Source organism: Pseudoalteromonas phenolica (genome assembly GCF_044788725.1).
GTDB classification, from domain to species: Bacteria; Pseudomonadota; Gammaproteobacteria; order Enterobacterales; family Alteromonadaceae; genus Pseudoalteromonas; species Pseudoalteromonas phenolica_C.
In genome coordinates this window covers 288,358-346,028 of record NZ_CP173161.1, presented here as the reverse complement: position 1 = coordinate 346,028, position 57,671 = coordinate 288,358, and the positions used below count along the sequence as shown (strand labels likewise).

The following is a 57,671-nucleotide window of genomic DNA, read 5'->3' as shown; positions in this document are numbered from 1 at the left end:
CGGTTCGCATGGACATGGAAAGCCACTTTAATCATTTTGTACCTGAGCGTCAGTCCTATTATAAGCATGATTATGAGGGTGACGACGATATGCCTGCGCATATTAAATCAAGCACCCTAGGTTGCCAAATTACAATTCCAATTAGTTATGGGCGTTTAATGTTAGGAACCTGGCAAGGTGTGTATTTAGGTGAACACAGAGATTATGCTGGAGGCAGGAGTATTATTGCCACCTTATCTGGCGAGCTTTATTGATTTCACATCAAAAAATAAGCGGCACATTGGCTAATGCCGTTCACTTAAGGTGAACGGCATTATTACGTTTAGCAACTGGGTATCGGTTTTTAGACACCTTCAATAGCCTCGGGTAACTTCGTTCTCGCTTTCCCTCAAGCTTAAACTGACTAGCATTTTTTTCTATATCTAGAATGATTTTAGGGACATTTCCTGGAGCATATATTGGCATTTGAGTAAGTTTGTAGATGATATGTGATGAAGCATCTCTGAAGCTAAGTTGATTTGGGTAAACACTTTTTAGTGATTTAGCCATCAATATCATTTTGTAACGGATAAGGTTGTAAGCCAGTAACAAGCCCCATAACTCTTGGTGAATTAGCTCCGGTAAATTGCTGCGCAAGGTGAATCGACTTTCCAATAGATATTGCTTCATTTCTCGATAGCCCATTTCAATTTCCCAGCGATGCGCATATAAATCTACAATCTCCGAAGCGGGATATTCCATTGCATCAGTCATTGATGTGAGTACGCTTACTTCTTTCCCTTTCACTCGCCTAGTCAATAATCTCACTGTTATAGAGTCGGGTAAGTTAGGGCGCTTCTTCTTAGCCTGCGGCGTCGTTGTTAGACGAACCAGCTTATCTTGCTTGCCTAGGCTATCTACAACTTCATACTGAGTGCCTTTTTTGAGGGGGAGCAACCAATGCGTATTATTTCCCTTTTGCTCCCATTCATGTAGCAAGCCAAGTGAATAAAACCCTTTATCGAATAGCGTCAAGCTGTTATCTGGCACATGACTTATGAGTTTGCTCGCTAGATTCATCTCGTTTTCACTTACACTATCAAAGGCGCTCCCCAGTATGAGGTGACTGCTTAACTCCATTAAGCAGACCATTCGGACTTGCGGATAACCAGCATAACTGGCTTTGTTGGCAGTTCGAGCAAAGACTGCACTATTTGCAGCGCTATCAGGCGTTCGCCAAACGACACCATCAACACCGTAAATATTAAGGCCGTTCCAATGTGGATGTTCCGCACGGTCATGCCAGGTTTGGGCTGTACGGTAAAAAACATCTTGTACTACATTACTGCCTAACTTTTTTCTGGCTTGAGTGACGGCACTTCGGGCAACATAATCCACGTCTTGAGGTAAAACAATGTCTAATTTGTTAATTAGCTGACGAACGGACTCCGTTCGGAACAAAGACATGCCAATAACAGCCCAAATCATGGCATCCATTGGGAGCTTGCGTTTACGTAATGTTGCTACACCATTGGAATCTAAACAGGCTTGTATAATCTCTGGCTCTAAAACATCGGCCAAGCTTTGAAATTCAGTGAGACGAGAAATAGATGTGCGCGCAAGTGCTTCAGACAATTCCATAAAAAAATCCGATACCAGTAAACTGATATCGGATTGTGAAGCTTTGAAAAGATCGGTCAACTGATCATTAAAATATTTCTTAACTGATCGGCATTAGGCACATTGGCCGCTTATTTTTATTCTTCATCTTTTATGTATTGATAACTTACTCTCGGAGTAACGTTACATAATAATTCATACGGGATCGTATCTGCACATTGTGCAACCTCTTCTACTGGCAGGTGCTCACCCCACATTTCTACTTCGTCTCCGACCTGAACTGAGTCGTTTTCTGCGCCAATATCAACTGTGATCATATCCATAGAAACACTACCAACGATGCCGTAGCGTTTGCCATTGATCACCACAGGTGTACCTTCTCGAGCATGACGTGGATAACCATCACCATAACCCATAGCAACCACGGCCAGTTGCGTCGCATTTTGGCTCTGCCAACGGCCGCCATAGCCCACTCGCTCACCAGCAGGAATGGCGCGTTTTGCTATCACACGGGTTTTTAATGACATCACCGCCGACAAACCATGCTCAGATCCAACAGAGTTAAGCATCGGCGAAACGCCATACAGCATGAGTCCAGGCCTTATCCAGTCGCCATGACTATCTGGCCAAGCAATAATGCCCGCCGAGTTAGCCAAACATGTTTGCTCATGTTTATCGTTAATCAATTTGGCAAAATGCTGGATCTGCGTGAGTGTTTTATCGTTTTCAGTATCATCCGCACAGGGGAAATGCGTCATTAAACGCACTTCATCTTTGGCATTTTGGGTTGCTTTCAGGCGCGTATAAAACTGCTCTAGTTGCTCGGGCTCGATGCCTAAACGATGCATGCCAGTGTCGATTTTGAGCCAAGTGGCAATCGGTGCATCCAAATTTGCCTGCTCCAGTGCAGTTAACTGGTGCTCATCATGGATGATGGTTTCAAAATTGTTCGCCAGCAAAATGGGCAAATCACTCGCTTCAAAGAAACCTTCTAATAAGACAATGGGTTTCGTAAGACCGCCCGCGCGTAATGCCAAAGCTTCATCAATTCTAGCTACAGCAAATGCATCAGCGCCCTGCAAATGCTGCGCAATCGTCACCAAACCATGCCCGTAAGCGTTGGCTTTGAGTACCGCCATCACTTTGCTGTTTGGGGCGATTTGTTTAATACGCGCTAGGTTTTGCGCCAGCGCGGTTAAATTAATTTCTGCGGTTGCTAATCTCATACAGCCTCTCGTGTGCGACCTGCAAAAGTATTAAGCAGTTAGCGCTTAATACTCATCATCAAATGCAGGACCTGCGTAATTGTCAAAACGAGAGAATTGCCCTTGGAAGGTTAACCTAACCTTACCAATCGGACCATTACGCTGTTTACCGATAATTATTTCTGCCACGCCTTTATCAGGACTGTCATCGTTATACACTTCATCACGATAAATAAACATGATTAAGTCGGCATCCTGCTCGATTGAGCCTGATTCACGTAAGTCAGAGTTAACTGGACGTTTGTCGGCACGTTGCTCTAGGGTACGGTTAAGCTGAGATAGTGCAATCACCGGACATTGCAGTTCTTTTGCCAGTGCTTTTAATGAACGCGAAATTTCGGCGATTTCTAGGGTACGATTATCTGATAAGCTAGGTACACGCATTAGCTGCAAATAGTCGACCATGATCATGCTGATACCGCCATGGTCACGAGCAATACGACGAGCACGCGAACGAACATCCGTCGGCGTTAGACCTGATGCATCATCGATATACATCTTGCCTTTTTCCATCAACAAGCCCATCGTCGACGATAAACGTGCCCAATCTTCGTCATCTAGCTGACCTGTACGTACCTTAGTCTGGTTAATACGACCAAGAGAGGCCAGCATCCTCATCATGATCTGCTCTGAAGGCATCTCTAGTGAATAAATCAGTACAGGCTTGTCTTGCGTCATTGCCGCATGCTCAGCCAAGTTCATTGCAAAGGTGGTTTTACCCATTGAAGGACGCGCTGCAACGATGATTAAGTCTGACGGTTGTAAACCAGCTGTCATTTGGTCTAAATCGTTATATCCAGTACTTACCCCAGTCACACCATCTTGTGGTGACTGATAAAGTTCTTCAATCTTATCAACTGTTTTTTCTAGAATTGAGTGAATGCTTTGCGGGCCTTCGGTACTCTTCGTTCGCTGCTCTGCAATTTTAAACACTTTACTTTCAGCTAAGTCGAGTAGCTCATGACTATCTCGCCCTTCAGGATTAAAACCCGCTTCGGCGATTTCATTAGCAACGCCAATCATTTCACGTACTACAGCACGCTCACGTACAATCGATGCATAAGCATCTATGTTCGCGGCACTTGGCGTATTTTTGGCTATTTCTGCTAAATAGGCAAAACCACCAATCGTGCTTAGCTGATTATTCTTTTCAAGACTTTCAGAAATGGTAATTAAATCGATTGGTTGACTTTGTTCGACCAATCTTTCCATCGCTTCAAAAATTAATTTGTGCGTGCGAGTGTAAAAGTCATGCGACACAACCAATTCTGCAACACGGTCAAAGGCCTGATTATCAAGCATTAAGCCACCTAACACTGACTGCTCGGCTTCGATGGAATGAGGAGGAACTTTGAGGGTATCGACTTGATGATCTGGTTTAGCCATGGCACTACACAAACTGAAAGAATTAAGAGGGTTATTTTAGCCCCTCGTGAAGCAACTTAAAAGCGTAAAGCGACTTTCTCTAATTAAGGTAACGCTAAAATTAGAAAAGGCCTCACTGGGAGGCCTCTTATCACTGAGTATATTCGCTTAGTTTTTCTTTAATTCAATACGACCACTTACCGTATCAATTTCGACATCCGCATCACCGCCATTAAGAATAAACTCTAATTCACGTGATGGGCCATACTTGGCTTTTTTCACCTTATCATTACTTAATTCATTGATAATGCGGCCACCGGAGTGCGCATCAATATCAAAGCGAGCCGAAACATCACTCGGGAAGTACAAACGCACATCACCGCTAACAGTATCCATGTTGATGCGTGCATTTTGTTGCAACTCTTTAATCTGCACTTTAATTTCGCCATTTACGGTGTTCAAACGTAAATCTCTTAAAGACGCAACTTTAAAGTCTACTTCACCATTCACATTTTCAAGGCGAATATCAGTCGCTTCTGTGTCACTTTCAATGTCACCATTGACCGCATTAAAGCGTAGCTCACCCTTAGAGTTCGCATCGTTTATATCGCCGTTAACCGTTTCAAAACGTAAGTCGCCCGATAAAGCACGTGCATCTACATCACCATTTACCGTCTCTAAACTCACCTTGCCTTCTAGTTGTGTCGCTTTAATATCGCCATTGACGGTTTTAATGCGTGCACCCGCTAGTAGCTCTGACGCCGAGATATTTACATTTATACCTTCGAAACTCAGCTCACTGCTTTTTGGCATATAAATCGTTAGGTCTGAACCGTCGCCTTTATTCCATCCCTTGTAGCGCTTTGGCATTTCAACGATAAACTCAGTGACAGAGCCATTATTCTCAAGCTTATAGCCCTTAGCGATGTCATCGAGTGTGCCGGTTACTTTAAACTCAGATTTATCCCAAGATTTAATAACCACTTCGCCACGTTGATTCTCAATCACAATTTTGCCATTTGCAGGCACACTAATTTGTTTATCAATGGCTTCACCGGCTAAACATGCCATCGGGAAAAATAGTAATCCTGTCAGTAATTTTCTCATCTTTCTTCTCCTAAATTTGTTGCCAACTTGGTTCATGCACCCGGTTGATTAAATCCAATTGCTGCTGATAAACCTGTGCGAGCATTTTAAGTAGCGCCGCATTTTCTGGGTCATTTTGCAAAGCGAGTTTAACCGCTTGCTCAGCTTGCTCTAATTCATCAAGTTGTTGCTGCCAATCATTAGTCAGTGCGGGCTGCGATTCATACTGTACAAGCAGCGCTTGCTTCTGCTGCTCAAATAATGCGCTTAGATCCCGCATGGTATTCTGCTCAGGGTGATTCATACTGACATTCCAAGCCAATAAGCCTGCGATAAAACATGCTGCAATGCCTGTAACTTTAGGCCAGTATTGCCTATCATTTTGAGGGTCTTGTGCTGGCTCTGCGATAGCACGCTCAATACCCGGCCACAGATCTCGACTTGGCTTAACATCACTTGGCTTAGTCAGCTCTTCTTTTAAGAAGTCGTCAAAGTTGGCTTTACTCATGCTCGTACCACTCCTGTAATAATTGTCTTGCGCGGTGATATTGCGATTTACTTGATCCAACAGCCATTCCTAGCATTTGCCCAATTTCTTCGTGCCTGTAGCCTTCAACGGCATGCAACACAAACACCAAACGCGCACGTTCTGGCAAACGTAAAATCAATTTATCGAGCCCATTTAAGCCACTACACATGGCTAGGCTTTGTTCGTCCATACCGCTTTGTTCAAAGCTCACAACTTTCTGAAGCCAGTTCTTATGCTTGCGTAAATAACTAATGGCAATGTTACTTGTCACACTGTGTAACCAAGTCGAAAACTTTGATTGCCCTTGAAACTGGGCGATTTTATGCCACAGTTGCACAAACACTTCTTGCGTTACATCTTCAGCATGTTGTTGATCTGCCAGCAATCTTAAACACAACGCAAAAACGGGTCTTTCATGTTGACGATAAAGTTGAGCGAACGCAGCCTGATCACCTGCTTGCACTTGACGCACAAGATCATCTATCTGCTCTTCTTTATTCGTGTTCGAGAATGCCTGCTTGGCATCGATTAACATGACATAATTCCTTTGTTGGGATTTACCCAGTTTGGCGTTTTGCTTAATTGTTATAATCTAAGACGCCACCTTGGCTTAAAAAGGTTTAAAAGAAATTTAAAAAAATTTGAGAAGACAGCATTACAAAGCAAAAGTAGTTTTGCAATGAAATGCTGTTAATTGCAGCAAATGACCTGATATCGACTCACTTTATTCTGCAGTCTATTTTGAGGAATACGATTAATCATCTTCGCCATTATTTGTATCGGTAGCTTCTTCATCTGCTTCATCTAATTCAGGTAAAGGTTTTGCAGGCTCAAACGACCAGCCTTTAAAAACTAAAGTCGGTTTACTATTTGTGCCTCCACCATTGCCAAAATTAACGTTCTTCAAAGCTGAATCAAAATGCACACCACTGCCACCTGAAGAGTTAATAATAGAACCGCGAACGGTGCCATATAACTGCCCACTACCTGACAATTTCACTTGCGTTAAAGGCGCATAAATTGTGGCATACATATCTGACGCGCCCTTTACTTGGAATCCATCTCTCCCCGAATAAGAAGAGAAAAAATTGAGACTGGGGATACCGCTTTCAGTCAGCCCTTCTTTTTCAGTGATCACTTGCCCACTGGCTCCTAATATCACTTTCCCTGTAGTAAACACCGTTAAGCTACTGCCACTTTTAATCGTTAATTTGGCATCGCCATCTAGGATAAAATCTCCATCAACGAGAAAAATCACATCCCCGCCAGCAATGGTCATTTTGGCATCACTATAGAGCTTAAAGTTTTTCATACTAAAAACCTGCTCTTCCGAGGTTTCAGATACACCATGTTGCTGACTTAAATTATCAAATAAATAGATTTGCGCAGCTTTAGAATCTAAATCTAACGCTTTTTTCCTGCCATTCAGAGTAGATAAAAGACGACCTCTCGCCGGTGTAAATTGATAGTTTTGTGTTGCACCCACTGCAAAGTCTACTTTGGGAGTCTCTCCTTGTGCTATCACATCAGGCATGTTTTTTGGCAGCTCGAATGGGTCACACTCTTTGTTTGGCCGTTCAGGATCATAGTCTGGAGAGCTTGGATCATAAACTTTTACTGGCTCTACCTCAGGGTTTTTACGAAAGTACCCATGAGTATATGGCACATTAAATTCCGTCGTACCATCAGCAAATGTCACCACATCTTGTACATGCTCACTGGATGGAAAACTGCCTGTACCACCATACATGATGTCATAGGCATCATTCGCAGGGTTATTAATTTTACTGCCCCACTTCATTTCAACGCTGCCATTGACTCGCACATAGCCATCAACCTCACCGCCTCTGTGTGTATAAAAGCCGTTTGAATACACATTACCTTTCACCCTAAGGCCGCTTCCCCAAGAAATATCGACCCCAGTGTTTGAGTGAACATCACCTATCACGGGCGAAGAGCCCTTTAGATAAACGACACCCGATGCTTTTACATCCCCTTTGATAGGTGAATGACCATCAATAGTGACGTCAGAGTCACCAATCACTGTGTTGACGTGGCCTGAAGAATCTCTGTTACTATCGGAGTAAGGACCTTTTGATGAGTCGTAGCTATCAACAACGCCACTGCCTGATAAATTAACGCCTTTACATCCTGTAACTGCATACTGAAATGGCGATTGAATATCCGCAGGTTTTAACTCAAAACGCGCAACAAGTTGCTGATTAGCGTCGCCATAGTAACGCTGACCTAAACTTTTAATTTCGAGCAAACCGTCTGCATTTTTACTCAGTTGCGCTTTAAAAGCGGTGTCTTCTGCAATTGCACCGCTACCCACATGTAATCCATGCTGATTTACAAGATCATCTATCGTTAGGTTTTTATTTTTTCCGAGCTCATCTTTTAAGCTTTTCGCAGCATTAAATACGCCTTTTTCAGCCAATAAACGTGCATTCATGTCTTTTTGAAAGTTACCCGTCAAGCGTTCTTGGATCACCGTTTCTTTCAACGCACCAAAAACGACAACACTTGCCATAGTACTCATCAACATGACTTTGATTAATGTAAATCCCGACTGGTTTTGCATCATTTAAACGCCTCAATCAGAATAAGTTGCGTAGTGGCTATATCTATTTGTAATCCAGTACCAAAATGGCTCGGCATATGATCCGGTTTTACAAGCACACTGACCAAGTAGTTATTAAAACCAAAACTGAGTGCCTCAACACCTTTCAATAGCTGCACAGCACCGCCGCCATCTCCAATGTCGCAAGTTAAAAACCCATTTGCTAAGGTGTAAGTCTCAATATAATCGGCTGCTGGCGTGGTTCCCTGACACGACAAGACATTGGCATATTGCTCAAATTGTATTGTTAGCGTATCGGCAGAAACAACAGGTAACGCCTTTGTTTGCTTAGTACTTCTGGTAAAAACTTGGCTTGTATATCGAATAACTTCTTGCGCATCAGATAGCTCTTGCGTTGTCCGCACAGTATTTTTTATCGCAGAATAAGACATGGCGACACCTGCTAATAGAAATAGCCCAGCAGCCATGGCCACAAGCATTTCTAGTAAGGTGTAGCCTGATTGACGTGTACTAAAAGGCGCAGCCAACTGGCACCTCAACAAAGCTCGCATTGAGCGTGATCTGATTCAATATTTGATTTTGCTGATCTTCTGGTACGCGCAAATCTTGCCATTTAACTGTGATAAGCATTTCATCACTATAATTCTCTGGTAGATCGAGACTATAGCGAAAGCGTAAAGTTTGCGGTGGTTTTAAAGCATCTTGAAAAGCGGCTTCATCATAAATACCAGGGTTATTGCGTTGAAGATCGCACAAATGAGGCCATAAGCGCTCAATGGTATTTTGCCCTTGAACGAGTGAAACAGTATAGTCAAAGCTATTATTAGCAAATTGTAGCGACTTCAGCTGAGTCACACCCAAACCAATGAGCGCAACGCTCGCTACGAACATAGAAACCATTACTTCAAGTAGTGAGAACCCGGCATTTACGCGCAATTTTCTTCTGCCTTACTTAACCAACTTTGTCCGCTGCGTAAAATGCACAAACGATAATCTACAGTATTTGCATCGTTGTCAGTGATCAAAATATTACTTTGAAGATTTAGCTCGCCTGTTGAACGGATCATACGGTCAACAATATCCGCTTTAACCGCCTCATAACTCGAATCGAACTGCCTTAACGTAATTAAATTTCCCGCCTGCTCCACTTGCACTAACCAAGTTTCATTTTGTTTTGCCAACGTCACGGTTTGCGCACGTTTTACAGCTTCACTTCTCGCATAACGATAGACCGAACTTAATTGATTGGCGGTAGTGACTAAGCGTTCTTGTTTTATATATTGAGCAAACGAAGGCGCAGCCAACATTGCAAGAATGCTGACTAATCCCATTGTTATTAGTAATTCAACCATAGTGAAGCCTAACTGTTTTGGCTTATTTCCAACAGTCATTAGCGTTCCCACTTGCAGTTGTTTCACCTGCTTGATTTATACTTAATACTGCACATCTATCACTTGCTTGAGCACTTCTTGGTTTTGGCGTCGCGGTTAATACAAAGCCTAGACTCTTAAAATTCGCAGCCCCTACAGGTTTATTGGTATGACGATATGAAAAGGTGTATACCGCTGAATTAGGTAAATCAGTAAACTTATCACTATCAGGGTAGCCACCATTTCTAGAATAGATCCGCTCGAGGATCGCAGCTGTTTGCAACATTTCTTGTTGCGCATCTGAACGACGCCCATCTTGAATATAACGCTCATAAGACGGGTACGCCAAAGTCGTCGTGATGGCAATAATAGCAACGACAATTAATAACTCTATTAACGTAAAACCTGTTGTATTTACTTTAGAATTCATACTCAACCCACAAAAAACAGCGCTGTCATTTTTAACATAAAGCTTACAAGAAACAAACTTTCAACTTGTTATTAGGTATGACAAAACTAGGTTAATAAAATAACACACTTAAAGCGTATTTAAAAAAGGAACGGATTACATGTAATTACACAATGTTCCGTCTGCTCTGTTCCATGAGATGACTATATGAGAAGAGTATTTGATAGTTTTTATTTTTTATAAAAAAACCGCGTGCCAAAACACGCGGTTTATAACTTAATTCGAGATTAAGCTTCAGCAATAACGATTACTTTGATAGTAGCAGTTACGTCTGAGTGTACAGAGATTGCAACGTCAAATTCGCCAGTCTCACGGATAGTACCTAGAGGTAGACGAACTTCTGATTTAGCAACTTCAACACCAACAGCTGAGATAGCGTCAGCGATGTCACGTGTACCGATTGAACCGAATAGCTTACCTTCGTCACCAGCTTTAGATACTAATGTAACTTCTGCTAATGCTTCTAGTTTCTCAGCGCGTGCTTGAGCAGCTACTAATTCTTCAGCGATTTTCGCTTCTAGATCAGCGCGACGAGCTTCAAAAGTCTCGATGTTTGCTTTAGTCGCTGGAACTGCTTTACCCTTAGGGAATAAGAAGTTACGTGCGAAGCCAGATTTAACTGCAACTTGGTCACCTAAGTTACCAAGGTTAGCGATCTTGTCTAGTAGAATAACTTGCATGTTTCTACACCTTTTAAAAACGAGTTAGTCCGCTGCTTACTTATGTAAGTCAGTGTATGGAAGAAGGGCTAGGTAGCGAGCACGCTTGATAGCAGTTGCTAGCTGGCGCTGGTATTTAGCGCTAGTACCTGTGATACGGCTAGGTACGATTTTGCCACTTTCTGTTACATAGTTTCTAAGAGTAGCTAGATCTTTGTAATCGATTTGTTGTACGCCTTCCGCTTTGAAACGGCAGAACTTACGACGTCTGAAATAACGTGCCATGAGTAATTTCCTCAATTAATTCTTTCAATATGTTGTGCATGTAAAACAAGTTGACTTAAACCATTTCGGTTTTCGTGACGATTTAAAAAACCGCGAACTTGTATTGCCTGCCCAACGTATAAATGCTGTGTTTGATTCTGTAATTGTGCACCGCTTGCAACCACACTCAGACGAACATAACTATTTCTATTTAGTTCGGCTTCGACTTGCATTGATTTGTGCTCTAGTACAAACGTGCAATGTGGAATACCAGCTGGGCTTTGACTAAATTTGGGTGTTTTACAAACCGTACCCGAAAGTACATATTGATTTGTATACAGATCAGGCTGTGTCACCTATTTAATCAATCCAGATTCAATAACGATTAAGCAGAAGCTGCTTCTTTTTTCTCTTCTTTAACAAGAGGAGATGCTTCAGTTACAGCGTTTTTAGTACGCATAACTAGGTTACGTAGCACTGCATCGTTGTAGCGGAAAGAAGTTTCAAGCTCGTTGATTACTTCAGTTGGTGCTTCAACGTTCATTAGAACATAGTGTGCTTTGTGAAGCTTTTCGATTGGGTAAGCCAGTTGACGACGGCCCCAGTCTTCTAGACGGTGAATTTGACCACCAGCTTCAGTGATAGAACCAGTATAACGCTCGATCATACCAGGTACTTGCTCACTTTGATCTGGGTGAACCATGAATACGATTTCGTAATGACGCATGGATATTCCTTACGGTTAATATAGCCTTGTCCCGTTTCGGCCAGTCGGGGGAAGGCAAGGAACTAAATGTGATAGCCGAAATGAGCGCGTATTCTACGTTGAGTTGGGAGTTTTAGCAATGAAAAAAGCAAGAAAAAGACTAATAATTAATCAACAACCGAAAGAAGTAAAATTAGATTTGAAAAAGAAGATTGGAGCGGCACACGAGGTTCGAACTCGTGACCTCGACCTTGGCAAGGTCGCGCTCTACCAGCTGAGCTAGTGCCGCATTCCATATTTAGCTCTTGATTTGTTTGTAATATCGCAAAGGTCGCGTCTATTACCCGACGCAGCTGAGCTAGTGCCACATCATGACAGTTATTTATATAACTAGTTTGCTTGTAAACAAGACTTGAGAAATTGGAGCGGCACACGAGGTTCGAACTCGTGACCTCAACCTTGGCAAGGTTGCGCTCTACCAGCTGAGCTAGTGCCGCATTCCATAGTTAGCTCTATAATTGTTAGTAACATCGCAAAGGTTGCGTCTATTACCTGGAGCAGCTGAGCTAGTGCCGCATTCCATAGTTAGCTCTATATTGTTAGTAACATCGCAAAGGTCGCGTCTATTACCTGAAGCAGCTGAGCTAGTGCCGCATCACAATGGTTGCTTTTAAAACAAAAACCCCGCAGAGCATCTGTCTAAGCGGGGCAGGATTCTACAATAATGTAGGTGCTTTGCAAGCAGTTTTTTAAAGATTAAAGAACTTTTCTTTATAAATCTTTAATTCCATTATTGAATCTTTTATATCGTCTAGTGCAAGGTGTGAACTTTTCTTTTTCACTTGACCAAGTAACTCAGGCTTCCAACGACGTGCGAGCTCTTTCACTGTACTCACATCTAGGTTGCGATAGTGAAAGTAAGCCTCAAGTTCAGGCATGTACTTATTTAAAAAGCGGCGGTCTTGACCAATTGAATTACCACACATAGGAGAACTACCCGGCGGTACCCACTCTTTTAAGAAATCTAAAGTTTGTGCAATGGCATCATCTTCAGTCAACGTACTCGCTTTGCAGCGTGCAGTTAAACCAGAACGGCCGTGTTGGTTAGTACACCACTCGTCCATGCCATCTAATAACTCATCACTTTGATGGATAGCGATAACAGGGCCTTCAGCTAACACATTCAAGTCGCCGTCAGTGATCACTGTCGCAATTTCTAGGATTTTATCTGTTTTCGGCTCTAGGCCTGTCATTTCTAGATCTAACCAGATCAAATTCGATTCATTAAAAGACATAAACTACCTTAGCGGTACTTCCTTTAGATCCAATGCAATTAGATATATCATATTAGCTTCACTTGTTTACCTAAAGCTTTTTTTTAAAAAGCGCTTAATTTAATTGAGTTATAGCCCATTTAAGCCATGCTCACAAAGTAAACAAGGTGATTTTAGGCAATTTTATTAATTGCGATTTTGATCAGTGACAAGCTAAGTAACTATGGCAAAACAAAAGAAACTCAGTAAAGGCCAATCCCGTCGGATCAGTGCCAACCATCAAAAACGCTTGCGTAAAGCTAAACAGCAGCATGGCGAGCAACAAGATACCCAGTGGCAAACCGACAATTTAGGTCCAACTGAAAATGCAGTGGTGATCAGCCGTTTCGGCCAGCATGCCGATATAGAAACATCTGATGGCGAAGTATTGCGCTGTAATATTCGCAGAACCGTTGGCGGCTTAGTATGCGGTGATGAAGTATTCTTTCGTCGTGCCAAGGTCAGTGATGGCGACCTAGCAGGCGTTATCGAAGCCATTGAAGAGCGCCGTTCGCAACTTACCCGCCCTGACTTTTATGATGGCGTTAAAGTTGTTGCAGCGAACATTGACCAGATTTTGATGGTCTCTGCTATTTTACCTGAGTTCACCCCACAGATTATCGACCGATATTTAGTGGCTTGTGAAGATATGGGTATCGAGCCCATTTTAGTGCTCAATAAAATCGATTTAATTGATGACGAAGGTCTCGAGTTCATCAACGAGATTTTAGATATCTATCGTGAATTAGGTTACAAAGTTCACCTTGTTAGCACCAAAACCGGCGAAGGTATTGACACGCTGAAGCAAGTATTAGTGGGTAAAAACAATATCTTTGTAGGCCAATCAGGGGTAGGTAAATCAACGCTGGTCAATACCGTATTGCCTGATGCAGATATTCTTACCAAAGAAGTTTCTGAAAATAGCGGCCTAGGTCAGCACACCACGACTGTGTCACGATTACATCACTTACCTAGCGGCGGTAACCTGATTGATTCACCGGGGATCCGTGAGTTTGGTCTATGGCACCTAGATGTTGAACGCGTAACTTGGTGCTTTAAAGAGTTCCGCGAGTATATAGGTGGTTGCCGTTTTAGAGATTGTAAGCACCTTAATGACCCTGGATGTATATTGGTCGAAGCGGTTGATGAGGGTAAAATTACTGAATTACGTTTTGACAGCTACCACCGTATTCTAGAATCAATGGCTGATGGCCGCGCGGGTGCTCGCGCGCCAAGGGTTTAAAAAATTTACAGTTTATATGTTAGTATCTGCGCTAATTATTTTTAGGAATTTATAGTCCCCATGGATAAATTTAAAATTGCCATGCAATACGCCATGCCTAAGCATGGGATCTCTCGCCTAGTTGGTAAATTGGCTGCCGCTGAAGCGGGCTCCGTGACAACTTCTTTAATTAAGGCGTTTATCAAGCAGTATAAGATTGATATGAGCGAGGCACTTTACGAAGATCCTGCGCACTATAAAACCTTTAATGAGTTCTTTACTCGCCCATTAAAACCAGGCATTCGCCCATTAACAGAAGATGAAAGCATTATTACTCACCCTGTAGACGGCGCTATCAGCCAACTAGGTGATATTGTAGATGGTCAACTTATTCAGGCTAAAGGTCATAACTACAGCGTACAAGACTTACACGGTGGTGATAAAGACGATGCCGACCCATTCATGGGCGGTAAGTTTGCCTGTATTTATTTGGCACCCAAAGACTATCACCGTATCCATATGCCAATTGACGGCACGTTGCGTAAGATGATTTACGTACCGGGCGATCTATTCTCAGTTAACCCTCTTACAGCGAAAAATGTGCCTAACTTGTTTGCGCGTAACGAGCGTGTCGTGGCAATTTTCGACACCAAAGTGGGCCCACTGGCGATGACTTTAGTCGGTGCAACCATTGTAGCAAGCATCGAAACGATTTGGGCAGGGACAGTTACACCACCTGCAGGTCGCGACGTCATGACATGGAATTACCCGGTTGAGGGCGACAAAGCGATCCATTTAAAGAAAGGTGATGAAATGGGCCGCTTTAAGCTAGGCTCAACGGTCATTTTAGCCTGGGGTAAAGATCAAGCTGACTTCTTAGATAGCGAGCAGCCTGAAACAGTAACTCGTATGGGCACACCGTTTGCTAAAATTGACGATTAATCATTTATATTAAATACGCTTTAAGACCAGAAAAGCCTGCAATTTGCAGGCTTTTTTGTAATTAAGCTGAACGACAGTTTATACATTCTGGATCTTTAAATAACCCAAAGGACTTTTGCTCTAACGTTAAGCCATCCACTTGCTTAAACACGCTACCACTATGGTGGCCTAAAATCATGTTCACGGTATAAAGCGCCTGCATTGAACCTATGACGCCTAACAATGGGCTTATCACCCCAAAGTTATCGCAGTTTTGTGCCACTTGCCCGCCCTCTTCTGGGAATAAGCAGGCATAACAAGGACTTTCGCTTCTAAAATCAAATACCATTACCTGACCTTGGGTTGCGATGGCTGCACCTGAAATCAGTACTTTTTGCTTCGCAAGACAGTATTCATTCAGTAGATAACGGGTTCTAAAGTTATCGCTACAATCTAGGATAAAGTCGGCATCAGCCAATAACACATCTAAATTTTTTTCGCTCAAACGTGCGTGCACAGGGTTCAGTACAATTTGATTATTTAGACTGGTCAGCACCTTGCCTGCAGCTTTGGCTTTGCTTTGACCAAGGTGGTTTACCTTATAGATGATCTGACGTTGTAAGTTAGATAGCTCAACGTCATCATCATCAATGAATGTCAGTTGCCCTACACCTGAAGCTGCCAAATACAGTAAAGCCGGGCTGCCTAAACCGCCACAACCTACCACCGCAACTTTGGCACTTTTCAGCTTATTTTGCCCAGCTTCGCCAACTTCTTTGAGTAACAAGTGGCGGCTGTAACGTAGCCGCTCTTTGTCATCCAATGCCATTAAGCTTCACCTCGCCCTTTACGAATTGCAGCTTTAAGCTCAAGTACCGCATTTTGGTGGTCATCAGCTAAAGTGATCGCACGCACCACTGCAACACTGCCCACACCAGTACTGGCAACTTGCTCAGTGCGGGCAATATCAATACCACCTATGGCCACGGTCGGGTAATGTGCTTTCATTAACGGCACAAAATGCTTGAGCTTTTCAAGGCCCTGAATTTGTCCTGTCATGTCTTTAGTTGTAGTTGGATAAATCGCCCCGAAGGCTAAGTAACTTGGCCGGTAATTGTGCGCTCGCACCATTTCATAAAAGCCGTGTGTCGATACGCCTAAACGTAAACCCGCATTTTGAATTGCCGATAGGTTAGCTTCACTTAAATCTTCTTGACCAAGATGCACACCATACGCACCATGCTCGATGGCTAACTGCCAGTAATCGTTAATAAATACTCGGCCTTGGTATTTCTCACCCAGCATGATGGCGGTTTTGATCTCTGCTTCTAGGTTTGGATCGTTTGGATCTTTAATGCGCAGTTGAACGGTCGGTACGCCTGCGGCTAAACATTTTTCAATCCAATCGGCTGTATCAACAACCGCATAAAGCTCCAGCTCACCGTCGGTGTCGGCAAAACCTGCTGCAAAATTAAAATCATCCGGCGCGGCCAGTTCTAATTCATCAGCTAACCAACTACCCGGTTCAATCACTTGCGGGAAATGATTTAAATCTTCTGGGAAGCCCGTATGCGCTACAGGGCCAATGCCTTCGCCATAACGCACGGCGCTTGCTAAACCTTGGTTGATATACGCTTTACCTAGAATAAATGCGTCTTTTAACGGGTAACCTTTGGCAAGGCAAGCCGCGATACATGACGATAAGCTACAGCCTGTGCCATGGGTATGTGGAGTGACTACCGCCTCGTTTCCTAGCCAGTATTCTTCTTGGCTGTCACTGCGACAATAATCTATGCAGTAGCCTTTCGGGTAATCCCAGTGACCGCCTTTGATCACCGCAGAGCCTGCACCAAAAGCCTGTAACTTTTCGGCAGCTTCAACCACTGAACTTGGGCCAATAAGGTAAATACCTGTGAGTAATTGTGTCTCGTGTGTATTTGGGGTGATCACATCTACCAGCGGGAAAAGATACTTTTTCAGTGCGTCAACGGTGTCTTCTTCGGTTAAGGTGTCACCACTGGTTGCAATCGCAACCGGGTCATATACCACCACTGGCGGCACCGCCCACGTTTTTTTGTAATGAGCAATGTGCTCGGCGATTAACTCTACTTGCGCGATATTGGCAAGCAAGCCTATTTTAATCACTTTTGCAGGCATATCTTGCGCCAGTGCATTAAGTTGAGACTCAATCACGGCATTACTGACAGGGTTTATGGCATCAACCCCAAGACTGTTTTGCGCGGTAAGTGCCGTGATCACAGTACAGCCGTGTACACCAAAGCTGTGCATGGCTTTAAGGTCAGCTTGAATACCTGCGCCACCGCCACTGTCTGAGCCTGCAATACTCCAAACAACTTCTGACATCTCAGACTCCTAAATTCTTTATCTATTTCTATTTTAATCTTGGTGCCAAAACGGCATACCCATAGTCGGCGTAGAAGGTGCCGCCACCTCTTTTTCAGGCATGGCTTTGGCTTCATAACTAAAGCGACCAGCTTCTACTGCTGACTTAAACGCTTTGGCCATGGTCACCGGGCAACCCGCACCAGCAATGGCCGAGTTTAATAGTACCGCATCATAACCTAGCTCAAGCGCTTGGCAAGCGTGAGACGGTAAGCCTAAGCCTGCGTCCACGATTAAAGTATGCTCAGGCAGGCGCTCACGGATGGTTTTTAAGTTATAAGGATTAATTAGCCCTTTGCCAGTGCCAATTGGTGCGCCCCAAGGCATTAATACCTCACAGCCTAAATCGGCCAGTCGCTGACAGATCACTAAGTCATCGGTGCAATAAGGCAGTACTTTAAAGCCATCTTTGATCAAAATGTCAGTCGCTTCTAATAAAGCCACGGGATCAGGCTGCAAGTTATACTCATCGCCAATCAGCTCTAACTTGATCCAATCTGTATCGAATACTTCGCGGCACATTTGCGCCAAGGTCACCACTTCTTTGACACTGTGGCACCCAGCTGTATTAGGCAATACGCGCAGCCCTGTATCTTTGATTAATTGCCAAAAATCTTGGCCAGCTTCGACTGAATTTTGGCGTCGTAATGACACTGTCACAATTTGCGACTGCGATGCCACCAGCGATTGCTGCATAACTTGCGGAGACGGATAAAGCGCTGAGCCTATCAATAAGCGGCTATCAAAGATTTCGCCATAAATGGTGAGTGGTTTATGCATGTTTATCCCCCTTGAATAGGCGACAATAACTCGATTTGATCGCCCTCTTTTAATTCAGCCACAGCACATTGGCTGCGCGGTACAAACTGCCCATTCACAGCCACAGCAAATGGCGGCACTGCGCCTTGCGATTCAATAAATGCTTGTAAATTAGTGTCGGTTAGCGCGACTTGTTGACCATTGAATACGACGTTCAAAGTAACCCCTTGCTCAGTGCTCGCTGCACCACAAAGGGTGCAAGTAAATAACCATGGCGATATAAGCCATTAATTTGGATGAGGTTGTCTTTTACCTCAATGTTTGGACGATTATCAACAAATGCAGGTCTTAGCCCAGAGTTAATCGACATTACACGGCCTTCACTAAAGCCGCTGTGTACTGTGTAGGCTGCTGACAACAACTCAAGGGTAGAGCGGACCGTGATAGGGCCATTATCTTGCGACTCAATTTCAGTCGCACCAATGACAAACTCATGATTTGGTTTCGGCGCAATGTAAATTGGGTAGCGAGGATGCATTAAACGCACAGGACGAGTTAATGTCACTTCTGGTGCGTATACGCGCGCGACTTCACCACGCACACCACGCAACCCAGACACTTCATCTTTGGCACCTAAGCCACGACAATCGATGATCCAATCGAATGCTTCACCGTTTACTTGCCCTTGCTCGCAATACACAGACTGCCCAAAATGAAACTCAACATCTTGCTGTTGTAAGGTCTCAAAACTGGCGCGATAAAAAGCCAAGTTATCGAGCTGGCCTTCACAAGGTAAAAATATGCCTTGATGAAAACGCCCTGCTAGCTCTGGTTCTAACTGAGAAATGTCTTGGCTATTGGCTATGTGTGCTTGGTGCCCTGCGAGGGGTTTTAAGCGCTGTGAAAAACTTTGTAAGTCGCCCTTGTCTTGCTGATGCGCAACAACGAGGGTACCTGCTTGTTGAAAAAATACCGGGGAAGAAAGTTTTGCCAAAAGTTCGGGCCAAAGTGCCATGGCTGTTAAGCCATCTTCGGCTAAGTCTGCTTCACAAATTACCGACTCAGCCAACGGCGCTAACATAGCTGCCGCTAACACACCGGCACTGTTATTTGCTTGTGCGTCGTCTTTTTCGAAGATACTCAGTTGATAGCGCTCCATCAGCATCAATGCTGCAACACGCCCCAACAAACCAAACCCTAATACAGCAACTCTTGGTTTACTCATTTCTGCCCCTAAAAACCCGAAGGTTAAGACCTAAGACGCAATCATCTCAGGTCTAAAAAACAATGCCATGCGCGAAGCATGGCATAACTTGCTAAATCGCTTTGTGATATAGCTCAGAGCCTGTTTGTTTAAACTCTTCAGACTTGGCTTTCATTTCAGCTTCAACATCGATCATCTTGATCTTAATTGCGTTGTTATCAGAAATATCAACACCTTGTGCTTCTAGGTCTTTCGCGTAGTCACGTACTTCTTGAGTGATCTTCATTGAACAGAACTTAGGACCACACATAGAGCAGAAGTGTGCCACTTTACCCGACTCTTGCGGTAGCGTTTCGTCGTGATATTCAAGTGCACGTTCAGGATCTAAACCTAGATTGAATTGGTCGTGCCAACGGAACTCAAAACGCGCTTTCGATAGCGCGTTATCACGAATTTGTGCACCAGGGTGACCTTTCGCTAAATCGGCAGCGTGTGCTGCAATTTTGTATGTGATAAGGCCTTCTTTTACGTCTTCTTTGTTTGGAAGACCTAAGTGCTCTTTTGGCGTTACATAACACAGCATGGCCGTACCATACCAAGCGATCTGCGCAGCACCGATACCAGAAGTAATATGGTCATAACCCGGTGCAATATCGGTCGTTAATGGGCCAAGGGTATAGAAAGGCGCTTCATGGCAATGCTCTAATTGCTCGTCCATGTTTTCTTTGATCATATGCATTGGCACGTGACCTGGACCTTCGATAAACACCTGAACGTCATGCTCCCAAGCAATCTTCGTCAGTTCACCTAAAGTGCGTAACTCTGATAATTGTGCTTCATCGTTGGCATCTGCAATTGAGCCCGGACGTAAACCATCACCCAGTGAGAAACATACGTCGTACTGCTTCATGATCTCACAGATGTCTTCGAAATGTGTGTATAAGAAGTTTTCTTTATGGTGCGCTAAACACCACTTCGCCATGATTGAGCCACCACGCGATACAATACCGGTGACACGTTTTGCCGTCATTGGTACGTATCGAAGTAATACACCAGCGTGGATCGTGAAGTAATCCACACCCTGCTCTGCTTGTTCAATCAGCGTATCGCGGAAAATTTCCCATGTTAGGTCTTCAGCAACACCATTTACTTTCTCAAGTGCTTGGTAGATTGGTACAGTGCCGATTGGCACAGGTGAGTTACGTACAACCCATTCACGCGTTTCGTGAATATAACGGCCTGTAGACAGGTCCATTACCGTATCTGCACCCCAACGCGTTGACCATACTAGCTTCTCAACTTCTTCTTCAATTGAAGAGGTAACCGATGAGTTACCAATGTTGGCGTTCACTTTTACTAAGAAGTTACGGCCAACAATCATTGGCTCTGATTCTGGGTGATTGATGTTGTTAGGAATGATAGCTCGACCACGTGCCACTTCTGAACGAACAAACTCTGGGGTGATGAACTCTGGAATTTCAGCACCAAACGACTCGCCTTTGTGCTGTTGCGCTAATAACTCTTCACGGATTTTTTCACGCCCCATGTTTTCACGAATGGCTACGAATTCCATTTCTGGAGTGATAATGCCCTGACGCGCATAGTGCATTTGCGTCACGTTTTTACCTTTTTTAGCACGGCGAATTTTAGGCAGGTTTTCAAAACGAATATGGTCAAGACCTTCATCCGCCATACGCTGCTGCGAGAACTTAGACGTTACGGATTCAAGCACTTCTGTGTCGTCACGATCTAAGATCCACTGTTCACGGTACTTAGGTAAGCCTTTACGCACATTTAGCTCAAAACCCGGCTCAGTGTAAGGGCCAGACGTATCATAAACACGGACTGGTTCATTTTTTTCAAAAACAGGGTTTTCTTCTGTACCACCAATAAAGCTGTCGCTTAAAGTGATTTCGCGCATACCTACACGTACGCCCGCTTGCTCACCTTCTACATAGACTTTTTTAGAATTTGGAAACGGTTGGCCAGTAAGGTTATAAATATATTCTGATGCCGCGGCACGGGTTTCGCGACGGCTTGGCTTGCTACTATTGTTTGACATGACTTGCCTCATGGTTAGTTAAGGTGTCTTGTCAGATCTCCAGATGGAGAGAGATGGGGGTTAGCCCAATTGGTCCGAGCCAAATGCATGCACGACGCATATTAGCTTTTTGCAGCCAGCAAAGATATTTGCTTGCAAGGCAGCTTGTTCCCTACGCAGGTTTTAACCTGATCAGGTTCACGGATCCCGCAAATAATGCGATCTCAGCCCGAAGGCACTCCGACAAGTAACGAATTGGGTGCAGTCTACTTCATAAACAACGGCTTATTCAAGACCATCTAAACGTTTAAAGTGTAGGACTGGCTTACCATTTAGTATTAGCGCCTTATCTGACACCGTAAAAGGCACACCGATTTCTAACATATTCAGTAGCATACGCTCTTGTTTATCGAGCTCATCGGAGCAGAGCATTTTTGTCATGCCGATTTGTTCAACATACAGCTGATTGTCTTGAATGCGGGTTTTGCCAAAGAAACGGTTGCATCCGGTGTGGCCCATAATTTGGTTATCTTCAACAAGCTGAATGCGCATCTCACTACTAATTTGCGCAACTTTATCAATCTGACTTAATTGCCAATGACCCTGTGGTAGTGTCTTTTCAGAGAAAGGGTTTAGGCTATTTGGGTCGTCCCACACCATGGTACAACCCGATAAAATAGCAGAGCCCGATAAGCCCAAAACAATGGCTAAAGTAGATAACTTATTTTTCATGCAAGGCTTCCTATGTTTAGGGCTTTATTTTTTATGTAAATAACTGCTCAAGTTGCTCAGGCACAAACGGGCGACCTTTTTCATTCACTGACGTGCCTGTTACGACCGCATCCAGCATCAATTTATTATCTGCTGCGCGGATCACCTTTTGATTAAAGGCGAATTTCAATCGGCTTAAACGCTCTACTTCAACTTCAACGTAAAACGCATCGCCCGGCTTTAAAGAATCTTTGTAATTCATCTCTGAGCGGATCACCACTAAATTCACCTTATCTCTGGCAAGTTGGGCAAAATCGATATTTTTAGCTGCCAAAAACTCATGGCGTGCATGCTCTAGATAATTGAAATAGACACTGTTGTTGACGATACCTTGCAAGTCGCACTCATAGTCGCGCACTTTAAACTCAACTTGAAAACTCATTTAATCCTCTATTAACTCGGTGATGTTGACCGCTGTTATAACATAATTAAACATAGTTTAGCTTCTCTGTATGGCCTGATTTGTTAGAATAACGGGTAACTAAAACGGAATAATCTGATCATGAAAGCAAAATTCTCTCTGTTATATGCAGCTATGCTGCCTTTATTTGCCGCCAATGCGGTTGCAGAACAAAGCCCCCTTGAAGTAATTGAAGTCACCGGTGACTTTAAAAAAGAAAGCATTCAAACCTTAAGCGCCAGTGCCAGTGTGTTGGGTGAACTAGAAATTACGCAACGCGGTGCAAGCTATTTAGATGAGATTTTAAATTCAACGGCTAATGTGAACTTCGCAGCAGGCGCGTCGCGCGGCCGTTATGTGCAGATCCGTGGCGTTGGTCTTCGCTCACAATTCCAAGACCCTATTCAACCAAGCGTGGGTTTACTTATCGATGGTATTAACTACTCAGGCCTGGGTGGCAGTGCATTATTATTCGATGTTGAGCAAGTGGCGGTTTATCGCGGCCCACAAGGTACACGTTATGGCGCTGATGCCATGGCAGGTATGATTGATATGCAAACCACTGCGCCTAACCAAGATAAATCATTAAAAGTGAAATTAGGTGTTGGTAACCACAATAGCTACGAAGCTGGCATTGCGGCCGGTACTGGCTTAACTGATAGCTCTGCAATTCGCGTTAGCGCGTTCCAACGTAAATCAGATGGTTATACCGATAACCTATATCTAAATCGCCCAACCCAAGAACAAGATGAGCAAGCTTTAAGATTAAAGCTGAGCAATGAGTGGAACGATAACTTCAATACTTCACTTGCTGTACACCACATCAATATCGAAAACGGTTATGACACATTCACGCTTGATAATAGCCGCAACAGTGTTGCTGATGAACCGGGTCAGGATAACCTAGAAAGCGATGCTTTCTCTTTAACTGCAAATTACACCGGCTTTGAAACGGTAAATATCACAGCAACAGCAACGGGCCTGCAAGCAGACTCTCTGTATAGCTATGATGAAGATTGGGTATGTAATAACGCCAACCAAGCAAACTTATGTGCAGCAGGTCTTCACCCTTGGGGTTATAGCTCTACAGACAGCTATGCGCGTGACACTGAAAAAGGCACATTCGACCTGCAAATTAGCTCTAAGCAAGATGATTGGGTTGTTGGTCTGTATTCTGAGCGTCGCGATGTAGACCTTACTCGTGCTTATACTTGGCAATCTCAAGATTTTCATTCAAGTTTCGATATTCGTAATACTGCGCTTTATGGTCAAAAAATTACATCAATTGCAAAAGATGTAGAACTGATCACTGGTTTACGTGCAGAAAGCTATGAGGCTGACTACAAAGACAATAATGGTTTTGCTGAAACAACCGATAAAACCATGCTAGGTGGTAAAGTTGCGCTAGAGTATCAAGTTGTCCCTCGCACTATGATCTACACAAGTCTATCTCGTGGCTACAAAATCGGTGGTGTAAACGGCGAAGCGCTCGCGAAAGCTAAAGATAAAAACCTTAATATTCAGCCAGAGAACTATACTTTTGCTCCTGAATATTTATGGAATGCCGAATTTGGTGTCAAAGGCCAATCAGAAGATAAAAGCCATACCCTGCGCGTGACTGCTTTCTTCATGAAACGTGATGATATGCAATTAAAGCAATGGCAAGTTCAAGACCAACAATTCGCAGGATATTTAGATAATGCTAGCTCAGGCAAGAATTATGGTTTTGAAGTAGAAGGTACAAAACAGTACACAGAGCGCCTTGCACTAAACTATAGCTTTGGCTACTTACGCTCGAAAATTAAAGGCTTCACAACCTCTGACGGCATCGACCAGCATGGAAGAGCGCAAGCCCAAGCGCCTAAATATCAATATGCGTTTAGCTTTAACTATGCACTAACAGATAACTTAGAAGCACAACTTGGTTTTGAAGGCAAAGATAGCTATTACTTCTCAGATAGTCATAACGACCAAGCATCTAATCAAAATTTGATTAATGCCAGCGTTAGCTATCACAGAGATAACTGGTCACTGACTGCTTGGGGTAGAAACCTAGCAGATAGAGATGTGCCTGTTCGCGGCTTTTTCTTTGATAACAATCCAATTGGTAGCACTAGCTATAAAACAGCGTACGAAGATAATCCAACTTCCTACTACCAGTATGGCGAGCCTCGCCTTGTAGGATTAACGTTTAAATACGAGCTATAAATGTAAAACCCCGTAATACCAATTCTGTTAAGTATGTGATCAGGGATAGCGCTGGATAAATGAAATGGTAACAAGGCGGAATTTTTCTTATGTAGTTGTTCTACATTGATAAATCCTAACGCAGTTAGCATGATATTTAGCCCGCTAGGATGGTCAGCTATTTAAGTGAATTGGTATAACATAGAGTACGGGGTGTTTTTTATCTCTAAGATTGAGACATAAAAAAGCGCACATTGGAAAATGTGCGCTTTTCTTTTTTATGAGAAATTAGCTTAACTCTGGCAGGTTACGGCCATAGAAGACTTCTTGGATTTCACGCTCCACTTTCGCGCGGATTTCTTTCTCTTCATCTTCACTCATATCGTCTGTACTGATCCCAAATAAATAGGTATTTAGATCAGTCTCTTTCAGCATCATTTTAGTGTGGAATAAGTTTTCTTGGAAAACATTTACATCCACCATGTGATACGCTTCTTTGGTGTCTTCAGTCATGTAATTCTGAATAGAATGAATTGCATGATCGATGTAGTGTTTTACACCAGTGATATCGCGGGTAAAGCCACGTACACGGTAGTCGATAGTTACAACATCAGACTCTAAAGAGTGGATTAAGAAGTTCAACGCTTTAAGTGGCGAAATAACACCACAGGTTGATACTTCGATGTCTGCACGGAACGTACAAATACCATCATTAGGGTGCGCTTCAGGATAAGTGTGAACACAAATGTGGCTCTTATCTAAGTGTGCAACCACAGACTCAGGAAGTGGTCCTGGTGTTTCGTTGCTATCAAATGTCTGCTGCTCAACAGGCTCTTCAGACACAAGAATCGTTACACTTGCACCTTGCGGATCATAATCTTGGCGAGCAATGTTCAGAACATTTGCACCAATGATATCTACTACTTCTTTTAGAATATCCGTTAAACGATCCGCACTATATTGCTCGTCGATATACTCTAAATATTCTTTACGCTGTTGCTCCGTCTTCGCGTAACAAATGTCGTAGATACTAAAGCTTAAACTTTTAGTTAAGTTATTAAAGCCGTGGAGCTTAATTTTATCAAAGGGCTTGTTCACTATACTCAACCTTTAAACAATAAATCTGCAACGCAGAACTCAAAGAGGGCGGATTTTATACGAAAAATCCGCACTGAAAAAGGGTTATTTTACTGTACTGTCAATTACTTCATGGCTATGAGTGATTTCTACTGTTTTATCAAGCATTAAGGCCACAGAACAATACTTTTCAGCAGATAATTGAACAGCGCGAGCAAGGTGCTTTTCAGACACTTCTTTACCGGTAACTACAAAGTGTAGATTCATTTTAGTGAAAACTCTAGGTGCGCTCTCTGCACGCTCTGCGGTCAACTTAACTTCAACATTCTCAAATTGTTGTTTTGCTTTTTTAAGAATGCTCACCACGTCTACCGAGGAACAACAGCCTGCTGACATTAACACCATTTCCATTGGGCTTGGAGCTGCACCATCTGCACCAGTATCAAACACCACATTATGACCAGACTGTGAACGGCCAATAAAGGTATCGCCATCAACCCACTTAATATTTGCTTCCATTTTTAACCTCTATAAATACAAACACCGCCTGAAAGCGGCGGTGTTATAAAATGCAATAAACTGTTTGAGACTGCAATTTTTTTAGATTGCTGCATCGAATAAGTTTTTAACTAAACCAGCAAACTCTTCTATAAATTCTCGTTGCTCTTTTGTCACTCGTTGTTCAGTCACGCTGGATAAGACTTCTTGTAAGTCATAGACGATACCGTCTACCTCACGCACGATTAAACTACGTTGTTCAGTTGATAAATCTGTGTTTTGCTCACAAATTTTAATCACGTACTCAGCGATGACATCTTCAATTAACTCCATCACCCTTGGTGCACCTGGCTCTATCTCACCAGGCTTTTCAAACAAGGTTAAATTGTGGGTTAAGTACATAACTAACTCATCATAGCCCTGTTTATCTAATACCATAGTTTGTCCACCTGAAACTCTCAAAGCATCTCCTATTGATTTAAGCAGAAACTTACATGCATTGCTACTTTTACAGCTAACGGATGAAAAAAAAGCAGCCTAAGCTGCTTTTTTTAATACTTTTATTCTATCTAAATAGATAGAGAGTGCGAATTAGTCGATTGATAAACCTGGGCTTAATGCACCTGGTAAAGTCACTTTTTCTAATTCAACAGAGGCTACCGGGTAAGCACAATAATCAGCGGCATAGTATGCACTTGCTCTGTGGTTACCTGACGCACCAATACCACCGAATGGTGCTGCACTTGATGCGCCTGTGATTGGACGGTTAAAGTTTACAATACCAGCACGAATACGACGTAAGAAGTGGTCGTAATCTTCAGCATTGTCACTTAGTAGACCTGCTGATAAGCCAAAGCTCGTATCGTTCGCTTTTTCGATTGCTGCATCAAAGTCTGTGTAACGGAATACTTTTAATAATGGACCGAAATGCTCATCATCTGGGAAATCAGTGACATTTGAACACTCAAGGATACCAGGTGTTACAAAGCCTGTACCTTCTTTATGTGTAAGCTCGATGATAGCCTCAGCACCTAAATCAATCAGTTGCTGCTGCGCTGCAACCATACCTGCAGCCGCTTGATTCGAGATCATAGAGCCCATAAATGGCTGGTCTTCATCATCAAAGTTACCCACTTTGATTGCTTTTGTTGCACGTACTAGGTGCTCAAGGATCGCATCACCCTGCTCGCCTGCAGGTAAGAATAACTTACGCGCACACGTACAACGTTGACCGCTTGAGATAAATGCCGATTGAATGATGTCGTGAACAACCGCTTTCGTATCAGACGCATCTTTTACGATTAATGGGTTATTACCACCCATTTCTAGCGCTAGGATTTTACCCGGCTGACCAGCAAACTGCTCGTGAAGGATATGACCTGTGCGAGAAGAGCCAGTAAAGAACAAACCATCAATACCACGGTGAGAAGCAAGTGCTTTACCTGTATCTACTTCACCTTGTACTAGGTTGATCACGCCTGCTGGAAGGCCTGCTTTTTCCCAAAGCTTAAGCGTAAGCTCAGCAACATAAGGTGTTAGTTCTGACGGCTTAAAGATAACTGTGTTACCTGCTAAAAGTGCAGGCACGATATGACCGTTTGGTAAGTGACCAGGGAAGTTATATGGGCCAAATACAGCTACAACACCGTGTGCTTTATGGCGAATAACCGCGCGGCCAACTGGCATTGCATTTTCAACTACACCAGTACGTTCATGGTATGCTTTTTCTGAAATGGCAATTTTACCAACCATAGCACCCGCTTCTGTTCGCGTTTCCCATAGTGGCTTACCTGTTTCTTTCGCAATCGCAATTGCCAGCTCTTCGCTGTTTTCTTTTAACTGCTCAGCAAAACGCTTAACAATCTCTAAACGCGCTTCAAATGTCATATCGCCCCAGCTATAAAAAGCTTCACGCGCTGACTTTACAGCTGTATCAACTTGCTCAGCTGTTGCTGAGTTTGCTTGCCAAATAACTTCGTTGTTTGCTGGGTTCAGTGATGAGAATGCCTCACCTTGACCTGCTAACCATTCACCATTAATAAATTGTGCGGCATGTGTTGTCATAATAAATCTCTATTTTTATATAGTTGCGATGCTGACTTTGTCACCATCCACTAAATTCAATGCGTTTGCCAACTCTGCTGAGATAACGACGGTATCAGTATTGTCATCAATCTGAAGCTCAGCAACGGTTGCACGATACCCTTCCAGTTTATCATTAGCAATCATCACAGGGGAACCACCAGGGTTATCACCTATTGATACTGTTCTAAAGCTTGATGAACGTACAGTGCGAATGTTATCAACTTTTGCTTCAACCGTTGGACCTGCGTCAAAAATATCTACATAGCCGTTAAAGGTAAAACCTTCGCTCTTAAGCAGCTCAATCGCAGGACGCGTGTTGTCGTGTACTTGGCCAATCACTTCTTGTGCGTCTTTACTTAGCAGATTCACATAAATTGGGTATTTTGGCATAAGCTCAGCAATGAACACCTTCTGACCGATACCTGTTAGGTAATCCGCCGTTGGGAAATCCATTGAGAAGAAGTGCTCTTCAAGCCATTGCCAGAATGGACTTTGACCATTTTCATCTGATACACCACGCATTTCTGCAATAACCGTATCAGCAAAGCGCTGCTGATGCTGTTTGATAAACATAAAACGCGACTTTGACAATAACTTGCCATTAAAGCCTCTACGATGCCCTTCTTTCAAGAACAGAGTACATAGCTCAGTGGCACCCGTGTAGTCGTTACACAGAGTCAGAATATCAACCGCTTTATAAACATTTAAGGTGCGTGATGAGTGGATCACCTTACTTAGATGGTAATGATAGAACGCATCATCTAAACCAACAGCCGCTTCAATCGCGCTGGTACCCACTACTTCGCCAGTGTCAGTGTCTTCTAAAACAAACAAATAGCCTTCATCAAAAGGGACATCCGTTTCTTTTTTGAAAGACGCTTCAGAGCGTTCGATTTTGCTTTGTAATAGCTCTTCATTATTAGGTAATGAAGTAAAGCCATGACCTGATTCATGGGCAATTTTTAAAAGCGCTGGATAGTCGCTTTGCTGGATTGGGCGAAGGATCATCATGAGTCCGCTTACTCCTAAAAAGTTAACTTGACGGTAGACCAGGCCAAGCAAGCTTGGCCACTCAAGGAATTAAGCGTTTGCAGCTACAACTGCAGCAACTGCTTTTTCGAAACGAGCCATACCTTCACGGATATCCGCTTCAGGAATAACCAATGATGGCGTGAAGCGAACAACATCAGCGCCTGCCACAAGTGACATCACACCTTCTTTAGTGCCTGCTACTAAAAACTCTTTCGCGCGGCCTTTGTATGTTTCGTTTACAACACCACCTAATAATAGACCTTTACCACGAATTTCGCTGAATACGTTGTACTTGTCATTAATTGCAGTAAGTAGTTCGCGGAATAGTGCTTCTTTCTCTTTAACACCGTTTAATACAGCTTCATCATTTACCGTATCGAATGCCGCTTCTGCAACAGCACAAGCTAATGGGTTACCACCATAAGTAGAACCGTGTGTACCAATCTTTAAGTGCTTCGCGATTTCAGTCGTTGTGATCATCGCACCGATTGGGAAGCCACCGCCTAGCGCTTTTGCAGTTGTTAAAATGTCAGGCGTTACACCTAAACCTTGATAAGCGTATAGGTCACCAGTACGACCAACACCTGTTTGTACTTCATCAAAAATAAGCAGTGCATTGTGCTTAGTACATAGTTCGCGAACACCTTTCACGAAATCTGCTTCTGGAGATACGATACCACCTTCACCTTGCAGTGGTTCCATCATCACAGCACATGTATTGTCAGAAATTAACGCTTCGAATGCCGCTAAATCGTTATAGTCACAATGTACGATATCACCCGGCTTAGGACCGAAACCATCAGAATAAGCAGCTTGACCACCCACAGTTACGGTGAAGAAAGTACGACCGTGGAAGCCTTTATTGAATGAGATGATTTGTGATTTTTCAGCGCCGAAGTTATCTAGTGCAAAACGACGTGCTAGTTTAAGTGCAGCTTCGTTCGCTTCTGCACCTGAGTTTGCAAAGTAAACTTTCTCTGCAAATGTTGCGTCTGTTAATTTTTTAGCTAAACGCAATGCTGGTTCGTTTGTCATTACATTTGATAGGTGCCAGATTTTTTCACCTTGCTCTTTAAGCGCATTGACTAATGCTGGGTGACAGTGACCTAAACAGTTAACAGCGATACCACCTGCAAAGTCGATAAACTCACGGCCTTCTTGATCCCAAACGCGAGAGCCTTCGCCTCGAACTGGAATAACTGCTGAAGGTGCATAATTAGGTACCATTACCTGATCGAATAATTCACGATTAATAGTCATTTTCTATCCCCATAAAGTTGAGTTAGGTGCGCTAAAACTAGCACTCAGTGTTGCTAGTTTATGGCTAAAAATAGCCATATGGCACAAATTTCATTCACCCATTATTTCAGAAAAAAGCCTTAAAGTCTCATTTAAAACTTTCATAGAGCCCTTGATATTCAAGGGTTTGGGATAGTTTTTCATAGTGAGTGAATAACTATTTAAATGTCTGACGTTGATTTGTCTGTTTAGAAAAGGAAAAGCCACTAATCGAGTTAATTAGTGGCTTGAATGAATAGTCGCAAAAAAAATCTTAAATTTTACAAAATTGTTAGCTGTAAACTGTTAAAGTTACATTTTGCTAGCGTAGTTAGTTCCTCTTTTGTTAACCCTAAATGGGCAAACCAATGAGCTGCTTCATCCTTTTCAATAAACTGATTGTCTTTGAGGATCATATACAAACTATAGCCATGAGCCTTACGTAATACCTGACTTAGGGGTAAATAGTCGGCTGACTGACTATGCGACTGAGGTAAATAATTAGCTGCAAACTCTTCCATCGGTGCCATAAATGGCAAATACCTGAACGCCATTTTGTCAATCAATTTAGCCGATAGGTTTGCCGAGTGATTAAGCAGTAAGCCTCTTAAAAACAGTGGATCTGGTGATAATTCTAATAATGCAGAATGCAGGTCTTTATGGCTTTTATCACGGGCAATACGCACCTTTTCTTGCCATACCTTTTCAAACGTTCTTAGATACAAGCGCGTTAAAGCAACTTTACCTACATCTAATAACATACCTAGCGTAAAAGCATGCTGCTCTTTGACACCGTTCAATTCAGCTAAATGCTTTGCCGCAATCGCCATAGTCATACTATGGTCACGGAGTTTGCGCTTTAACAAAGGAAATGGCGATGTATCGTGTGGCATCCAGTGACGCATAGCAAAAGTAGGTATCACCATTTGTAAATTTTCAAGCCCAAGATAGCGGAGAGCCAGTGCAGGCGTATCCACTTTGACTGTGACACCTTTTGCGCTTTGCTTACGATATTGCGGTAAATTAACTAAGGAAACCAGATCTCTGCCTAACCAAGTTAATTCATTAACCAATGGTTCTAGTCGCCCAACCGACGCTGACTTCACACCCAGAATATCTAAAACAGTCGGTACCGCGTCCTGAATGCCAACAATTTCATGGTAGATATTATCAATATCATCCATTTGCTGTTGAATTGATGTCTCAATAATTTGATGTAAGTGATTACTGGCTTTGGCAATGTACTTATGATGGCTAGTGCTACTTTCTTTTCGTTTGGCAGCCGCGGCGATTTCGACCTCAAGCATAGTGCGTTGCGGTATCTTTTCACCATAATTGATCTCAAGAGTATGAATATACCCCATTTGCATTTGTGCAAAGTTATGGCTAATAAACAGATCGTGCGCACGTTCATTAAGTGCGATTGCCGTCCTTAATTGCCGAGATTGTTCAGTCATTGAGCGTTCTATTGAATCCTATTAAAGCTTTGCTTTTACTTAGAAAAGCGGCGAATAAAGTTATTTAACAATGCCAAACCTTGCTCTGTGAGTATCGCTTCAGGGTGAAACTGCACTCCTTCTAAGGCCATTTCAGTATGGCATAAGCCCATAATTTCATCCACTTGTTGCGTGGCATTCTCTGTCCATGCCGTGATTTCAAGGTCTTCAGGCAAACGCTCTTTTGCAACAATCAGTGAGTGATAGCGGCATACAGTTAAAGGGTCTGGCAAGCCTTGAAACGCCCCTTTATTAGCATGGCGAATTTGCGAGGTTTTACCATGCATGACTTCTCGGGCTCTGACCACTTGTGCACCCAATGCTTGTGCAATCGTTTGATGACCTAGACAAATCCCCAGTATTGGAAACTGCCCTTTTAACTGCTCAACAACAGATAAAGAAATTCCAGCCTCATTTGGACTGCAAGGACCTGGTGAAATAACAATGTGCTCAGGGTTGAGTGCTCGAATATCAGCAATACTCAACTCATCGTTCCGTTTTACTACAACGTCTTGATCTAAGCGTTGGAAATACTGCACTAGGTTATAGGTAAACGAGTCGTAATTATCGATCATTAATAACATAGAAATTTCCATAAAAAAGCCAGGCGTAAAAGCCTGGCCTAAATTATAAAATCCAATTATGGACGAGGTATGAAGCCAACCGCGTCATAAACCGCTTTAAGTGTTTTCTCTGCGCGTGCGCCTGCTTTTTCAGCACCATTACGCATAATGTTGTCTAACAAAGTTTGATCTTCACGAATTTCTTTAAAACGCGCTTGGATTGGTTCGATCATATTTACCACAGCTTCTGCTGTGTCTTTCTTCAAGTGACCATACATTTTGTCAGCGTATTCTGGCACTAAGTCTTCAATCGAACGCTTAGTTGCCACTGAGAGTAAAGTCAGTAAATTTGATACACCCGGCTTTTCATCGCGATCGAAATAAATACGCGCTTGCTCGTCTGAGTCAGTGACTGCTTTTTTCAGCTTCTTCTCGATTTTCTTAGGCTCATCTAACAGCATGATGTACGCATTCGGATTTTCATCTGACTTTGACATCTTCTTCAGCGGATCTTGCAAGCTCATCACGCGCGCGCCAAGTTCAGGGATGTAAGGTTCTGGTACTTTGAATACGTCACCGTATAAGTTATTGAAGCGTGTTGCGATATCACGAGTTAACTCAAGATGCTGTTTTTGGTCTTCACCTACAGGTACTTGGTCTGCTTGATATAATAAAATATCTGCAGCTTGTAACACTGGGTATGAGAATAAACCGACGTTGACATTATTTGAATGCTTTGAAGATTTATCTTTAAACTGCGTCATGCGGTTTAATTCACCCATTTGCGCATAACAGTTAAGTACCCATGACAACTGTGCATGCTCTGGTACTTGAGACTGTACGAACAGAGCTGACTTTTCAGGGTCAATGCCACAAGCAGCATAAAGTGCCACACCATCTAATACACGCTCACGCAGCATTTTAGGATCTTGGCGAACTGTGATCGCGTGCAAATCTACCAGCATAAAGAAACAATCATGATCTTGTTGTAACTTAAGCCACTGGTTAATGGCGCCTACATAATTGCCTATCGTCATACCACCGGTTGGCTGAATGCCACTTAACACTACTGGTTTAGTCATGTTGTTCCTTTATTAAATTTACTGATTTATTGCTGGTTAATAATTGGGATTATATCTAAGAACCCGTCGCATAGGTACTCAGGTTCAAGCTCTTTTAAGTCGAATCCTTGATTGTAACCATAAGTCAACGCGAGCACATCTATTTCTGCATTTTTTGCGGCAATGATATCGCTTTTAGAGTCTCCAATCATGATTACCTTATCTGGCGTAACATTAAGTGCCTCACAGGCTTTTAAAAGCGGCGAAGGTGACGGTTTTTTCTCACCATCATCACCGCATACTAATACTTTAAAGTGCGAAGCTAGGTTTAACTTTTCTAAAAGCTGCTCTGTAAACACGCGATCTTTATTGGTTACAATGGCTTTTGGTAAATGCGCTGTTGCTGCTAAGCCTGTTTCAACATGTTGATAAAGCGCGACATAGTCACCCGCAAGTTGCTGGTAATGGCTTTTGAATCTCGCGACCGAATCGGTGACTAAGCGAGGGGGTAACTCTGGATTTACTTCCATGTCACCGCTCAATGCCCGCTTCACGAGCATTTCAATGCCATTACCGACCCAAGTGGTTACTTGCCCATAACTTACGATTGGAAACGCCACTTCAGTCAAGGTTAAATTCAGCGCCATATACATATCTTGGGCACTGTCGACTAAAGTGCCATCTAAATCAAATAGCACACCTTGATATTTCATCGTGAAACCTTCGCTAGCTCTTCACGCATTTGCGAAATGACTTGGGCATAATCAGGTTGATTAAAAATAGCTGAGCCAGCGACAAACATATCTGCACCCGCAGCGGCAATTTCTGCGATATTTTCAACTTTCACACCACCGTCGATTTCTAAACGAATATCACGACCCGATGCGTCAATACGCTCACGAACTTGTTTTAGTTTGTCTAATGTTTGTGGAATAAAACTTTGCCCACCGAAACCAGGGTTTACCGACATAAGTAAAATCACATCCAACTTATCCATCACATAATCTAAATAATGTAATGGAGTGGCAGGGTTAAATACTAAACCCGCCTGACAGCCATGTTCTTTGATTAAAGATATGCTTCTATCAATGTGCTCACTGGCTTCAGGATGGAAGGTGATAATACTCGCACCCGCTTTTGCAAATTCAGGAATAAGTGCATCTACCGGCTTTACCATTAAGTGCACATCAATTGGCGCATCAATACCATAATCACGTAATGCCTTACACACCATTGGGCCAAACGTTAGGTTAGGCACATAGTGATTGTCCATAACATCAAAGTGCACGATATCGGCACCTGATTGAATAACACGCTCTACGTCTTCACCAAGCCTTGCGAAGTCTGCAGATAAAATAGAAGGGGCAATAAGATATTGAGGTTGTTTTTGCACGGTAAACTCTCTTTAATTGATACTTCGGTTGTCCGCGCTACTTTACCGCATTTCATGCTCTGTACCCAAGTTTTATTGACCCTGACTATTTATCAAAGGAGATTAAATCGTTTTGCACTTAATGATTTCAAAAATGGCAATTTTCGCACAAAGTTTTACGTCATCAATGTTTGTTTTCTGAACAGGAGCGGTGTATCATTAATGGATAACTGTTGGGTGGGGTTACACATGTTTAGTCGGCTTAAAACACGGATGCTTATAGTGACTGCTGTCGTTACATTATCAGCGGGAGTTTATTCTGTTGATTACAACGAAGAAGTTGCAAGTAGCACATGTTCATGTAGTACAAATACAGTGCAAGTTAACAGCTCTGCGTTCGAACAATGCAAGCTTGAAGCACATACAAGCTGGTATGCTTGGTTAACAGGTAGAAGTAGCAGTGCTCAGTTTCATTACCTAGATTTATTAGAGCTATTGTTAGGTTCTGATGATTCAGAGAGCAGTGCAGATAGCTTCACTTCAAGATTTTAAATTATGACTAAGCTGCTAAGCATGATCCAAAGTGTTTTAGCAGCGATGTTCGGTGTGCAAAGCCAAAATAAGCGCCACCAAGATTTTTCAAACAAACACCTCTTTATTTCATTCACGCTGATTTCAATCGTATTCGTCTTTATTTTAGTGGTAGCTCTAATCTGGCTTGTTGGCATTATTACGGGGTGATCATCCCTTATACAGCGCCATCACTTCTTCAATCTTACTACGTACACTGCCTTTACAACTGATGTTTCTCTGAACTTGCAAAGTCGTAATTTTATCTGCATTACGATAAAGCTGCTTAGTGAAATCAACATAGTGATTAGAGATAAGCGTTGAGACGCCGCGCTGTTTAGCTGCCATAGCACATTCTACCAAACGAGCCTGATCTTCATCTGTAAATTTATTGCCAGCATAAGCGGTAAAGCTAGAAGTGCGATTTATCGGCGAGTAAGGCGGATCGCAATAAACAACATCATGATTACCAGCTTGACTGAAAGCATGCTCGAAATCATTACAAACAAATGTTGCACGCTTGGCCACATTGGCAAACTGTAATAACTCTTCTCTTGGATAGTAAGGATGCTTGTATCGCCCAAACGGCACATTAAAACCACCTTTTTGATTGTAACGACATAAACCGTTATAACCGTGGCGATTCAAATAGATAAATAGTAATGAACGTCTGTATGGATCTAAGGTGTCATTAAACTCGTCACGCAGCTGATAGTAACGCGCTTCTTCATTATGATCGCCAATAAACAAAAACTCAGCTTCACGAATGAACTCTTTAGGGGCATCTTTCAGAATATTAAATAAATTAATAAGATCTTTATTTACATCAAGTAGCAAATATTCATCGAAATCAATATTTAAAAATACCGAGCCACCGCCGACAAAAGGCTCAATCAAACGCTGCTTACCTTTTAACGGTAAGTTAGCTTTAATTTCCTCAATTATCCGCTTTTTGCCGCCCGCCCATTTTAAAGGAGATCGGCGATTAATGACCGATGAGCCGTTTGCCACTTTAGACCCTTATATTCTTTTTATTCTTTGCATACACATCGCCACTAAGAAGAGGTGAATGACATAAATACTCACAACATATTGCTGCGAGTAAAGTAACGTCATATTTAAGCACAGATAGTGACATAAAAACCATTCTTGTAGTGATGTATTTAAAGTTGGGCGATTCTACACTAATTCACGCTAATTACCGAGTAACAAGCTGAATTTCCTGTTTGATACGCTCGAATTTTTTAAAAAATGGCTGACCAGCTAACACATTGGCAGGTAACTTTTGGCGTGCACTTCTCGCCGCATCAATATTTGCAAATGGCGCCTGTATAACAACCCACCAAGGAATGTCGTTCCTAACCGTTTCATAGACGTATACGTCCGTTAATTCATTCGCCAAGACAAAACTATTAGCTATCGCTTTATCTTTCACCGCAAGCAATTGAATGGCCCATACACTGTCATTTTGTGTCAATAACCACTCTGTCGGAGATAAGTCTAAATCTTGACTTTGAGCTTGCTGTTTTGCTTTATTGTCAGGCTCTGCTTGAATCGATAATTCTGTAAGGTCCGCAGCATTTTCAGCTTTAACCTCTGGAGTACTCAATAAAGTAGTTGTTACTTGCTGGCTAGTGTTAGTCTCTAATGGCTTATCTTTGCTTTCTTCCGGTTTAAGAGTCTCTACTTGAGTTGGGCTTTCTAATGCAGTTAAAACAGCCGAAACGGCACTCTCATCACGCTGTCCAACATTTTCACTTTCAGATTGTTTGTTTGATACTGGCGCATTGTGTTTATTGCTTACTTTATCAGTTTTAAAAATTGTTTCAGGGCTAGATGCAGGCTGATTTTGATCTTCTAATACTTGTTGGCCGTCAATATTTTCAGCCAGAACCTGCTCGGTCGAAAGCACAGTCTCTAGCGACTCTGAAGAAGCTGTTTGCTCACTAAAATAAAATTGGATCTGCTTCTGATACATCATCGCAACGAGTAACAAAGCTAACAACACTGTTAATCCGACTAAATGCCAGCGATAGCTCTTTTTCGGTTTACTTGTTCTTAGATTACTTTGTTGTGAGGCCTGCCAATCAAGTAGAACGGCAGGATTACCATGTGACTCTTGTAAAAAGGCCTGAAAGATAGGATCTTCATCCATCGGCAAATCTTTAAAGAACATGGCCATAAGCTGCTTTGACTCAGACAGTGACAAGCGCTCTAAATGGATATCGAGTGCACTTGGCAGCATTCTAGGCGCTTGTGCTGTTACCAAAATAAACAGCTCAACAGGGCTTTTTGCTGACAATATTCTCAACTGTTCAATGAATTCATCTGAAAGGTGCCTTGCGCCATCTAATACCCAAAAACAGGGGCCACAAGGTTGCTCTTGATATAGCTGAAAAAAGTTTTCTGATAAAGTCTGGGTCTGATCGACTAGCGGCGCGCGGAAGCTATTTTGGAGTAGCTGAGTCATCAACTCAGCATCTTTCATTTGCGCCGTTACTTGAATATAAGCTTTATTAAATTCTGGATATTTTTCTGTAATTAAGGTTTCAGCTAGATAGCTTTTTCCTAACCCTGAAGGGCCTACCAAAGCAATGAGATTTTGCCCATACTCGAATTGCATCGCAATTCGATCAACCAAAGCAGCTCGACTCGGCAATATTTGCGATTGCATTAGCGCCCTATTAGCTGACTCACGGCTTCATCAGACACATCATCAACGAGTGCACATTGGCCTAATTTAGTAGGTACAATGAATCTGATCTTGCCTTGTTGGTTCTTCTTATCTTTACGCATATGACCGATAAACTGTTCACTAGTCATGGTCTCAGGGGCGCTTACAGGTAGGTTATAGCTCGCAATCAGCGCTTCAACTCGCGAAACTTCAGAGTCAGTAACAGAGCCTCGCATGTGCGCAAGTTTCATAGCTAACATCATCCCCGCAGCAACCGCTTCACCATGTAGCCAGTTGCCATAGCCCATTTGTGCTTCAATAGCATGACCAAATGTGTGGCCTAAATTAAGAAGCGCTCTTAAGCCAGCTTCTTTTTCGTCTTGAGAAACAATTTCGGCTTTAATTTCGCAGCAACGGTAAATGACCTTTTGCAATACATCGTTTTGTAAGTTACTGAGGGCTTCATGCTGCTCTTCTAAAAAGCTTAGAAGTGCTAGGTCGTAAATTAAACCATACTTGATAACTTCGGCCATGCCTGCTGCAAATTCTCTACTCGGCAGGGTTTGCAAGCTGTTGATGTCGATAAAAACCGCTTTTGGCTGATAAAAAGCCCCTATCATGTTTTTACCAAGTGGGTGGTTAACCGCTGTTTTACCGCCTACTGAAGAGTCAACTTGCGAAAGTAAAGTTGTTGGAATTTGAATAAATGGTACACCGCGCTGATAGCACGCTGCAACAAACCCTGTTAGATCTCCAATTACACCGCCACCAAGCGCGATTAAACAAGTATCACGACCACAGTTGTGCTCAAGTAAAAATGCCGACACTTTTTCAAACCACTCTAAGGTTTTGAATTGTTCGCCGTCAGGTAAAATAAAATGTAGCGGTTCTAACTCGTTAAGTTGAGTTAATAGTGGATCTAAGTAAAGAGGGGCAACTGTTTCGTTGCTGATGATCACTGGGCGACATTTACCTATGTGAGATAATAATCGCCCTGTGTCGGTAAGAAGGTTTTCACCAATATAAATGGGGTAGCTACGCTCGTTTAAATCGACATTCAGTTCAAGCATTGGCCACTCCTTTTATAATTTAGAAATCTAACTTCTCAATAATTTGATTTGCTACTACTTTAGCGCTTTGCTCATCAGTGCGAACTACAAAGTCAGCAACTTCTTGATATAAAGGCTCACGCTCTTCTGCCAAGCGCTCAAGTACATCACGTGGTGCTTCTTCTGTTTGTAGAAGAGGACGACGCTTATCTCTTTGAGTACGAGCAACTTGTTTTTCTATTGGTGTTTCTAGGTAAACAACAATGCCACGTGCAGATAGTTTATTACGAACTTCTTTGCTCATAACTGAACCACCACCGGTAGCTAATACAATACCTTGCATTTCAGTTAGATCAGAGATAACGCCCTCTTCACGACGACGAAAACCCTCTTCACCTTCAAGATCAAACACCCACGCAATGTCTGCGCCAGTACGACGTTCGATTTCTTGATCTGAGTCGAAGAATTCAAGGTGTAATTGGTCTGCCAAATGACGACCAATTGTGCTTTTACCAGCCCCCATTGGGCCTACTAGAAATATATTACGTTTCTCAGCCATATCTATTTAGTACTAACGAACTCTAAAATTTGAAAATAAACCCCGCCTCACGACCTGGCCCCAAAAATTAAGGAGGGGATTATCTCAGTAATCCGTGCGCAATTTCAAGTCAAATCATTTAATTTACCGTAAACCACGCAATATTAATCATTAATGCGCTGTTACTGGCCGTCTAACATGATTTTTGGGGTCACGAATATCAGCAATTCTCTTTTTTCATTAATGTGACGTGTATTTCTAAATAAAGCACCAAGGTAAGGCACATCACCTAATAAAGGCACTTTTGTCACGGCACTGGTGATCTCTTGCTGATAGATACCACCTAGTACGATGGTTTGACCATTTTCGACCAATACTTGCGTTTCTATTTGTTGAGTATTAATCGCCACAGCTGGACCATTAGGTGTTTGCACATTATCGCCACGCGTATCTTGGGTGATAATTAAATCTAAAATAATTTTGTTATCTGGAGTAATTTGCGGTGTTACTTCTAAACTTAACACTGCTTTTTTGAAACTTACTGAAGTTGCACCACTCGATGCCGCCTCAACATAAGGGATCTCTGTACCTTGCTCAATACGTGCTTTTTTCTGATTGGCCGTTGTAATGCTTGGCGTTGCAATTATCTCACCTTTGTTTTCTTGCTCTAACGCCGAAAGCTCTAAATCAATCAGCGTACCATCCGCTAATTTAGCAAGGTGAACACCAATGCTACCAGCCGGGTTAGTGACCGGTAAGTTTACATTTAAACGGTCAGTAAATGCCGGGATAACACCACCTGACAATTGGTCAGCACTAGACAACTTACCAGAAATTGCGTCAGAACCTTGTTGATCACTAAAACCCCAACGAATACCTAGATCATCAGAAACGTTATCACTTACTGTTACCATGCGAGATTCAATGCGAACTTGCTTCACTGGTACATCAAGTGTTTCGACCATGCGGCGCACATTCTCAATACTTTTCGCAGTGTCTTTGATAATCAAAGTATTGGTTCTAACATCCACTGAAACGTTACCGCGATTACTGATTATGCTGTTAATTTCAGTTTTTAGTAAGTCAGCAAACTCTTCTGCTTTAGCATAGTTTAATTGCATATACTCACTATATAGCGGCTCTAATTCTTCAACCTGACGCATTGCTTGCAATTCTTTTGCTTCTCTCGCGGCAAGCTCTTCAGCAGGCGCAACCATTAAGATGGTGCCCTCGGTACGTTTATCTAGTCCTTTAACTCTCAACACCACATCTAGGGCCTGATCCCAAGGTGTGCCTTCTAAGCGTAAGGTGATGTTGCCCGATACTGAGTCACTGGTTACTAAGTTAAAGTTGTTGGTGTCGGCAATGATCTGTAAAACCGAGCGGATTGGAATATCTTGGAAATTTAAGGTAATTGGCTCGCCTTGGTATACTTTCTCTTCACCAAACTTTTTGGTTTTATTATCTTTTTCAATGGTAAGTGTGAAGATATTGTCTAATTGCTCATACTTAAAAGCAAACGCACTATTTGGTTCAATCACCAAACGACTTTTATTGCCTTCCGAGAAAGTTTCGATTTTGCTTACCACAGTACCAAAATCGATAACATCCAACTCATAAAGCAGTTCATCTAAAATATCGATGTGATGGAAGTCTGCGATAATTTTTCCACCACGCTCCTGCACATCAATGGCAGCTTGTGAGCTTTCTAAAAATACCAATACTTTGGCTTCACCCTTTTCACCGCGGCGAAAATCAATAGATTGGATACGATTAATATGATGAGTTAATTTGCCTGCACCTTGCTCTGAAGACTCTGACGCTTCATAAATTGGGTTTTCGGAGATTTGTAAATACACCAAGTTATTTTTTACTTCAGTTTTATAAAGTTTAAGCTGGTCCATTTCGATAGTCACAATGAAGCCATCTTTAACCATGCTACTTTGTATTTGCTTAATGCCCGCCTTGTTCACTTTTAATTGCTGAAGGCTCTCTTCAAACTCTGCTCCAGAGAAAAATAACTCTAGACGCGCAGGATCATTTAAAACCGTTACTTTTGGTTCGAGGTTCAGCTGTTCGTCAAACACCAGTTGCAATTCTGTTTCAGAATTAGAAATGGGGTTATAACGCACATCATATAACATGGGTAAAGCATTAACTGAGCCCGATAACACAAGTAAAAGACTTGAGAAAATGGTAGTTTTAAGCAAATTCGCAACCATGCGAGTCATAATTGTGTACCTTTATTGTTATTCGCCTACTGCAAGCTGAGTCGATTCGATAATCTCAACTTTAGTTAATCGTTCTTTCCAACAACCTGTTCCATCGGGGATCAGCTCTAATAATTCCACATGATCATCATATATACCGACCACCTCACCATGATACAGGCCCATATATTCGCCTTCTTTTACACGGAAAAGTCCTTGGTCTGCAGCACGGATCAAAGCCCAAGTTACACCCGAAAGCGCTATTGTGCCCTTCATCACTAAATTATCAATGGGATATTTCTCTAGTGGGTCTCGCACTCTATTTTGATCGGGCTGTAAACAGTTTTTCACCTGAACTAATCTACTTTCAATCACTTCAGGTTTTGGCGCATCAAAAGGACTGCGCAAAGAGCCTGCACTATAAGGAAAGTTTTCGAATTCTTTCATTTTAGGGATCGGCTCGACTTTAGGTGTTGCACTTGCCTGTACTTGGTCAATAAATTCTTTTTGCTGTGCGGTATCATCATTACAAGCAGCTAATAAAATCACACTTAAACTGAGCACTGCATTTTTAAGCTTCATTTATTTGGCTCCCTGTTCATAGCGATACGTTTTCGCAACGACACTAAAAACCAAGTCACGTTCATTTGCGCGTTCAATTCTAAAATCATGCAAACTGACAATACGTGGGAGTTGCGCCACTTTACCGACAAACTCGCCAAACTCGTGATAAGTACCAACTACTTCTAAGTTAATAGGTAGCTCAGTGTAAAACTCTTTTTTTACTTCAGGCATCCAGCCAATTTTCAAAAATGTTAAACCACTCGACGTACCAACATAAGTTAAATCGTCTAGTAAACCTGGCGTTTCATTCGACGTTGGTAAACGCTGTAATAGTTGTGAAAATTGCGCTTCCATGTCTTGCATTTGCTGTTTATACAAATCCAAGTTATTTGCTCTGGCATACTTAAAACGATATGAATTACGCAGCTCCTGCTCTTTATTAACAGCAAAATCATATTCATCAATGGCAGATGAAACCAACATGGAGTAACCGACAAATAGCATAATTAAGGTAACTAAAACCGCGCACATGGCTTTTACTGGCTTAGGCCATTCACCAATATTGTCTAACTCTATCTCATTCCAATCGATTTCTTGCAGCGCTTTAAGATCAAAGTTCATTTAGCTATCCTCACTTTTTCTCTTTGGCGTCTTCAAGAGCTTGATAAGACTTGACATAAAAGTGCATGGTAAAGTCGCTCAACAAGCGATTGGTTTGCTCACCGGCAATGATCCCTTGAATTGTCGGGTTTTCTAATAAATAAGAAGACTCAACTTGTCTCAGCATTTGTGACAGGCGATTGTTCGACTCACTACGGCCAATCACTTTAATCATATTACCGTCGCGCTCAAGGCTAGTTAGATACACTCCAGATGGGACTACACGTGCAACTTCGTCAATAATTTGCGTACCTAGGTTGCGATTACCTTGCAGCTCTTCGATTAGACGGATCCGACGTTGCAGATTTCCCTTTTGCAGATTCAGGTCATTAATCTCGCGGATGCGTGTATCTAGTTTACGGATTTCAGCCTGCAGATAATTATTCTTTATTTCTTGCCCTGTACGTAAGCTATCGTAAAAGCTACCTATTAAGTACATAACAAACAAAGAAACGCCCACAATGCTGCCAATCAAAATTAGGAACTTTTGCTGTGATGCTTGTCTTTGTTGCTCGCGCCAAGGCAGGAGGTTTATATGTGGCATGTAGTAAAACTCCTAAGCGCCAAACCTGTTGCTAGCGTAAACTGAGGCTTATGCCTTAACAGTACATTTCTATCGACTTTAGGGGCAATTTCCATATCTGAAAACGGATCGGCAATAATAGTGTGTATGCCTAATTCATCAACTAATAGCCTATCTAGCCCTTCTACTAAAGCAGTGCCACCAGATAACACTAAATAATCGACATGATCTTTACCACTGGTTGTCATAAACATTTGTACCGCTCGGCGGATCTGCTGTAACAGCGCGGTTTGAAAAGGTGCCAGTACTTCAAAGGTATAGTTTGGTGGCAAGTCTCCGGTTGTTTTGGCTAATTCGGCTTCATCGAAGGACTTATTGTAATAAGCAACAATGCTATTCGTGTATTGTTCACCACCAAAAACTTGGTCGCGGGTATAAATTGTCTTACCTGATTGAACGACACTCATCAATGAAATCACCGCACCAATATCAACAACCGCAACGATTTTGTCGAATGCATCAGAAGGCAACTGACCATATAAAGTATCAAGGGAGCGGCTTAACGCATAACTCTCAACATCGACGACTTTTGCTTTATAGCCAGCTTCTTCAAGTGCGCTGACTCGCGCTAGAACACTTTCAGTTCTTGCGGCTGAAAGTAACACATTCATTTTTGATGGATCGGCTTCATTGACTGAAATTTTTTCAAAATCAAGACTGACTTCATCTAAGGGGTAAGGGATCAAACTATCGGCTTCAATGGCGATTTGCGATTCAAGTTCAGCATCGGTTAATGAAACGTCCATGAAGATCACTTTAGTAATAACTGTTTGACCCGACACGGCAACAGCAGCATAAGGGGCATGCTTTGGAAAACGCTTTTTTAGCTTGCTAATAGCGCGACCGACGGCTTCAATATCTTGAATAGCACGTTCAGTAATGGCACCTTTGGGAATTGGTTCAATAGCCACGGCCTCAACGCGGTAACCGCTGTGAGTTTGTGAAAGCAAGACAGCTTTAACACAATGCGAACCGATATCAATACCAACCATTAATGGGGCGTGAGCTTTGAACAATTTACTTAACATACCCTGTGTTTTTATCCTTTATTTAAATTTAAACAGGTTATTATTTGTGAACAAAAAATACTAATCGAATTTTGTTCAAGCTATACTAGCAGCCTCTACCCACAAATGGGAGTCTAACTAGGGAATATTCCGTGACTTTATTAAAAAGATTTTTACAGTTTATTATCGCCTGTGGGCTTTTAGGTGTGCTCACATTATTAGCACTATATTACTACGTAAAATCCGATATCCCTAGTGTTGAGGTTCTAAAAGAGGTCCAACTGCAGACCCCTATGCAGGTTTTTACCAAAGATGGAAAGCTAATCAATCAATTTGGTGAAAAACGACGCATCCCCGTCAAAATTGATGAAATACCGAAACCTTTGATTAATGCAGTTTTAGCAACTGAAGATAATCGTTTTTATGATCACTTTGGTATTGACCCTATTGGTATTGTCCGCTCAGCTATCGTACTCATAAGTACCGGTCAAAAGAAGCAAGGAGCCAGTACGATTACCATGCAGCTGGCTAGAAACTTCTTTCTGACCCGTGAAAAGGCTTACATTCGTAAAGTAAAAGAAATCTTCATCGCTTTGCACATCGAGCAACTACTCTCAAAAGATGAAATCTTAGAGCTCTATTTAAATAAGATTGAATTAGGTCACCGCTCATTTGGTATAGGTGCAGCTGCTCAAGTATATTATGGTAAAGAACTGCATGAATTGACGTTGGCGCAAATGGCCATGATTGCAGGCTTGCCAAAGGCCCCTTCAGCACTCAACCCTATTAGTAACCCTACTCGCGCTAAATCACGCAGAAACGTAGTTTTAGGACGAATGCTGACCGAAAACTATATTACTCGCAGTGAGTATGAAGAGGCATCACAAGCACCTATTACAGCTAAAAGACACGGGGCTGAAATTGAACTATACGCACCTTATATCTCTGAAATGGTAAGAGCCTATATGGTTGAGCGCTATGGCGCTGATAAAGCGTACAACACCGGATTCAGAGTGTACACCAGCGTTGAGTCTGACATTCAACTCGCCGCCCAAGAAGCATTAATTAATAATTTGCATGATTACGATATGCGCCATGGCTACCGCGGCCCTGAAGCTGTGTTATGGCAACATGAAATAGACCCGATACCTGCTCGTATTGAGTTACTTAAAACATTAAAAAGCATCAACGAAATTGATCCGCTTGTTGCAGGTGTTGTGACGCATGTTTATGAGCAAAGTGCTGAAGTATTACTAAAGTCTGGGCAATCAGTTGTGATTGAATGGGACGGCTTAAAATGGGCTCGCCAATATATCAATGAGAGTCGCCAAGGCAATGCGCCTAAAACAGCAGCAGATGTATTAACACCTGGCATGCAAATTTGGTTACGTGATCATAACGGCTGGCAGTTAAGCCAGCACCCTGAGCCTTCAAGTGCCATTGTCTCTTTAGACCCAAAAGATGGCCGAATAAAAGCGTTAGTGGGTGGTTATAGCTTCGAACAGAGCCAATATAACCGTGCAGCCCAAGCTAAGCGCCAAGTCGGTTCGAACATTAAGCCCTTTATTTATTCTGCAGCATTAGAAGATGGTTATACCCTCGCCTCTATTATCAATGACGCACCAATCAACCACTGGGATAAGAGCTTAGGGGTTGCATGGCGACCGAAAAATAGCCCCGAAGTCTACAGCGGCCCGATTAGAATTCGACGTGCCCTAGCTCAGTCAAAAAACGTCGTCTCAGTTAGATTACTAAGAGGAGTCGGTCTACAACGTGCAGCTGATCACTTACTCAAATTTGGCTTTGAAGATGAAGACATTAATCGTAGTGAATCTTTAGCGTTAGGTAGCGCAGCCATCACACCACTGGAAATGGCTCGCGGTATGAGCACCTTCGCCAATGGCGGTCATCTAATCGAGCCTTATTTTATCAGCGAAATAACAGACGCCTATGGTAACTCTTTAGGAAAGGCGCAACCGCTAATCGCATGCGATGAAGAGCAACGTCTCGAGAATGCTATGCAGTGTGCACCGCAAATCATCAGTGAGCAAAATGCTTTCTTGATTTCTAGCGCATTACACAGTGCAATTTGGGGTGGCGGTAGTTGGAAGCACAAAACCGGTTGGGTTGGTACAGGTTGGCGAGCACAAGCTCTAAAACGTAGGGACTTATCTGGCAAAACCGGCACAACCAATAACTCGGTTGATACTTGGTTTACTGGTTTTAACCGCAATGTCTTAACCACTGTGTGGGTAGGCTTTGACGACGCAAGTAAATCCCTTGGCCGCGCTGCCTATAATAGTAACTTAGGTAAAGGCCAATCAGTTGGTGCCGAAGCGGGCGCTATCACTGCGCAACCTGCTTGGGTTCGCTTTATGAGAACAGCCTTGCAAAATGAACCGCTCGCGCCAATAGACCCAGCGCCAGGCTTAACCTCTGTGCGCATAGATTTAAAAACAGGTTTATTAAGTTCGAAAAACGATCACACTAGCCGTTTTGAGTACTTTGAGTCTGATACCGTACCAACTAAGTATGTACAACAAGACAAGTCAAAAACGCCATTCTCTTCTGACTCTTTGCCTGAACAAGATGAGCTGTTCTAACACATCAGCTATATCTAAAGGTTAAACAAAAAAAGCGAAGTGCTAAAAACACTTCGCTTTTTTGATTTTAAGTAACAGTAACTCGTGGCTATTTAAGATTCTGACATAACCAGAATAAATCTGAATGAATGCCTGCTGCAGTCACTTCTTTACCAGCCCCTGGCCCTTGAATAACCAAAGGGTTTGCATCATACCATAGGGTTTTCACTACAAAGATATTATCGCCTGGTGTTAAGTTGGCAATCGCAGAGCCTTGCTCAGCAAACGCAATACCCACTTTTGCGTCAACCTTGCCATCTTCAGCGATACTTAATAAACCGGTATAACGCAGTTCGCAATTATTGGCTTTCGCCTGTGCAAACTTAGTCTCATAAAACGCGTCTAGCTCGCTTTTCTTGGCAAGAAAGTCTTGCCAGCTACCAGTTGCTAAATGCTCAGGCATTAATGGTTCTAAACCAATATCATCTACATCCAATGAAAGACCAAGCTCTCGAGCAAGAATTAACAACTTACGCTGCATGTCTCGACCTGATAAATCTTCGCGAGGATCTGGCTCAGTATAGCCCATAGCTTGCGCTTCTAGCACTAAATCTGAGAAAGCTTTGCTGCCATCATACTCACTGCACAACCAAGATAAGGTACCCGAAAATACCCCTTCAACTTGGGTGATTTTATCACCACTATTTTGTAGGTCAGCTAATGCAAAGTTAACCGGTAAGCCCGCGCCAACACTGGTGTTATAACGCCATAGTAAATTGCGATCTTCAAGCTGCTGACGCAAAGATAAATACCAATCTTGTTGTGCTGTACCGGCATACTTATTAGCACTGATAAGATGACAATCACGCTTCACGAATTCTGGGTATAACAAACTAAATGACTCACTCGCAGTGATATCAATCACCACTTTATGCTCATAATCTAGCTCTTCAATACGCTCTAGCACTTCATTTTGCTCGTATGCTTGCGCTTCATTTTGCCACTGAGTTTGCCAGTTATCTAAATTCAAACCACTGGCGGCAAATAACATTTGCTGCGAGCGTAATAAACCAACGACTTTTAAATCAAATTGTGCTTGTAAACGAGCAACCTGAGTTTGGCACTGCTCAAGAAAAACTTCACCGACATTACCAAGACCCGCGATGATAACGGCCAGCTCTCGGCCTTTGTTCACTAGCTTGTCATGTAAAATCGCCAAAACATCGCTGTCAATGGCTTGGTCAGTTAAGAACAGTGCATAATCTTCGTCACTGTGTGCAAATCTGAGTACCACGTCTTGCTCAGCTAGAACTGATTTAGCCTGCAGCTCTAATGCACTTATGTCCGCTTTTGGTGCTACCAACGCAAAGCCTTGTAAATGGCTTTCAACCAAGGTGAGACGGCCAGCAAAATATTGGCTAACTTGATGTGTAAAAGCGCCTGGCAACAATAAGAATTCTTCACCATTTTGAACAAAGTGATGAATGCTGTGCTGAATAAGCTGACTCACTTCACGTACTTCATTAGCACCTAAACGATCAACACGCACAAGATCTAAGTTATCAAATGACGTAATAAAACGTTTCGCCTTACTGTAACCCGCTTTGACGATTTCAGTACCTGGTGCTTCAGGGTCAAAACTGCTGCGAACCTGCAACTTAATGCTGGTATTTTTCAAAGGAGATAGGGTTTTAGCATGCAACACAGGGTTGCCCAAACGCGCTAATAGATTGGCCTGCTCTCGACACACTTTAGGATACTTAATTGCACTGCTTACTTTACGCGGATCGGTACTGAACACACCTTGCGTATCGGTCCAGATTGATACTGCTTCTGCATCACTATAATTTGCTAACAATGTCGCACTGTAGTCACTGCCATTGCGCCCCAAGGTCACGGTATTGCCTTGGTCGTCAGCGGCAATAAAACCTGTTACCACAAAGATGTGGTTTTTATCTAAGGTCGCTAAACACGCTTGCTTATTTTGCTGATGCACTAACTGGCCGTTATGTACAGTAAATAACGTTCTGGCATCAACCGCCTGGGCTTGTAAACCGGTTTCTGATAAGTAGTTCGCCAGAATACGCGCAGACCATAGCTCGCCATGTGCTAACAGCTCAGCTTCATTGAGGGTTTTAGTGTTCGCAGCTTGGGTGATAACTTGTAATTCAGTCAACAGAGTATCGGCTAGTTGGCGCTGCTTTTCACCCTGGAATAATGCGTTAATCAGTTCGACTTGATGGTTCTCAACCTGTAATAGAATATCGTTAAAACTTTGCTGCTCTTGCTGCTGATAGCTTTGCCATAGTTTAACTAGGGTATTGGTGGTTTTGCCTGCGGCAGATACCACAACACAATCGCCCAACTGACACTGACCAACCACGATTTGTGCGACAGCCTGATAACGCGAGGCCGAGCTTAAGCTCGACCCGCCAAATTTATGTACTACTCTTGTCATTTTCTTTTACCAAAGTGCCGGATGGGCAGGTGTTAATTTACAGGCTTTGTTATCAGCAGACGCAGGTGCCTTGCCTGGCTGTGTTTTAGCAAAAGCCGCTTCGAGGTCTGCAAGTAAGTCAGCGACTTCCTCAATGCCGACAGAAATACGGATCAAAGTATCGCCGACACCCGCTTCTAAACGTGCTTTAGGTTCCATGCCTGCATGTGTCATGGTCGCAGGGTGACAAATTAAGCTCTCAACACCACCTAAAGACTCAGCCAACGAAAACTCTTTCACTGTTGTTAAAAATGCCGCCGCATCCTCAAGACCGCCAGCGATATCAAAACTCACCATGCCACCAAACCCTAACTGCTGCTTTTTCGCCAGTTCGTGTTGCGGGTGTGATTCAAGACCTGGGTAATAAACTTTGCGTACGTACTCAGATTGCTCTAAGTACTTGGCGATAGCTAAAGCATTTTCTTCATGTTGCTTAAGACGCACTTTAAGGGTTCTTAAACCACGTAATGTCAGATAGCTATCGAATGGTGCACCAGTAATACCAATGTTATTTGCCCACCAGGCCAGCTCTTCACCTAACTCTTGGGTTTTCGCAATCACCGCGCCACCAACGACATCAGAATGGCCGTTAATGTATTTAGTAGTCGAATGCACCACAATATCAACACCAAATGAGATTGGGTTTTGTAGCGCTGGAGATAAAAACGTATTGTCAGCGCCCACTAAAGCCCCTACTGCATGGGCTGCATTCACAACTGCCTCAATGTCTGTAAGGCGCAGAATTGGATTACTCGGTGTTTCAATCCAAACCAGTTTAGGTTTGATCTCTGCAATTTGTGCAAGACTTTCAGTACGGGTCAAATCTAAAACTTTTAGTTTCAATAGGCCACGCTTTTCAAGTGAGGTGAATAAACGGTAGCTACCACCATAACAATCATGAGGGATCACTAAGGTATCGTCATGGTTTAAAAGTTGAGTAACTAGGTGCACAGCCGCCATACCGGTCGCTGTGATGATGCCTTTTTCTCCGCCCTCAAGCTGCGCTAATGCTTCAGCCAAAATGTCGCGATTTGGGTTACCACTACGACCATAATCATAATCACGCTTAGTATCGAAATCAGCGAACGAATACGTTGTAGAAAGATAAAGAGGAGGCACAACCGCACCATGGTGCTTATCGGCTTCGATACCATGTCTGACTGCGACTGTTGACTTATTGCGTTGGCTCATATCACCACCTAGTATATGGATGTTTAGACGTCTAAAAGGTTAGATGATCAAATTAGAGAAGTCAAAACATTTATACTGCTAAATGGCTATTTAACTAGAATTTGACTATCTTTTTTAAACCGATAAAATTTCGCCACCTCGTTAACTAATATTGTTAATAAGACTGGGTTTTTGACCATAAATCGGTACATTAACCTTAGTTTGAGTTGGGCGTTAGTCAAACTAAGTCAATTAAAGCCGTCGCAAACGAGCGTAGTCTTATTGGCAGTAATTACTCTTAAGGCATCAGAAAAATATTATGGCTAAATGGAATGGTGAATACATTCACCCTTATGCAGAGCATGGCAAAAAATCAGAACAAGTGAAGAAGATCACCGTATCTATTCCTTTAAATGTATTAAAAGTATTAACTGATGAGCGTACTCGCCGTCAGGTGAACAACTTGCGCCATGCAACAAACAGCGAGTTACTGTGTGAAGCATTTCTGCATGCCTTTACGGGTCAACCGTTGCCAAGCGACGAGGATCTACGTAAAGACAATCCTGAGAAGATCCCTCTTGAAGTGCGTAACATTATGAAAGAGATGGGCTTAGAGATCCCTGAGATTAACGAAGAAGGCTAATTAGCTTTTTTGTTATTTCAAAGAAACATAAAAAAACCTCGCCGTTGCGAGGTTTTTTATTAATCTAGTCTTGTCTAAGATTAAGATTCAAATTGTGCCATGTAGTTTTCTGGTAAATCGATTTGCGCAACACCAGAATCAATCGCAGCTTGTGCCACAGCTTTAGCAATGCGAGGCAGTAAACGCGGATCCATTGGCTTAGGAATAATATACTCAGCACCGAACTCTAGCGACTCAACATCGGCTGCTTTAAGTACTTGCTCAGGCACAGGCTCTTTCGCAATACCACGAATGGCTTCTACCGCTGCAATCTTCATCTCATCGTTAATCGATGTTGCACGCACATCAAGCGCACCACGGAAAATAAACGGGAAACACAATACGTTGTTAACTTGGTTAGGGTAATCTGAACGACCTGTCGCCATGATTAAATCATTACGTGCACTGTGCGCTAATTCAGGGTTTATTTCTGGATCTGGGTTTGAACATGCAAATACTACTGGCTTATCAGCCATTAGCTTTAAGTCTTCAGCTGAAAGTAAATCAGGACCAGACACACCCACAAATACATCCGCTTCTGCGATAACATCTTGAAGCGTTCGCTTATCCGTGTTGTTCGCAAATAACTTTTTGTATTCGTTTAAGTCATCACGACGTGTATGGATAACACCTTTTCGGTCAAGCATGTAAATGTGCTCACGTTGTGCGCCACATTTAATCAGCAGTTCCATACATGCGATTGCTGCAGCACCCGCACCTAAACATACAATGATAGCGTCATGAATGTCTTTACCTTGTACTTCTAGTGCATTCAACATACCCGCAGCAGTTACAATCGCAGTACCATGCTGGTCGTCGTGGAATACAGGAATATCACAACGCTCTATAAGTGCCTTTTCAATTTCAAAACACTCAGGCGCTTTAATATCTTCAAGGTTAATACCACCGAAGGTATCAGCAATATTTGCAACCGTATTAATGAAGTCTTCTGTGGTGCGATGCTTTACTTCAATGTCGATTGAATCTAAGCCTGCAAAACGTTTGAATAGCAACGCTTTACCTTCCATTACTGGCTTAGAGGCCAGCGGGCCTAAGTTACCTAAACCTAAAATAGCAGTACCGTTACTGATCACAGCAACCATATTGCCTTTACCTGTATAAAGGTACGCATTAGCAGGATCTGCTGCGATTTCACGTACAGGCTCAGCCACACCTGGGCTATAAGCTAACGCAAGATCTTTAACAGTTTCTGCTGGTTTAGTTAGTTCAACACTGATTTTACCTGGAACGGGATGAGCGTGGTAATGTAAAGCTTGTTCACGAAAGTCTGACATGACGCGATTTTTTCCTGCAAGAAGTTAAAAGTGAGAGTGAAATAATTCGCTATAACTAAAAGATACTCGCTTTCTAGATATATTCAAGCAATTTCAGGTCTATCCACTTTTTAGCGAAATTTATCTGCAAGATGCCGTAATATTGCAGATTTTATGAAACATTCTTTTAGCTTTTTTGACATTTTATTGACCCTACGAAGAGCAAAAGCGTTTAATAAAGCAGCGATTTATGCGACTAGAAATTCCAGTTAAACAAAAAAATAGAAATCGAACATTTTGAAATCTTTTGACAACATTTAGAGACTTTTAGCAACATTTACTGAATTTTAATTTTCACGACATCTAAATTTAAACAGCAATACTATTAAGAAATTTAAGCTTCATATCGAGAAAAACTGCAAAGTTATGCATTTAGTTATTAGGCCATTATTTACGGCTTAGCGATAAAAAGGGTTTTATGCAAAAGGAATTATTTTGCAAATGAAAAGTTGGCTCAGCAAGGTTTAGTCAGAAGGAAATAGTGAATATTCAGAGGATTAATGAGTTTTATACCAATCCTCAATAATACTCAATCATTTTGAGGGACTAAAACTGACGCTAGCTTTGTTAAAAATTTCTTATTTAGAACACTAAATAGCAAAATTTTAGCCTTGCCTACATGGAAGTAGGTACCTCAGCGATAGCAGGACGCGTGAGCGGTGCTATCGAGCAGTTTTCCTTGCCTCAAAATAGATCGCTTAATTAAAAGGATTGGTATCAGGCATAAAAAAAGCACCCAAATGGGTGCCTTTCTCAAACAAGCGTTGCTTATTTCTTGCTGCTAAGAGCACCGAAACGCTTGTTGAAGCGATCAACACGACCACCTGTATCAAGGATCTTCTGCTTACCAGTATAGAACGGGTGACATGCAGAACATACGTCTAGGTGAATGTCTTTACAAAGTGTTGAACGAGTTTCGAATTTGTTACCACATGAACAAGTTGCTGTGATTGACTCGTAGTTAGGGTGGATACCTGCTTTCATAGTAAACCTCAAGGTTAGGCCGTATCGCTCTCCAAACCCGAAGTTTGGCACCATACGTAGTTATATTCAAATTAGTGGACGCGTATTTTATTGGAGTCGTCCGAAATCTACAAGCAATAATTGCACAAAAAGTAAATAAATCGCCCTATCATTACACTCAACCCACTTAGCAGTAATTTACTCAGCGTTTTTCACTGGGATTTCAAAGCCTGCTTTAGTACATTATAAACATCTACTGCCATGTTCGAACATTCATGCTATTTGTTGAAGTTGCCCTAAAAGTCCCACTACATAGAACCTTTGATTATAAAATCGACTCAAATTTAACAGTTCAAAAAGGCTGTCGTGTATGGGTAACTTTTGCCAATAGAAAATTGGTCGCCATGGTCGTTGACATCAAGACTCAGTCAGATGTGCCCGATAATAAAATCAAAGCCATTACCTCTGTCATTGATGAGCACCCGATTATTAGTGATGCTTATCTTGCTTTTTTGAAATTTACAGCACGATATTATTGCCACTCGCTAGGTGAAACCATTTTTACTGCACTGCCTGCATCTCTGCGTCAAGGTGAGCATCCAGATAAAACCCAAGTGCCCGATTACACACTTACTGAGGAAGGTAAAGCATCTCCCAAGCTTCGCGCTAAAAAGCAGTTAGCACTGATTGAGCATTTAAAAGACTCAGGTGTAACGAGCCTCACTGAGTTAAAAGCATTAGGTTTTACAACACAACAAATAAAACCACTCAAAGAGAAAGGCTTAATCAAAGAAGCCATTAATCACTGTGAAGCTTGGTCGTCACACACACTTGAGATTGCAAGTAAACCGCGCCTAAATGAAGAGCAAGCTGCCATTTGTGCCGCCGTGAATCAACATGTGGGCTACCGTACTTTCTTAATTGAAGGGGTCACGGGCAGTGGTAAAACTGAAGTTTACTTACAATGTTTAGAAAAAGTACTTAATGCTGGTAAACAGGCATTGGTTTTAGTACCTGAAATTGGTCTTACACCACAAACTGTTAACCGCTTCAGGCGCCGCTTTCCAAATACTCCGATTGATTTATGGCATTCAAATTTAACTGATAATGAGCGCTTACACACTTGGCGACGTGCTGAACAAGGTAGTAGCGCGCTCGTTATCGCAACTCGCTCAGGGATTTTCTTACCTTTTAAAAGCCTAGGCATGGTCGTGGTAGACGAAGAACATGACGGATCTTTTAAACAGCAAGATGGGTTGCGTTATCACGCTCGAGACTTGGCCGTTTACCGCTGTGCGACACAACAAATACCACTTTTATTAGGCACTGCAACCCCCGCATTAGAAACCCTACACAATGCACTAAGTGACAAATACCAATTGGTGTCGTTGACTAAGCGTGCGCAAACCAAAGTAGATAACGCCTACTTGTTGGTTGATATGAAAGGCCAGCCGCATCAAAATGGTTTTGCACCAACTACTTTACAGCATATTGAACGTACGCTTGCACGTGGCAAGCAAGTCATGGTGTTTTTAAACCGACGGGGCTATGCGCCTACTTTAATGTGTCATGAGTGTGGCTGGCTCAGCGAATGTCACCGCTGCAGTGCCAGTGCCACTTACCATAAAGGCATGTCACGCTTAGTGTGCCATCACTGTGGTGAGCAAAGTTATGTACCACCGCAATGTGTTGACTGTGGCAGTACCAATATTTTGCCTGTCGGTTTGGGCACTGAGCAGGTTGAACAGTTTTTAGAAGCACAGTTTCCCGACACGCCACTGAGCCGTATAGATCGAGACTCAACTCGCCGTAAAGGCGCACTCGAAGAAGCCCTCAATGAAATCAATGAAGGTGGCGCGCGTATTCTGGTTGGCACTCAAATGCTGGCGAAAGGCCACCACTTTGCCGATGTCAGCCTAGTGGTTATCTTAGATGTCGACAGTGGCTTATATAGTAGTGATTTTAGAGCCACAGAACATATGGCTCAATTGATCACTCAAGTCGCGGGTCGAGCTGGGCGCAGTGGCGAGCCGGGCACGGTATTACTACAAACCCATTATTGCGAACACCCGCTGTTACAAGATTTGGTAAATAATGGCTACGGCGACTTTGCCCGTTATGCACTCAAAGAGCGTGAAGAAGTTGCCCTACCACCATTTTCTTTCTTAGCTTTAATACGTGCCGAAGCTAACAATGCCAAATTAGCCATCGACTTTTTATCGGATCTGGTTCCTGCTAGCCCATTCTCTGGTATACAATTGCTCGGACCAATTCCCGCGCCGATGGAGCGCGTGGCAGGAAAATATCGATATCAATTACATATTCAAGCGCAGGATCGAGCAGTTTTACATAGCTACTTAACTCAGTTATTAGCGTACGTAGACAAGCATCCATTAGCAAACCGACTGCGCTGGAGTATAGACATAGATCCTATGGATACTTATTAAGTAACTTATGGCACAACACGACTTTATAAATAAAAAGCCCAAAGGCAGAAACACCAAAAAAGCGGCGCCAAGCCCAAAACCCGTCTCAAAACTACTGATTCTACTGGCCTTGTTGCTAGTCGCAGGCTTTGCCTACGGCCTTTGGTTTATCACGCAAAATGCCGATCCAAAGAAAGTAGAAGAGGTTGCCAAGCCGGTTGCAAAGAAAGAGCAACCTGTGACAAAGCCAAAACCTAAAGATCCTGATTTTATTCAAGAAATTAAAGATGCAGAAATCAAGGTCGAAATCAAAGAAATCAAAAAACGCGGCCCTTATCAAATGCAATGTGGTTCGTTCAGAAATCATGCTGATGCAGAAAGTATGAAAGCTAAAATAGCCTTCGTTGGCCTAATTGCTGAAGTTAGAAGAACCGAAGGCTCTAATGGAGTCTGGTTTAGAGTACGTCTTGGCCCTTATGAAAGTAAGCGACAAGCTGAAAGCGATAAAAATAAACTCAAGCGCATCAACATCGTAAGCTGTGGAATTTGGGGCTGGACTTGATTTCTCACCAATAGCCCATAT

General features: G+C 42.6%; 58 protein-coding genes, 2 tRNA genes and 1 riboswitch (1 of these 61 running past the window's edge). Of the genes, 10 read left to right on the top strand and 50 right to left on the bottom strand.

Annotated features, from left to right (window positions below):
- A protein-coding gene (locus tag ACH784_RS01620) for a secondary thiamine-phosphate synthase enzyme YjbQ (RefSeq protein ID WP_404392962.1) crosses the window boundary here: on the top strand, positions 1–254 show its 3' portion. It extends 175 nt beyond the left edge of the window; the window shows 254 of its 429 coding nt (coding positions 176–429); its start codon lies off the left edge, out of view; its stop codon occupies positions 252–254.
- A gap of 40 nt (positions 255–294) precedes the next feature.
- Here ACH784_RS01620 and ACH784_RS01615 read toward each other — a convergent pair whose 3' ends face one another.
- From ACH784_RS01615 to orn, 18 genes are all read right to left on the bottom strand, one after another.
- Entirely contained in the window at positions 295–1,620 is a 1,326-nt protein-coding gene (locus ACH784_RS01615; RefSeq protein WP_404389411.1) for an IS4 family transposase, read from the bottom strand.
- Positions 1,621–1,736: 116 nt separating this feature from the next.
- Positions 1,737–2,825 carry an alanine racemase gene (alr, locus tag ACH784_RS01610; protein ID WP_404392960.1) on the bottom strand — a complete coding sequence of 363 codons (1,089 nt, stop codon included), beginning with the start codon at positions 2,823–2,825 and terminating at the stop codon, positions 1,737–1,739.
- A 45-nt stretch (positions 2,826–2,870) separates the two neighbouring features.
- The gene (gene dnaB / locus ACH784_RS01605; protein WP_404392958.1) at positions 2,871–4,250 is read right to left on the bottom strand and encodes a replicative DNA helicase; all 1,380 of its coding nucleotides are present in this window, start codon (positions 4,248–4,250) and stop codon (positions 2,871–2,873) included.
- Between the two features lie 147 nt (positions 4,251–4,397).
- Positions 4,398–5,336 (bottom strand): DUF4097 family beta strand repeat-containing protein, encoded by a 939-nt coding sequence (locus ACH784_RS01600; RefSeq protein WP_404392956.1) that lies wholly within the window; start codon positions 5,334–5,336, stop codon positions 4,398–4,400.
- 10 nt (positions 5,337–5,346) lie between these two features.
- Positions 5,347–5,823, bottom strand: coding sequence for a hypothetical protein (locus ACH784_RS01595; protein ID WP_404392954.1), 477 nt, complete (start codon positions 5,821–5,823; stop codon positions 5,347–5,349).
- On the bottom strand, positions 5,816–6,379 hold the full coding sequence (locus ACH784_RS01590; RefSeq protein WP_404392952.1) for an RNA polymerase sigma factor: 564 nt from the start codon (positions 6,377–6,379) through the stop codon (positions 5,816–5,818). The genes ACH784_RS01595 and ACH784_RS01590 overlap by 8 nt, the downstream gene beginning before the upstream one ends.
- Positions 6,380–6,598: 219 nt before the next feature.
- On the bottom strand, positions 6,599–8,431 hold the full coding sequence (locus ACH784_RS01585; protein ID WP_404392950.1) for a polymer-forming cytoskeletal protein: 1,833 nt from the start codon (positions 8,429–8,431) through the stop codon (positions 6,599–6,601).
- Entirely contained in the window at positions 8,428–8,955 is a 528-nt protein-coding gene (locus tag ACH784_RS01580; protein ID WP_404392948.1) for a PilW family protein, read from the bottom strand. The genes ACH784_RS01585 and ACH784_RS01580 overlap by 4 nt, the downstream gene beginning before the upstream one ends.
- A complete protein-coding gene (locus ACH784_RS01575) occupies positions 8,939–9,364 on the bottom strand; it encodes a prepilin-type N-terminal cleavage/methylation domain-containing protein (protein WP_404392946.1) in 426 nt (141 codons plus the stop codon). The genes ACH784_RS01580 and ACH784_RS01575 overlap by 17 nt, the downstream gene beginning before the upstream one ends.
- Positions 9,355–9,819: a GspH/FimT family pseudopilin gene (locus tag ACH784_RS01570; RefSeq protein ID WP_404392944.1), complete on the bottom strand. Its 465-nt coding sequence runs from the start codon at positions 9,817–9,819 to the stop codon at positions 9,355–9,357. The genes ACH784_RS01575 and ACH784_RS01570 overlap by 10 nt, the downstream gene beginning before the upstream one ends.
- Entirely contained in the window at positions 9,803–10,228 is a 426-nt protein-coding gene (locus ACH784_RS01565) for a type IV pilin protein (RefSeq protein ID WP_404392942.1), read from the bottom strand. The genes ACH784_RS01570 and ACH784_RS01565 overlap by 17 nt, the downstream gene beginning before the upstream one ends.
- A gap of 266 nt (positions 10,229–10,494) precedes the next feature.
- The gene (rplI, locus tag ACH784_RS01560) at positions 10,495–10,947 is read right to left on the bottom strand and encodes a 50S ribosomal protein L9 (protein WP_404392940.1); all 453 of its coding nucleotides are present in this window, start codon (positions 10,945–10,947) and stop codon (positions 10,495–10,497) included.
- 36 nt (positions 10,948–10,983) lie between these two features.
- Positions 10,984–11,211, bottom strand: coding sequence for a 30S ribosomal protein S18 (gene rpsR / locus ACH784_RS01555; protein ID WP_002962753.1), 228 nt, complete (start codon positions 11,209–11,211; stop codon positions 10,984–10,986).
- Positions 11,212–11,222: 11 nt separating this feature from the next.
- A complete protein-coding gene (gene priB, locus ACH784_RS01550) occupies positions 11,223–11,546 on the bottom strand; it encodes a primosomal replication protein N (protein ID WP_130254141.1) in 324 nt (107 codons plus the stop codon).
- A gap of 29 nt (positions 11,547–11,575) precedes the next feature.
- Positions 11,576–11,917, bottom strand: a complete 342-nt coding sequence (gene rpsF, locus ACH784_RS01545; protein WP_058028561.1) for a 30S ribosomal protein S6 — start codon at positions 11,915–11,917, stop codon at positions 11,576–11,578.
- A gap of 192 nt (positions 11,918–12,109) precedes the next feature.
- A tRNA-Gly gene (locus ACH784_RS01540) sits at positions 12,110–12,185 on the bottom strand.
- 132 nt (positions 12,186–12,317) lie between these two features.
- A tRNA-Gly gene (locus ACH784_RS01535) sits at positions 12,318–12,393 on the bottom strand.
- Between the two features lie 252 nt (positions 12,394–12,645).
- Complete coding sequence (gene orn / locus ACH784_RS01530) at positions 12,646–13,191, bottom strand: oligoribonuclease (protein ID WP_404392937.1); 546 nt, start codon at positions 13,189–13,191, stop codon at positions 12,646–12,648.
- A gap of 202 nt (positions 13,192–13,393) precedes the next feature.
- Here orn and rsgA point away from each other — a divergent pair, with 202 nt between their 5' ends.
- Positions 13,394–14,452, top strand: a complete 1,059-nt coding sequence (gene rsgA / locus ACH784_RS01525; RefSeq protein WP_404392935.1) for a small ribosomal subunit biogenesis GTPase RsgA — start codon at positions 13,394–13,396, stop codon at positions 14,450–14,452.
- A gap of 60 nt (positions 14,453–14,512) precedes the next feature.
- Positions 14,513–15,373 (top strand): archaetidylserine decarboxylase, encoded by an 861-nt coding sequence (gene asd / locus ACH784_RS01520; RefSeq protein ID WP_404392933.1) that lies wholly within the window; start codon positions 14,513–14,515, stop codon positions 15,371–15,373.
- A gap of 61 nt (positions 15,374–15,434) precedes the next feature.
- Here the strand turns inward: asd and ACH784_RS01515 are convergent, their stop codons facing one another.
- From ACH784_RS01515 to ACH784_RS01480, 8 genes are all read right to left on the bottom strand, one after another.
- Entirely contained in the window at positions 15,435–16,181 is a 747-nt protein-coding gene (locus ACH784_RS01515; protein ID WP_404392931.1) for a HesA/MoeB/ThiF family protein, read from the bottom strand.
- The gene (gene thiE / locus ACH784_RS01510) at positions 16,181–17,716 is read right to left on the bottom strand and encodes a thiamine phosphate synthase (RefSeq protein ID WP_404392929.1); all 1,536 of its coding nucleotides are present in this window, start codon (positions 17,714–17,716) and stop codon (positions 16,181–16,183) included. Before thiE ends, ACH784_RS01515 begins: the two co-directional genes overlap by 1 nt.
- Before the next feature lie 33 nt (positions 17,717–17,749).
- A complete protein-coding gene (locus ACH784_RS01505) occupies positions 17,750–18,535 on the bottom strand; it encodes a thiazole synthase (protein WP_404392927.1) in 786 nt (261 codons plus the stop codon).
- A gap of 2 nt (positions 18,536–18,537) precedes the next feature.
- Positions 18,538–18,732 (bottom strand): sulfur carrier protein ThiS, encoded by a 195-nt coding sequence (gene thiS, locus ACH784_RS01500; RefSeq protein WP_058031113.1) that lies wholly within the window; start codon positions 18,730–18,732, stop codon positions 18,538–18,540.
- Entirely contained in the window at positions 18,729–19,739 is a 1,011-nt protein-coding gene (locus ACH784_RS01495) for an FAD-dependent oxidoreductase (RefSeq protein WP_404392925.1), read from the bottom strand. Before ACH784_RS01495 ends, thiS begins: the two co-directional genes overlap by 4 nt.
- 91 nt (positions 19,740–19,830) lie before the next feature.
- Complete coding sequence (thiC, locus tag ACH784_RS01490; RefSeq protein ID WP_404392923.1) at positions 19,831–21,780, bottom strand: phosphomethylpyrimidine synthase ThiC; 1,950 nt, start codon at positions 21,778–21,780, stop codon at positions 19,831–19,833.
- Positions 21,781–21,911: 131 nt separating this feature from the next.
- Positions 21,912–22,012: riboswitch (TPP riboswitch) on the bottom strand.
- Between the two features lie 32 nt (positions 22,013–22,044).
- Positions 22,045–22,491: an META domain-containing protein gene (locus ACH784_RS01485; protein WP_404392921.1), complete on the bottom strand. Its 447-nt coding sequence runs from the start codon at positions 22,489–22,491 to the stop codon at positions 22,045–22,047.
- A gap of 31 nt (positions 22,492–22,522) precedes the next feature.
- A complete protein-coding gene (locus ACH784_RS01480; protein ID WP_404392919.1) occupies positions 22,523–22,912 on the bottom strand; it encodes an acyl-CoA thioesterase in 390 nt (129 codons plus the stop codon).
- 120 nt (positions 22,913–23,032) lie between these two features.
- On the opposite strand from ACH784_RS01480, the gene ACH784_RS01475 reads away from it, so the two are divergent.
- Entirely contained in the window at positions 23,033–25,138 is a 2,106-nt protein-coding gene (locus ACH784_RS01475) for a TonB-dependent receptor (protein WP_404392917.1), read from the top strand.
- A 267-nt stretch (positions 25,139–25,405) separates the two neighbouring features.
- On the opposite strand, the gene speD is transcribed toward ACH784_RS01475, so the two are convergent.
- From speD to rpe, 11 genes are all read right to left on the bottom strand, one after another.
- Entirely contained in the window at positions 25,406–26,215 is an 810-nt protein-coding gene (gene speD, locus ACH784_RS01470; RefSeq protein ID WP_404392915.1) for an adenosylmethionine decarboxylase, read from the bottom strand.
- Between the two features lie 84 nt (positions 26,216–26,299).
- Positions 26,300–26,713 carry an OsmC family protein gene (locus ACH784_RS01465; protein WP_404392913.1) on the bottom strand — a complete coding sequence of 138 codons (414 nt, stop codon included), beginning with the start codon at positions 26,711–26,713 and terminating at the stop codon, positions 26,300–26,302.
- Between the two features lie 81 nt (positions 26,714–26,794).
- Positions 26,795–27,130: a DUF3802 family protein gene (locus ACH784_RS01460; protein WP_404395148.1), complete on the bottom strand. Its 336-nt coding sequence runs from the start codon at positions 27,128–27,130 to the stop codon at positions 26,795–26,797.
- Positions 27,131–27,283: 153 nt separating this feature from the next.
- The gene (gene astD / locus ACH784_RS01455) at positions 27,284–28,756 is read right to left on the bottom strand and encodes a succinylglutamate-semialdehyde dehydrogenase (protein ID WP_404392911.1); all 1,473 of its coding nucleotides are present in this window, start codon (positions 28,754–28,756) and stop codon (positions 27,284–27,286) included.
- A gap of 15 nt (positions 28,757–28,771) precedes the next feature.
- On the bottom strand, positions 28,772–29,788 hold the full coding sequence (gene astA / locus ACH784_RS01450; protein WP_404392909.1) for an arginine N-succinyltransferase: 1,017 nt from the start codon (positions 29,786–29,788) through the stop codon (positions 28,772–28,774).
- Between the two features lie 69 nt (positions 29,789–29,857).
- On the bottom strand, positions 29,858–31,069 hold the full coding sequence (locus tag ACH784_RS01445; RefSeq protein WP_404392907.1) for an aspartate aminotransferase family protein: 1,212 nt from the start codon (positions 31,067–31,069) through the stop codon (positions 29,858–29,860).
- Between the two features lie 299 nt (positions 31,070–31,368).
- The gene (locus tag ACH784_RS01440) at positions 31,369–32,544 is read right to left on the bottom strand and encodes an HDOD domain-containing protein (RefSeq protein WP_404392905.1); all 1,176 of its coding nucleotides are present in this window, start codon (positions 32,542–32,544) and stop codon (positions 31,369–31,371) included.
- Between the two features lie 35 nt (positions 32,545–32,579).
- The gene (locus ACH784_RS01435) at positions 32,580–33,167 is read right to left on the bottom strand and encodes an anthranilate synthase component II (RefSeq protein WP_404392903.1); all 588 of its coding nucleotides are present in this window, start codon (positions 33,165–33,167) and stop codon (positions 32,580–32,582) included.
- 56 nt (positions 33,168–33,223) lie between these two features.
- On the bottom strand, positions 33,224–34,228 hold the full coding sequence (gene trpS / locus ACH784_RS01430; protein ID WP_404392901.1) for a tryptophan--tRNA ligase: 1,005 nt from the start codon (positions 34,226–34,228) through the stop codon (positions 33,224–33,226).
- 26 nt (positions 34,229–34,254) lie between these two features.
- On the bottom strand, positions 34,255–34,920 hold the full coding sequence (locus ACH784_RS01425; RefSeq protein ID WP_404392899.1) for an HAD-IA family hydrolase: 666 nt from the start codon (positions 34,918–34,920) through the stop codon (positions 34,255–34,257).
- Complete coding sequence (gene rpe / locus ACH784_RS01420) at positions 34,917–35,600, bottom strand: ribulose-phosphate 3-epimerase (RefSeq protein ID WP_404392897.1); 684 nt, start codon at positions 35,598–35,600, stop codon at positions 34,917–34,919. The genes ACH784_RS01425 and rpe overlap by 4 nt, the downstream gene beginning before the upstream one ends.
- A gap of 228 nt (positions 35,601–35,828) precedes the next feature.
- Between rpe and ACH784_RS01415 the strand changes: the two genes are divergently transcribed.
- Both ACH784_RS01415 and ACH784_RS01410 read left to right on the top strand, forming a co-directional pair.
- Complete coding sequence (locus ACH784_RS01415) at positions 35,829–36,131, top strand: hypothetical protein (protein ID WP_404392895.1); 303 nt, start codon at positions 35,829–35,831, stop codon at positions 36,129–36,131.
- Positions 36,132–36,134: 3 nt separating this feature from the next.
- On the top strand, positions 36,135–36,320 hold the full coding sequence (locus ACH784_RS01410; protein WP_404392893.1) for a DUF2970 domain-containing protein: 186 nt from the start codon (positions 36,135–36,137) through the stop codon (positions 36,318–36,320).
- On the opposite strand, the gene ACH784_RS01405 is transcribed toward ACH784_RS01410, so the two are convergent.
- The 9 genes from ACH784_RS01405 to ACH784_RS01365 all read right to left on the bottom strand — a co-directional run bounded on the left by ACH784_RS01405 (position 36,321) and on the right by ACH784_RS01365 (position 45,455).
- Positions 36,321–37,160, bottom strand: a complete 840-nt coding sequence (locus ACH784_RS01405; protein WP_404392891.1) for a Dam family site-specific DNA-(adenine-N6)-methyltransferase — start codon at positions 37,158–37,160, stop codon at positions 36,321–36,323.
- 187 nt (positions 37,161–37,347) lie between these two features.
- A complete protein-coding gene (locus tag ACH784_RS01400; protein WP_404392889.1) occupies positions 37,348–38,823 on the bottom strand; it encodes an AAA family ATPase in 1,476 nt (491 codons plus the stop codon).
- A complete protein-coding gene (aroB, locus tag ACH784_RS01395) occupies positions 38,823–39,893 on the bottom strand; it encodes a 3-dehydroquinate synthase (RefSeq protein ID WP_404392887.1) in 1,071 nt (356 codons plus the stop codon). The genes ACH784_RS01400 and aroB overlap by 1 nt, the downstream gene beginning before the upstream one ends.
- Before the next feature lie 19 nt (positions 39,894–39,912).
- A complete protein-coding gene (gene aroK, locus ACH784_RS01390) occupies positions 39,913–40,431 on the bottom strand; it encodes a shikimate kinase AroK (protein WP_138478285.1) in 519 nt (172 codons plus the stop codon).
- A gap of 161 nt (positions 40,432–40,592) precedes the next feature.
- A complete protein-coding gene (pilQ, locus tag ACH784_RS01385; RefSeq protein WP_404392884.1) occupies positions 40,593–42,641 on the bottom strand; it encodes a type IV pilus secretin PilQ in 2,049 nt (682 codons plus the stop codon).
- An 18-nt stretch (positions 42,642–42,659) separates the two neighbouring features.
- Positions 42,660–43,202 carry a pilus assembly protein PilP gene (locus tag ACH784_RS01380; protein WP_404392882.1) on the bottom strand — a complete coding sequence of 181 codons (543 nt, stop codon included), beginning with the start codon at positions 43,200–43,202 and terminating at the stop codon, positions 42,660–42,662.
- A complete protein-coding gene (locus ACH784_RS01375; protein ID WP_404392880.1) occupies positions 43,203–43,805 on the bottom strand; it encodes a type 4a pilus biogenesis protein PilO in 603 nt (200 codons plus the stop codon).
- Positions 43,806–43,815: 10 nt separating this feature from the next.
- Entirely contained in the window at positions 43,816–44,388 is a 573-nt protein-coding gene (locus ACH784_RS01370; protein WP_404392878.1) for a PilN domain-containing protein, read from the bottom strand.
- Positions 44,376–45,455: a pilus assembly protein PilM gene (locus ACH784_RS01365; protein ID WP_404392876.1), complete on the bottom strand. Its 1,080-nt coding sequence runs from the start codon at positions 45,453–45,455 to the stop codon at positions 44,376–44,378. Before ACH784_RS01365 ends, ACH784_RS01370 begins: the two co-directional genes overlap by 13 nt.
- 131 nt (positions 45,456–45,586) lie before the next feature.
- Here ACH784_RS01365 and ACH784_RS01360 point away from each other — a divergent pair, with 131 nt between their 5' ends.
- Positions 45,587–48,037, top strand: coding sequence for a penicillin-binding protein 1A (locus ACH784_RS01360; RefSeq protein WP_404392874.1), 2,451 nt, complete (start codon positions 45,587–45,589; stop codon positions 48,035–48,037).
- An 88-nt stretch (positions 48,038–48,125) separates the two neighbouring features.
- On the opposite strand, the gene metL is transcribed toward ACH784_RS01360, so the two are convergent.
- The gene (gene metL, locus ACH784_RS01355) at positions 48,126–50,474 is read right to left on the bottom strand and encodes a bifunctional aspartate kinase/homoserine dehydrogenase II (protein ID WP_404392872.1); all 2,349 of its coding nucleotides are present in this window, start codon (positions 50,472–50,474) and stop codon (positions 48,126–48,128) included.
- A 6-nt stretch (positions 50,475–50,480) separates the two neighbouring features.
- Complete coding sequence (gene metB, locus ACH784_RS01350) at positions 50,481–51,704, bottom strand: cystathionine gamma-synthase (protein WP_404392870.1); 1,224 nt, start codon at positions 51,702–51,704, stop codon at positions 50,481–50,483.
- Positions 51,705–52,002: 298 nt separating this feature from the next.
- Here metB and metJ point away from each other — a divergent pair, with 298 nt between their 5' ends.
- A complete protein-coding gene (metJ, locus tag ACH784_RS01345) occupies positions 52,003–52,326 on the top strand; it encodes a met regulon transcriptional regulator MetJ (protein ID WP_404392868.1) in 324 nt (107 codons plus the stop codon).
- Positions 52,327–52,406: 80 nt separating this feature from the next.
- Here metJ and ACH784_RS01340 read toward each other — a convergent pair whose 3' ends face one another.
- Both ACH784_RS01340 and rpmE read right to left on the bottom strand, forming a co-directional pair.
- Positions 52,407–53,660, bottom strand: a complete 1,254-nt coding sequence (locus ACH784_RS01340; protein WP_404392866.1) for a malic enzyme-like NAD(P)-binding protein — start codon at positions 53,658–53,660, stop codon at positions 52,407–52,409.
- An 807-nt stretch (positions 53,661–54,467) separates the two neighbouring features.
- A complete protein-coding gene (gene rpmE / locus ACH784_RS01335) occupies positions 54,468–54,683 on the bottom strand; it encodes a 50S ribosomal protein L31 (protein WP_404392864.1) in 216 nt (71 codons plus the stop codon).
- 254 nt (positions 54,684–54,937) lie between these two features.
- On the opposite strand from rpmE, the gene priA reads away from it, so the two are divergent.
- Together priA and ACH784_RS01325 are read left to right on the top strand one after the other, a co-directional pair.
- The gene (gene priA, locus ACH784_RS01330) at positions 54,938–57,109 is read left to right on the top strand and encodes a primosomal protein N' (protein WP_404392862.1); all 2,172 of its coding nucleotides are present in this window, start codon (positions 54,938–54,940) and stop codon (positions 57,107–57,109) included.
- Positions 57,110–57,116: 7 nt separating this feature from the next.
- A complete protein-coding gene (locus ACH784_RS01325; RefSeq protein WP_404392860.1) occupies positions 57,117–57,650 on the top strand; it encodes an SPOR domain-containing protein in 534 nt (177 codons plus the stop codon).
- Positions 57,651–57,671: the final 21 nt, after the last annotated feature.

Excerpts from the sequence above, each read along its gene's own strand:
- ACH784_RS01615 (WP_404389411.1), bottom strand. The coding sequence starts at position 1,620 with ATGGAATTGTCTGAAGCACTTGCGCGCACATCTATTTCTCGTCTCACT.
- alr (WP_404392960.1), bottom strand. The coding sequence starts at position 2,825 with ATGAGATTAGCAACCGCAGAAATTAATTTAACCGCGCTGGCGCAAAAC.
- dnaB (WP_404392958.1), bottom strand. The coding sequence starts at position 4,250 with ATGGCTAAACCAGATCATCAAGTCGATACCCTCAAAGTTCCTCCTCAT.
- ACH784_RS01600 (WP_404392956.1), bottom strand. The coding sequence starts at position 5,336 with ATGAGAAAATTACTGACAGGATTACTATTTTTCCCGATGGCATGTTTA.
- ACH784_RS01595 (WP_404392954.1), bottom strand. The coding sequence starts at position 5,823 with ATGAGTAAAGCCAACTTTGACGACTTCTTAAAAGAAGAGCTGACTAAG.
- ACH784_RS01590 (WP_404392952.1), bottom strand. The coding sequence starts at position 6,379 with ATGTTAATCGATGCCAAGCAGGCATTCTCGAACACGAATAAAGAAGAG.
- ACH784_RS01585 (WP_404392950.1), bottom strand. The coding sequence starts at position 8,431 with ATGATGCAAAACCAGTCGGGATTTACATTAATCAAAGTCATGTTGATG.
- ACH784_RS01570 (WP_404392944.1), bottom strand. The coding sequence starts at position 9,819 with ATGACTGTTGGAAATAAGCCAAAACAGTTAGGCTTCACTATGGTTGAA.
- ACH784_RS01565 (WP_404392942.1), bottom strand. The coding sequence starts at position 10,228 with ATGAATTCTAAAGTAAATACAACAGGTTTTACGTTAATAGAGTTATTA.
- rplI (WP_404392940.1), bottom strand. The coding sequence starts at position 10,947 with ATGCAAGTTATTCTACTAGACAAGATCGCTAACCTTGGTAACTTAGGT.
- rpsR (WP_002962753.1), bottom strand. The coding sequence starts at position 11,211 with ATGGCACGTTATTTCAGACGTCGTAAGTTCTGCCGTTTCAAAGCGGAA.
- rpsF (WP_058028561.1), bottom strand. The coding sequence starts at position 11,917 with ATGCGTCATTACGAAATCGTATTCATGGTTCACCCAGATCAAAGTGAG.
- orn (WP_404392937.1), bottom strand. The coding sequence starts at position 13,191 with ATGTCTTTTAATGAATCGAATTTGATCTGGTTAGATCTAGAAATGACA.
- rsgA (WP_404392935.1), top strand. The coding sequence starts at position 13,394 with ATGGCAAAACAAAAGAAACTCAGTAAAGGCCAATCCCGTCGGATCAGT.
- asd (WP_404392933.1), top strand. The coding sequence starts at position 14,513 with ATGGATAAATTTAAAATTGCCATGCAATACGCCATGCCTAAGCATGGG.
- ACH784_RS01515 (WP_404392931.1), bottom strand. The coding sequence starts at position 16,181 with ATGGCATTGGATGACAAAGAGCGGCTACGTTACAGCCGCCACTTGTTA.
- thiE (WP_404392929.1), bottom strand. The coding sequence starts at position 17,716 with ATGTCAGAAGTTGTTTGGAGTATTGCAGGCTCAGACAGTGGCGGTGGC.
- ACH784_RS01505 (WP_404392927.1), bottom strand. The coding sequence starts at position 18,535 with ATGCATAAACCACTCACCATTTATGGCGAAATCTTTGATAGCCGCTTA.
- ACH784_RS01495 (WP_404392925.1), bottom strand. The coding sequence starts at position 19,739 with ATGAGTAAACCAAGAGTTGCTGTATTAGGGTTTGGTTTGTTGGGGCGT.
- thiC (WP_404392923.1), bottom strand. The coding sequence starts at position 21,780 with ATGTCAAACAATAGTAGCAAGCCAAGCCGTCGCGAAACCCGTGCCGCG.
- ACH784_RS01485 (WP_404392921.1), bottom strand. The coding sequence starts at position 22,491 with ATGAAAAATAAGTTATCTACTTTAGCCATTGTTTTGGGCTTATCGGGC.
- ACH784_RS01480 (WP_404392919.1), bottom strand. The coding sequence starts at position 22,912 with ATGAGTTTTCAAGTTGAGTTTAAAGTGCGCGACTATGAGTGCGACTTG.
- ACH784_RS01475 (WP_404392917.1), top strand. The coding sequence starts at position 23,033 with ATGAAAGCAAAATTCTCTCTGTTATATGCAGCTATGCTGCCTTTATTT.
- ACH784_RS01465 (WP_404392913.1), bottom strand. The coding sequence starts at position 26,713 with ATGGAAGCAAATATTAAGTGGGTTGATGGCGATACCTTTATTGGCCGT.
- ACH784_RS01460 (WP_404395148.1), bottom strand. The coding sequence starts at position 27,130 with ATGGTATTAGATAAACAGGGCTATGATGAGTTAGTTATGTACTTAACC.
- astD (WP_404392911.1), bottom strand. The coding sequence starts at position 28,756 with ATGACAACACATGCCGCACAATTTATTAATGGTGAATGGTTAGCAGGT.
- astA (WP_404392909.1), bottom strand. The coding sequence starts at position 29,788 with ATGATGATCCTTCGCCCAATCCAGCAAAGCGACTATCCAGCGCTTTTA.
- ACH784_RS01445 (WP_404392907.1), bottom strand. The coding sequence starts at position 31,069 with ATGACTATTAATCGTGAATTATTCGATCAGGTAATGGTACCTAATTAT.
- ACH784_RS01440 (WP_404392905.1), bottom strand. The coding sequence starts at position 32,544 with ATGACTGAACAATCTCGGCAATTAAGGACGGCAATCGCACTTAATGAA.
- ACH784_RS01435 (WP_404392903.1), bottom strand. The coding sequence starts at position 33,167 with ATGTTATTAATGATCGATAATTACGACTCGTTTACCTATAACCTAGTG.
- trpS (WP_404392901.1), bottom strand. The coding sequence starts at position 34,228 with ATGACTAAACCAGTAGTGTTAAGTGGCATTCAGCCAACCGGTGGTATG.
- ACH784_RS01425 (WP_404392899.1), bottom strand. The coding sequence starts at position 34,920 with ATGAAATATCAAGGTGTGCTATTTGATTTAGATGGCACTTTAGTCGAC.
- ACH784_RS01415 (WP_404392895.1), top strand. The coding sequence starts at position 35,829 with ATGTTTAGTCGGCTTAAAACACGGATGCTTATAGTGACTGCTGTCGTT.
- ACH784_RS01410 (WP_404392893.1), top strand. The coding sequence starts at position 36,135 with ATGACTAAGCTGCTAAGCATGATCCAAAGTGTTTTAGCAGCGATGTTC.
- ACH784_RS01400 (WP_404392889.1), bottom strand. The coding sequence starts at position 38,823 with ATGCAATCGCAAATATTGCCGAGTCGAGCTGCTTTGGTTGATCGAATT.
- aroB (WP_404392887.1), bottom strand. The coding sequence starts at position 39,893 with ATGCTTGAACTGAATGTCGATTTAAACGAGCGTAGCTACCCCATTTAT.
- aroK (WP_138478285.1), bottom strand. The coding sequence starts at position 40,431 with ATGGCTGAGAAACGTAATATATTTCTAGTAGGCCCAATGGGGGCTGGT.
- pilQ (WP_404392884.1), bottom strand. The coding sequence starts at position 42,641 with ATGACTCGCATGGTTGCGAATTTGCTTAAAACTACCATTTTCTCAAGT.
- ACH784_RS01380 (WP_404392882.1), bottom strand. The coding sequence starts at position 43,202 with ATGAAGCTTAAAAATGCAGTGCTCAGTTTAAGTGTGATTTTATTAGCT.
- ACH784_RS01375 (WP_404392880.1), bottom strand. The coding sequence starts at position 43,805 with ATGAACTTTGATCTTAAAGCGCTGCAAGAAATCGATTGGAATGAGATA.
- ACH784_RS01370 (WP_404392878.1), bottom strand. The coding sequence starts at position 44,388 with ATGCCACATATAAACCTCCTGCCTTGGCGCGAGCAACAAAGACAAGCA.
- ACH784_RS01365 (WP_404392876.1), bottom strand. The coding sequence starts at position 45,455 with ATGTTAAGTAAATTGTTCAAAGCTCACGCCCCATTAATGGTTGGTATT.
- metL (WP_404392872.1), bottom strand. The coding sequence starts at position 50,474 with ATGACAAGAGTAGTACATAAATTTGGCGGGTCGAGCTTAAGCTCGGCC.
- metB (WP_404392870.1), bottom strand. The coding sequence starts at position 51,704 with ATGAGCCAACGCAATAAGTCAACAGTCGCAGTCAGACATGGTATCGAA.
- metJ (WP_404392868.1), top strand. The coding sequence starts at position 52,003 with ATGGCTAAATGGAATGGTGAATACATTCACCCTTATGCAGAGCATGGC.
- ACH784_RS01340 (WP_404392866.1), bottom strand. The coding sequence starts at position 53,660 with ATGTCAGACTTTCGTGAACAAGCTTTACATTACCACGCTCATCCCGTT.
- rpmE (WP_404392864.1), bottom strand. The coding sequence starts at position 54,683 with ATGAAAGCAGGTATCCACCCTAACTACGAGTCAATCACAGCAACTTGT.
- priA (WP_404392862.1), top strand. The coding sequence starts at position 54,938 with ATGCTATTTGTTGAAGTTGCCCTAAAAGTCCCACTACATAGAACCTTT.
- ACH784_RS01325 (WP_404392860.1), top strand. The coding sequence starts at position 57,117 with ATGGCACAACACGACTTTATAAATAAAAAGCCCAAAGGCAGAAACACC.